Origin of the sequence: Streptomyces nogalater (genome assembly GCF_039532885.1) — a bacterium.
Lineage (GTDB): Bacteria > Actinomycetota > Actinomycetes > Streptomycetales > Streptomycetaceae > Streptomyces > Streptomyces nogalater.
This window is the reverse complement of record NZ_BAAASM010000043.1, coordinates 23017-79266: the sequence shown is the minus strand read 5'-3', so window position 1 is coordinate 79266 and position 56250 is coordinate 23017. Positions and strand designations below refer to the sequence as shown.

The window sequence follows — 56250 nt, the reverse complement described above, 5'->3', positions numbered from 1 at the left end:
CTGACCGACTTCGACGCCGCCGCACGGTTTCTGCGGAGCCTGGACTGGGTGGACGGCGATCGGCTCGGTGTCCACGGGATGTCCTACGGCGGGTTCGCGGCGCTCAGCTGTCTGACGAGGCTGCCGCACCACTGGCGGGCCGGTGTCGTGATCTGCGGGCCGGCGGACCTCGAAACGGACGTCCGGGCCCTGCCGCCCACGTGGAGCCGGCGGGTCGTGGAGTGGATCGGGGACGTCGACGACCCGAAGGACCTGGCGAGGCTGAAGGCGGCGAGTCCCCTGACCTATGCGGCCGACATCCGGGCGCCGCTGCTGCTGGCACACGCGGAAGGTGACACCACAGTCGTCATCAACGGCACCGAGCAGCTGTACGAGACGCTGACCGGACTGGGCAAGACCGTCCGGTTTATCCGGCTCTCCCGCGGTCATCTTCCGGACGACCGAGACGAACGGGACCGACTCGACACCGCTGTCGTGCAGTGGTTCCGCGATCACCTCGCACCGTGCTCGAATCCCCCGGAAAAGGCTGCCGAATAACAGTAACCGGAGTGCCGAACCCCGACGGGGAGGTTTTTTTCCGCGAACGCAGCGGAGCGAAGGAATCCGGTCTTCCCGGATGGGGAAGAAAACGCCGCGCAGGGCAGGAACCGCGAATTCCGAACCGGCCGCCGGGACAACCGGCGGGGCCACACCCTGACCTGAAAACGACTGACGGGGCACACGCATTCATGAAAATATCCTTCGCCGGATCCCGCGGAAACGGGAGGATCACGCCCGGCACCGCGCTGTCCCGGCTCACCGGGCATCCGCGCACCCACGGATCCACCGATGCGAGCACCGCCCGGTTCGGCGGACCGCTCGGCCGTCGACCGCACCACCCCGAAGCTGCCGCAGCCGGCCACCCGGCGCCTTACCGAGCGGATCACCGAAGAAGGCCGGCCGACCGGTGGCTCCACCCCCGACGGCGCACGCCATGAGACACGGCACGAGCACCGAACCAGTCATCTGCGACATTCCACCCGACCGGCGGGAGCACGACCGCCCAGGCGCTGTCGATCGCCACCGGCCCGTCCTACGCCCCGCGTTACCGACCAGCACCCGAAAAACCCTGAAGGGACGGCACAGAAAATGTCTCCTGCAGTCGCCGGCGCGGAGGCGCCATCCCGCCGACGCCTCGGCTGGATCCTGGCACTGCTGGCTTTTGCCCAGTGCATCTACGCGATCGACTACAGCATCGTCTTCGTGGCACTGCCCGAGATCCGTACCGGCATCGGCTTCTCCGCCCAGACCCTCCAGTGGGTCGTCAGCGCCTACGCCGTCGCCTTCGGCGGCTTCCTGCTGCTCGGCGGCCGGGCGGCAGACCTGTTCGGACGCCGCCGGATGTTCATCTTCGGCCTGTTCCTGTACGCGGTCTCCTCGCTTGTCGGAGGACTCGCGGGCGACCCGACGACCCTGATCGTCGCGCGTGCGGTGCAGGGTATCGGCGGCGCCTTCCTCGCTCCCTCCACGCTCTCCCTGGTCACCACGACCTTCGCCGAAGGCCCTGAGCGCAACCGCGCACTGGCGATCTGGGGCGGTGCGGGCGGCAGCGGCATGATCCTCGGCTCGCTGCTCGGCGGCGTGCTGACGGGCGCGTTCGGCTGGGCGTCGATCTTCTTCGCCAACGTCCCGCTCGCCGGCGGTGCCATGCTGCTCGCGTTCGCCATCATCCCGAAGGACGCCGACCGGACGGCCTCCGGGCGCAAGTTCGACCTGCCCGGTGCGCTGACCGCGACCGTCGGTTCGACGCTGCTGGTGTTCACCCTCGTCCAGGGACCGGTGTCGGGCTGGACCTCGCCGACGATCCTGATCACCGCGGCCGTCGCGGTGGCCGTGCTCGCCGCGTTCGTCACCATCGAAGGCCGCGGCCGCGACCCGCTGTTACCGCTTCGCCTGTTCCGCAATCGCAACCTGAGCACCGGGACCGTCGTCACCTTCATCTTCATGGGGACGTTCGGTGCGCTGCCCTACTTCTACACCCTCTACTGGCAGACCGTGCACGGCTACTCGGCGACGAAGAGCGGTATCGCCTTCCTCCTGCCGTGTGTGGGGGTGCTCATCGGCAACCTGTCCGGCGGGAAGCTGGCCACCCGCTTCGGGGTGCGCGCCACGCTGACCGGCGCGCTCCTCCTCGGTGTCGCCGGCACCGTGGCCTTCGCCTTGTCCGTCTCGCGGACCGGTTCCTACCTGGAGCTGGTACCGGGTGTACTCATCCTCAGCCTCGGTCAGGGCACCGTGTTCACCGCGATGTACGCGGCGGCGACCACCGGGGTCGCGGAACAGGAGCAGGGCATCGCCTCGGGTGTCGCCTCGACCGGCCAGCAGGTCGGTGCCGCGGTCGGCCTCGCCGTGCTGGTGGCGGTCGCCAACTCCGGTCACGAAGGACTGACCGGTGAGGCTCTGCGCGTCGCCACCGCCGAGGGTGTGCGCTCCGCCATGTGGGCCACCGTGGTCGGCATCGTGCTGATCGTGCTGGTCGTGATGAACTTCAGGCGGAGCCCGGCCGCTCCGGCCGCCGAGGAGCCCGAGAGGCAGGACGGCGTGACGTCCACCGCCTGACCTCCTGACCTGAGAAGCAGAGATGATTCCACTCCGTGTCCGTGTTCACCGCGCACGGGTGGAATCACCTTTTTCTCATCCGGAGCCGCTCGCCCGACACGAGTACCGCACACACCCCCGGACACCCCAGAGAGAAGGAGGCGCAACCCCAGTGCACCGGATCGTGAACGTGGTCGGTGTCGGCGGTTCGAGCCGGCCCGAATCAACCGCCGAGCAGGCCCTGCGGACGGTACTGGACGCGGCGCAGAAACGCGGCGCGTCAGTGCAACTGATCAGCGGCCCCTCACTGGCCATGCCGCTGTACGACCCCCGGCTCGGCGCCAGTGCCCCGCAGGCCCGTCGGCTCCTGTCCGCCATAGCCGGCGCCGACGGCCTCGTCCTCGCCAGCCCCGCCTATCACGGCGGGATCTCCGGCCTGGTGAAGAACGCCCTGGACCACGTCGAGGAACTACGCGAGGACACACGGCCCTACTTGAGTGAACGGGCCGTCGGATGCGTGGCGGTCGCCCATGGCTGGCAGGGCGCCGTCTCCACACTGGCCGCGCTGCGCGACGTGACCCACGCGCTGCGCGGCTGGCCCACACCGCTGGGCGCGGCGATCAACACGTCGACAGCACGCTTCTCGCCCGCCGGCGCCTGCGAGGACACCCACGTCCAAGGACAGCTGGAGGAAATAGCGGCGCAGGTCGTCGAGTTCGCCACGATGCGCGTCCTGGCCGCGTCCGGACCGGAAAGCGCCCGGTGACCGTTGCCGCCGTTCGCGGCGTGGCAGCCCCGGAGACGTTGCCCGCGTGACCCGTACGGAGGCAGCGGGCTGCGGGTCGCTTGGGTGTGACTGTGCGGTGCCGGCCGACGGATAGGCTCCGGGCGAGCGTCTCGGCGATACCGCCGCTGCAGGTGTTGACGACCCGGTTGGTGCCGACGAGGTCGACCAGGATCGCCGCGTCGTCCGGGATGTTCGCGAAGGCGATCCCCTGCTGGCCCCGCCGGAGCCGGTCAGGTCGAAAGTCGACGTTGCACACCTGGATCGCGGAGGTGCCGTCACCCGTGAACAGCGTCTGGTAGCCCTGGTTCACCGCCGTACCCATGGCCGGCCGGGGCGCCCCCGTCCACACGGGCGTAGCACTGGCGCCGACGATGCCGACGTTGTAGACGGCGCTGCCGCCGGTGTCCTTGGCCATGTCGAAGTCGTCCAGGAGGAGGACCCGGCCCTCCGCCTCGGCGGACCTTCGCCGGACGAGGAAGTCGTTGCCGGCGAAGATGTTGATGCGTTGTCCCGGCCGGCGAAGGGGCCGTTGTTGATGCCCGGGAACGGGTCCGGGCAGTCCCCCGGGACGCAGGGGGCGAGCCCGCCCGGCAGCGGGGCGGCCTGGGCCTGGCCGGCCCCCGGTCCGACGATCAGGGCGGGGGCGCGGCATTCCCGGATCGGACGGCTGTCACGCGGACGGCCCGCACACGTTCGGCCCGTTGGACGCGACCTCCGCACCGGCCGGGTGTACGCACCGCGCCGCCGCCTCTGACATACCGTCAAGCAACTCGGCAAGAAGTCGGTATGAGCGCGCCTGGACCCGGCTGCGGATGACGGCAGGTGCACAGTCAGCACGTCCTCGCCATGCCCGCGTCGAGCCGGGGAAATGCCGCTTCCAACCGGAGCCGGTGGATTAGGAGCCGAGTCGTGTTCTACAACCTCCTCAAGTACGTGCTGCTGGGCCCGCTGCTCAGACTGGTCTTCCGGCCCCGGATCGAGGGGCTGGAGCAGGTGCCCGCCTCGGGGCCGGCGATCATTGCGGGCAATCATCTGTCGTTCTCCGACCACTTTCTGATGCCGGCGGTGCTGAAACGCCGCATCACCTTCCTCGCGAAGGCCGAGTACTTCACCGGCCCGGGGCTGAAGGGCCGGCTCACCGCGTTCTTCTTCCGCGGCGCCGGGCAGATCCCGGTGGACCGCTCCGGAAAGGAGGCAGGGCGGACGGCGATCCGCGAGGGCCTCGGGGTGCTGCGCCGGGGAGAGCTGCTCGGCATCTATCCGGAGGGCACGCGGTCGCACGACGGCAGGCTGTACAAGGGCAAGGTCGGGGTCGCCGTGATGGCGCTGACGGCGGGGGTGCCGGTGGTGCCCTGCGCGATGATCGGCACGTTCGAGGCCCAGCCGCCCGGCCGGGTCGTACCGAGGATCCGCCCGGTGACCATCCGCTTCGGCCAGCCCCTGGACTTCTCCCGCTATGCGGGCATGGAGCGGGAGAAGGCGGTGCTGCGGGCGGTCACCGACGAGATCGTCTACGCGATCCTGACCCTGTCCGGGCAGGAGTACGTCGACGAGTACGCGGCCGTCGTCAAGGAGCGGCAGGCGGCGGCAGGGCGCGGGCCGCGCCGGATGCCGCGCGGCTGACCCTCTGCCGTCGGCAGAAGAGCCGCACCGGCGGCGACGAGGGTGCCTAGGCTCGCCGTATGAGGAGAGCAGTGGTGATCGGGGCGACCGGACAGATCGGCCGCCCGGTGGTGGACGCGCTGGCCCGGGACGGCTGGGCGGTGACGGCGGCCTCGCGCGGCGGGGGCCGGGACGCGGACTGGGGCGAGGGGGTGCGCACGGCCCGGCTGGACCGCGCCGACGGCGACGCCCTGGCCGCACTGGTGGGCGACGGCTGCGAGCTGCTGGTCGACGTGGTCGCCTACGACGCCGGGCACGCCCGGCAGGTGACATCGCTGGCGGACCGGATCGGCTCGGCGGTGGTGATCTCCAGCGTGGCCGTGTACGAGGACGGCGCCGGGCGGGGCTTCGACACCCAGGACGAGCCGGACGGCTTCCCGGTCTATCCGGTGCCGGTCCCCGAGACCCAGCCGACGGTCGCCCCGGGCGATGACACCTACAGCACCCGCAAGGCCGCGCTGGAGTCCGTACTCCTCGCCGCCGGTGACACGTTCCCGGTCACGGTGCTGCGGGCGGGCGCGGTGCACGGGCCGTTCAGCCCGCTGCCGCGCGAGCTGTACTTCGTCAAGCGGAACCTGGACGGCCGCAGGCGGCGGGTACTGGCGTACCGGGGCGAGAGCCGGTTCCATCCGTCGAGCACCCGCACCATCGCCGAGCTGGTGCGGCTGGCGGCGGCCCGGCCGGGAACGCGGGTGCTCAACGCCTGTGACCCCGAGGCGCCGACGGTCGCCGCGATCGGGGCGGCGGTCGACGCCGTGATGGGGGCCGAGACCCGGACGGTGTGTCTCGACGGTGCGCCGGAGGGCTCGGTGGGCCGTACTCCCTGGTCGGTGCCGGTGCCGGTGGTGTGCGACATGTCCGCCGCGGAGCGGGAGCTGGGCTACCGTCCGGTGGTGTCGTACGAGCAGAGCCTGCCGGGGACGGTGGAGTGGCTGGCCGGGCGCGTGCGCGGGCGGGACTGGCGGGAGGAGTTTCCGCTGCTCGCGCGGGCGTATCCGGACCTGTTCGACTACGCGGCGGAGGACGCCTGGTACGCGGCATGACCGAGGGGCGGCCGGACATTCCGGCCGCCCCTGGTCGGTGTGCTGGTGTGGTTACGGCTTGGGCGTGGCGTGCGGGGCGCAGGTCACGTCCTTGCCGTCCAGCGCGCCCTTGAGCAGGTAGGCGTCGACGCGCTGGTTGACGCACGGGTTGACCAGGCCGGTCACGCCGTGTGAGCCCGCGTCCTTCTCGGTGATCAGACGGGAGCCCTTGAAGCGCTTGTGCAGCTCGACGGCACCGCCGTACGGGGTGGCGGCGTCCCGGGCGGACTGCACGATCAGCACCTTGGGCAGGCCCTTGTGGGTCTTGACCTCGACCGGGGTGTGCTGCTTGGCCGGCCAGGTGGCGCACGGCAGGTTCATCCAGGCGTTGGACCAGGTCAGGAAGGGGTGGTCCTGGTGGAGCCGGGTGTTGTCCCGGTTCCACTTCTGCCAGCTGGTGGGCCACTTGGCGTCGGCGCACTCGACGGCCGTGTAGACGGCGTTGCCGTTCTCGGCGGCGGTGTTGCCCGCGGTGTCCGACAGGTCGGGGGCGGCGGCGTCGACGAGCGCCTGGGTGTCACCGTCGACCGCCTTGCTGAAGACGGTGGCGACCGGCACCCACGAGGAGTCGTAGTACGGCGCGCTCTGGAAGAAGGAGATCAGCTCGGCCGGGCCGACGACGCCGCCGATCGGGTGCTTCTTGGCGGTGGCGCGCAGCTGGAGCCACTTGGCCTGGACGGCGGCGCGGGTGGTGCCGAGGTGGAAGGCGGCGTCGTTGGCGGCGACCCAGTCCTGCCAGTCCTTCCAGCGGCCCTCGAAGGCGATGTCCTGGTCCAGGTTGGCCTGGTACCAGATCTTCTCGCGGGAGGGGTCGACCACGCTGTCCGCGACCATGCGGCGCAGGTGGCCGGGGAAGAGGGTGCCGTAGACGGCGCCGAGGTAGGTGCCGTAGGAGACGCCGAGGTAGTTGAGCTTCTTCTCGCCCAGCGCGGCGCGGATGACGTCCAGGTCGCGGGCGGTGTTGGCGGTGGTCATGTGCGGCAGCATCGCGCCGCTGCGTTCGGCGCAGCCCTCGGCGTAGGCGCGGGCGAGCTTGCGCTGCGCGGTCTTGTCGGCCTCGCTGTCGGGCACCGGGTCCATCTTGGGTGCCTTGACGTAACTCTGCGGGTCGACGCAGGAGATGGGCGTGGAGTGGCCGACGCCGCGCGGGTCGAAGCCGACGAAGTCGTAGGCCTTGGCGACGTTCGCCCAGGTGGCGTTGTGGGTGGTGACCCGGCGCGGGAAGCGCAGACCGGAGCCGCCGGGGCCGCCGGGGTTGTACACGAGGGCGCCCTGGCGCTCCTTCTTGGTACCGGTGTTGCCGATGCGGTCCACGGCGATCTTGATCTGCTTGCCGTGGGGGTGGGCGTAGTCGAGCGGCACGCTGACCCAGCCGCACTGGATGGGCTTCTCCAGCCCCCAGTCGGCCGGGCAGTCCTGCCACTTGACGCCCGCCTTCGCGGCCCGGGCGGCGGCTGTCGCGGCGCCCTTGGCCTCCCGGTCCTGCGCGGGCCGGGAGGCGGCCCCGGCCACGGGCGCCGACACGGCGCCGGCGATCAGGGTGGCGGTGACGAGTACTCCGGCGGAACCGAGCGCCAGCAGGCGGCTCCTCGGTCTGGTGTCCTTCACGTGGGCCCCTCCCCCTACCTCGATGCGAGTGGTCAGACGGGGATCCTCTCGGCTGCGAGGGGGACGGGGACAGGGCTTGCTGGTCATCTTTATCAATCCGATAACCGGATGATCACGTCCCGTTGAGCGAAGCGTTGCGTTATGGCGCGGGGCTGTGTCGTCTTCCGTCCGCGGGCATCGTCGTGGCTGGTCGCGTCGTTCCCCGCGCCTCCTTCGGGGCGCCGGTCAGCCGAACTCGGTCAGTATCCGATCCAAGGTCCGGCGCAGGCTCAACGCGTCCGGGGCGACCGCGCTGACGAGCGCGGCGGGGCCGGCGAGCGGGACCAGCGCGGCGTACTCGCCGAGCATCCGCGCGGGCGGCGGGCCGGTCGCGAACTCCGGCGTCACGAGGACCAGCTGGCCCACCGCCCGGTGACCGGCGAGCACCGCCGGGCCGTCCCAGCCGCCCGGCGCGCCGGGTCCGCAGGACAGCTCCTGGTCCAGCACCGTCCGGCCCGCCACCCGGACGGTCAGCCGGCTGGTGAGCCGCCCGGGCTGTTCCCCGGTCCGCCCCAGCACCTGCTCCTCGCGCAGCACGAGCCGGGCCCCGGCGCCGAGTTCGGCCCGGGTGGTGACATACAGGTCGCTGCCGTCGGCGGAGATCAACTGCTCGGGCAGCCAGTGCAGTTCGGCGCCGTCGGCCACGTCGAGCCGTACGTCGTACCGGGCCTCGCCCTTGGCCTGGCCCGGCAGGGCGAGGGTGGCGGCGGCCGACCCGACGTGCAGCCGGGCGCCCTCCTCCACCCGGGCCGCCAGGGAGAAGCGGTCGCCACCGAGCGGTCCGCTCATCGCGCCGACGAGCATGACCTTCGCCCAGGAGCCGGTGGACCGGGTGCGGCGCGGCGCCAGCGGGCCCTCGCCGTCCAGGACGGGCAGGGCCGTACCGCCGCGCCCGTCGGCGCGGGCGACGATCCGGGCCCTGGCCCGGACCCCGGTGGCGGTCACGCCGTCCACGCGGTGAGCCGTCCGCGCACCCAGGCGGCCACGTCGGCGACACCGGTCTCGCCGCGCAACGACTGGAAGACCACCGGGAGTTCGGCGCGCTGCGCCTTGGCGTCGGCGGCCATCCGGGCGAGGTCGGAGCCGACGTACGGGGCGAGGTCGGTCTTGTTGATCACGAGCAGGTCGGCGGTGGTGACGCCGGGGCCGCCCTTGCGCGGGATGTCGTCGCCGCCGGCCACGTCGATCACGAAGATCTGGGCGTCCACGAGCCCCTTGGAGAAGGTGGCGGTGAGGTTGTCGCCGCCGGACTCGACGAGGATCAGGTCCAGCGGGCCGACCGCGTCCTCCAGGTCCTCCACCGCTTCCAGGTTGGCGGAGATGTCGTCGCGGATCGCGGTGTGCGGGCAGGCACCCGTCTCGACGGCGGTGATCCGCTCGGGCGGCAGCACGGCCTCCCGGAGCAGGAACTCGGCGTCCTCGCGGGTGTAGATGTCGTTGGTGACGACCGCGAGGGACACATCGTCGCGCAGCGCCCGGCACAGGGCGGCGACGGTGGCGGTCTTGCCGGACCCGACGGGACCGCCGAGCCCGACGCGCAGCGCCCGGCGGGTCCCGTCCGGGCGGTGGGCGTCCGCGCCGACGGCGGAGGAGGCGTGGTGGATGTGGTCGAGGTGCATGGACGGCTCCTTGTGCGAGAGGCCTGGTACCGGTGGGGGAAGGGCCAGGAGAAAAGGGACGGGAGCTGCTGTTCAGCCGGGCGGGCAGGGGGGCGGGTTCATGACGCGAACAGCCGGACCGGCCACGCCGCGTGGGCCTCGGCCATGACCTCCAGCAGCGGGGCCGACACCGCGGGGAGCGCGTCGGCGCCCTCGTCGGCCACGGACCGCGCCGCCTCCACCGCGGCGTCCGCGACCCGGTCCAGCTCGGGCGCCAGCCGGGCCAGCACCCCCGTCGCGTCGAACGGGTCGAGACCGAGCAGCCGCACGGTGGCGGTCGCCGGCCCGCTCACGCTCTCGTACACCGCGCAGTGGGCGGCGTCCTCGGGGGTGAGCCCGGCCGCCCGGGCGGCGAGGCCGAGCACCACCGGCTGGTGGGCACCCTTGGGGAACTCCCGGGCCAGTGCGTCCAGTTCGGCGGAGGGCCAGGTCGTCCGCGCGGCCCGCAGCAGTTGCCGGCCCAGGCGCCGCGCGGCGGTCCGCAGGGCCGGGGACGGGGTGCGGGCGTCGGCCGCCGCGTCCAGTTCGCGCGGGTCGGCGCCGAGGACGGCCGCCGCCGCCAGCGCGCCCGCGATCAGCCCGGCGGTGTGCAGCCGGCCCCGGCAGAACTCCTCCAGGCTCGTGGTGTCGGTGATGCGTCCGGCCTTGACGGCGGCCTCGGCCCCGCCGGAGTGGGCGTGCCCTCCGGCGGGGAAGCGGCCGTCGGCCAGGACGAGCAGTGCTGCCCGTGTCATCGAAGAACGCCTGTCAGAAGAGGAAGTAGCGCTGGGTCATGGGGAGTTCGGCGGCCGGGGTGGCCTCGACCAGCTCGCCGTCGATGTGCACGGCGAAGCTGTCGGGGTCGATCCGGACGTCCGGCCGGGCGTCGTTCTCCCGCATGTCGGCCTTGGTGACCGCGCGCGTGGACTCGATCGCCGCGAACCGCTTGCCGAGCCCGAGCCGTTCCGGCAGCCCGTCCTCGATGGCCAGGTGGGACACGAAGTTGACCGAGTTGGCGGCGGGGGCCCGGCCGATCGCGCCGTACATCGGGCGGGGCAGGATCGGCTGCGGGGTGGGGATGGAGGCGTTGGCGTCGCCCATCTGCGCGTAGGCGATCTGTCCGCCCTTGATCACCAGCAGCGGCTTGACCCCGAAGAACGCGGGCTCCCACAGCACCAGATCGGCGAGCTTGCCGCTCTCCACGGAGCCGGTCTCGGCGGCCAGGCCCTGGGCGAGCGCCGGGTTGATGGTGTACTTGGCGACATAGCGCCGTACCCGGTGGTTGTCGGCGCGGCCGTCGCCGGGCAGCGCGCCCCGCCGGCGCTTCATGACGTGCGCGGTCTGCCAGGTGCGCAGGACGACCTCGCCGACGCGGCCCATCGCCTGGGAGTCGGAGGAGATGATCGAGATCGCGCCGAGGTCGTGGAGGATGTCCTCCGCGCCGATGGTGGACGGCCGGATCCGGGACTCGGCGAAGGCCAAATCCTCGGGGACGGCCGGGTTGAGGTGGTGGCACACCATCAGCATGTCGAGGTGTTCCTCGGTGGTGTTGACGGTGAAGGGCCGGGTGGGGTTGGTGGAGCTGGGCAGGACGTTGGCCTGCGAGACCACGGTCATGATGTCGGGCGCGTGGCCGCCGCCGGCGCCCTCGGTGTGGTACGAGTGGATGCCCCGGCCGGCGATCGCGGCGAGGGTGTCGCCGACGAAGCCCGCCTCGTTCAGGGTGTCGGTGTGGATGGCGACCTGGATGCCGGTCCGGTCGGCGACGGTGAGCGCGGCGTCGATGACGGCGGGCGTGGAGCCCCAGTCCTCGTGCAGCTTCAGCCCGACGGCGCCGCCGCGGATCTGGGAGAACATCGCCTCGTGGCTGACGGTGTTGCCCTTGCCGAGGAAGCCGACGTTGACCGGGTAGGCCTCCATCGCCTCCAGCATCCGGGCCAGATGCCAGGGGCCGGGGGTGACGGTGGTGGCCTTGGAGCCCTCGGCGGGGCCGGTGCCGCCGCCGACCAGGGTGGTGATGCCGGAGGCCAGCGCCTCGTCGGCGACCTGGGGGCAGATGAAGTGGACGTGCGCGTCGATGGCGCCGGCGGTCAGGATGCGGCCGTTGCCCGCGATGATCTCGGTCTCCGGGCCGATGACCAGGTCCGGGTGCACGCCGTCCATGGTGTCGGGGTTGCCGGCCTTGCCGAGGGCGGTGATCCGGCCGTCGCGGATGCCGACGTCGGCCTTGACGATGCCCCAGTGGTCCACGACGACGGCACCGGTGATCACGGTGTCGGGGGCGCCCTCGGCCCGGGTGGCGCGGGACTGGCCCATGGACTCGCGGATGACCTTGCCGCCGCCGAAGACCGCCTCGTCGCCGGAGGCGCCGGGGCCGCCGGAGCGGTCCTCCTCGATCTCGATCAGCAGGTCCGTGTCGGCGAGCCGGATGCGGTCGCCGGTGGTGGGGCCGAACAGGTCGGCGTAGGCGCCGCGGGAGATCTCAGGCATCGAGGGCACCTCCGGTCTCGCCGCGCAGCCCGGGCACGATCCGGGCGCCGGACAGCGGCACCAGCTCGACCTCGACGGGGATGCCGGGTTCGAAGCGGACGGCGGTGCCGGCGGCGACGTTCAGCCGCCGGCCGCGGGCGGCGGCGCGGTCGAACTCCAGGCCGGGGTTGGCCTCGGCGAAGTGGTAGTGGGAGCCGACCTGGACGGGCCGGTCGGCGGCGTTGAGAACAGTCAGACGAGTGACATCACGGCCGTCGTTGAAGGTGACGGGTGCGTCCGCGAACAGGATCTCTCCGGGAATCATCGCGGCGCCCTCAGATGATCGGCTCGTGGACGGTGACGAGCTTGGTGCCGTCCGGGAAGGTGGCCTCCACCTGCACGTCATGGATCATCTCGGCCACGCCGTCCATGACGTCGTCCCTGGTCAGGACCTTGCGGCCGGAGGACATCAGCTCGGCGACCGTGCGGCCGTCACGCGCCCCCTCCAGGACGTGCGACGTGATGAGAGCGACCGCCTCGGGGTGGTTGAGCTTCAGTCCGCGGGCCTTGCGCTTCTCGGCGACGTCGGCCGCCACATGGATCAGCAGCCTCTCCTGCTCGTGCGGGGTCAGTTGCACGTCCCACCTCACTGTCCTTGCTCCGGACCGTGCGGGGTCCGGTTGCCGCAGCCACCTCGACGGGGATAGATGTAACACACAGACAAATTCCCCGGATCGTTCTCAATTCCGGGCAGAAAAACCCCTGATGGCGTGGATGGGCAGGCTAGAGCGCCGGAGTTTCAACGACGTTAACCAGACCTTGGCCGGCCCATGACCGTGCTATGGGCTCCGGCAAAGACGGTGGCGGACGGGCTCAGGGGGCGTCCGGCCGGCGGTGTTCCGCCGCTATCCCGAAGCGCTGCTGCTCGCGCGGAACGGCACCGGCCTCGTGCACCCCGGAGACCGAGCTGATGATCCGCTCCTCGCCCGCCTCGTCCAGGGCGTCCAGCCGCTCCAGGTCGGCGGCCGAGACCAGCGCGACGAGCGGCTTGCCGTGCCGGGTCACGACGACGCGCTCACCGCCGTACACCACCCGGTTGATCAGGTCGGCGAGCTCAGCCCTGGCTTGCGTCACCGGAATCTCGTAGGCCATACCCCCATCATAACGTCAGGTACGTCCTGTACATTCTGTACAGAAGTCGAGTCCATCGGGGCCTCGTCAGAGGAGGGGTATGTCCATGCACCGACCGTCCGCCCGGCACGTCCTGCCCGAGTTCACCGAGCGCGTCTCGGGCACCGTGCGCACCCTCGACCCCTACGCTCGGCTCTTCCAGGACCGGATCGTCTTCCTCGGCGCACCGGTCGACGACGCGACGGCCGGCGATGTGACGGCCCAGCTGATGTATCTGGAGCACCAGGCCCCGGACCGGGACATCACGCTGTACATCAACTCGCCCGGCGGTTCCTTCGACGCCATGGCGGCGGTCTACGACACGATGCGCTACGTCAGCTGCGACGTGGCGACCTACTGCCTGGGGCAGGCCGCCGCCTCGGCCGCGGTGCTGCTCGCGGCCGGCACTCCGGGCAAGCGGTTCACGCTGCCCGGCGCCCGGGTCGTGCTCGAACAGCCGGCCCTGCCCGAGCCGGTGCGCGGCCGGCCCAGCGACCTGTTCATCCAGGCCGAGGAGCTGACCCGGATCCGCGCCACCCTGGAGGAGATGCTCGTCCGGCACACGGGGCGCACGGCCGCGCAGGTCCACGAGGACCTGGAGCGTGACCTGATCCTGGACGCCCCCGGGGCGCTGGCGTACGGTCTGGTCGACGGCATCGTGCCCAGCCGCCGGGACACGCCCGGCGCACCGGACGCGAGGTGAGCCGCCCATGCTGCCGGACCTGCCACCGCTGCCCGCCCTGACCCGCGCCGAGGGCGAGTTGATCGATCGTTACCTGGAGGCCGTCGACCTGCTCGGCCGCGTCAATCCGGCCCGGCACGGAACCACCTACGGCGGGTTGCGCGCCGCCCAGGCGCTGGTGCGCAAGGCGGCAGAGCTGCGGGACGCGCTCGCGCTGATGCACCAGCGGGGCGAGACGGAGCTGCACGGGGACACGCTGGCACGGGCGCTGCGGGTGCTCGACGGCGAGCGCCGGGCCGCTCGCGTCGCGCTCCCGCCGGAAAGCGTCGGCTGAGGCGGACACCCCGCCCGGCCGGCGGCGCCGACGCGTCGACACGCGTCGTTCGGACCGGAGTTGAAACGGCCCGAACGACGTACCGCCGACCGGTGTACATCCCGATCGTTTTCCGGGCCTCCCGAGTTGCGCAACGCACGGGTCCGGGAATCGCCGGCGAGGGCATCGCCCCAGGTCCGGGGCTACGCCGATGATCTGACGGGGCCTCGAACAGAGCACTGTCCACCCGAACGGGTGAGTGGTGAGGAACACCACAAATCCCCGATTCCGTTGGGATTTTCAGACAGTTGTGAGCCAAGATCCCTGTCTGACGACAAGCCCCCGCCACCGCGGCGGGGCGATCCGGGCGGACGCCGAGTCCTGCCGCCGCCCGGATGACCGGTCGACGGAAGTGGATCGGCAGGAGTGGAGGACCCAAGCAAGGCGGGTTCGCCGGAACGGAAGTCCAGTCGTCCGACACAGGGTCGGGCGGGGGCGGAGGTTCCGGGCGGCCCTTGGGGTGAAGCCGTGGCAACGCGGCCGGGCTACTTCGCCAGCCCGAATCCGACAGGTCATCCTTCACAGGCGGCTGACGAAGGGTTGCGCATGACTGCGCTCAATCGAGTCCCGTCGCTGATGGCCCGGGCCGGTACGGCCTCGGCTCTCACCCTCGCCGCCGTGGGCGGCTCGATCGCGGTACCCGGTCTCGCCACCGACGCCTCCGCCGCGACGATCGCGTCGAAGGCACTCAAGGTCGCGGCCTCCAAGAAGGGCGCCCCATACCGGTGGGGCGCCACCGGACCGAACAGATTCGACTGCTCGGGGCTGACGCTGTACTCGTTCAAGAAGGCCGGCAAGAAGCTGCCGCGCACCGCCGCGCAGCAGTACAACAAGTCGCGCCACATCTCCGCCCGCAACCGCAAGGTCGGCGACCTGGTCTTCTTCCACTCGGGTTCCAGCGTCTACCACGTCGGCATCTACGCCGGCCACAACAAGATCTGGCACGCCCCGAAGACCGGGGACGTGGTGAAGCTCCAGAAGATCTGGACCAAGAGCGTCTGGTACGGCCGGGTCGGCTGACCCGCCCACGGCTGGGAGCGGCTCCGACAGCAGGGCCGCTCCAGCGCGCCGCGAGCGGCCCCTTGGACCTCCTGTGGCCCTCGGCGGCCCGGGGCCGACCACGACCACCTCGTGGCCCGCGCGGGCACCGGGCCACCGGCGCGCCGGCCTCCCCGAGGGCGGTCTCGTCCGGGGTCAGACGGGCAGGCTCGGGTCCGGAGGACAGGCTCGGGTCCGAGGGCTCGGCGAACCGCCACGGCCGCCTTCCGGGGCAGGCGGGCAGGCAGGCAGAGGCCCGGGGGCCCAGGGGCCGAGTGGCTGCCCGGTGGTCCGTCGGGACTGCCTGCCTCCGGCGGGGGCGCGCCCGGGCGAACGCCTGGCGGGTCCGCGCGGGGCCGCACGAAGCCTGCGCCCGACCGGCCGCACGGAGGCTGAAGGGCGCGCCCCGGGGAACGCCTGGCGGGTCGACGCGGGGCCGTCCGCAGCCGGGCCGGTCGCCCACCGCCCGCACAGGGACCGAACGGTCGCCCGGCACGCCGACACGGCTGTGTCCCGGGAAGAGCGGAAGCGTGGGAAACCCGAGCCCGCGAGCCTGCCCGGCACACAAGCCGGCTTCACCCCGGCGCCGGCAGGCGGGTGCGGACCCCGGCGAGTGACTCACGAGTCGGTGTGGAACCGCCCGAGGCCGAGCCACTCCGGCCGGCCGCATGGGGCGGCACTCGCTCAGTGGCCCCTCGCCCCCGCACACCCCGCCCCGGCCGACGCGCTCCCAACCCGCCCCGGCACGGTGCCTCGGCCCCGTGCCATAGAGAGGGGACGCATCCGCCCGTCAATGCCCTCCCCCGCACGGCCTCGCCGCCGTCAGGCCGGAAACGGGACTCCCCCAGGCGTCAGCCCGCCGGAGTCTCCGGTGGCCGGCCTGTGGGGAGGGGTGCCGTTGGCAGGGACCAGGGGAGTTCGATGGAGACCGTCTTGCCGCCCTCGTTGGTCGGGCGGACCCGGAGGCGGCCGCCGCACTCCGCGGTGAGCCAGCGGATGATCACCATGCCGCGCCCATTGTCCTGCTGGACCGCGGCGGGCAGTCTCTTCGGAAAGCGGGGATGGCTGTCCGTGACGCCGATGCGCAACTGTTCGTCATGGTGCAGCGCGATGTCGACAGTGAAGGTGGGTGACTGGCCGAAGGTGTGCTGTACGGCGTTGGTGGCGAGTTCGGACACGATGAGCCGGACGGTGTCGGCCGTCTCGGTGTCCGACGGCAGGCCCCACTCCGCGAGGGTGCCCACGACATAGGAGCGCGCGGCCGAGACCGAGGCGGGATCGCTCGGCAGAGTGACGGAGGCTTCCAGATGGTCTGCCATGGCGACGTCGTCCCTTTCCCAACGGGACCGCGGTCCGCCATACAGCGGTGGGTTCGAGTACGGTCCCGGACTGGTGCTTGTCCGTCAGACTGCCATCACCGGGACGGTCACGGGGGGCGATCCACCAAGATATGCATATATCTGTCGCTCGAAGCGGTGAACTCTGCGACGCGAGACCGTATAGGGGCGGTCCGGACGGAGTAAGGAGGAGCCCATGCAGAACGGTCCCGCGGTACGCCGCCGCAAGCTGGGCGCCGAACTGCGCACGCTGCGCACCGGCGCCGGGCTGACCAGTGGTGAGGCGGCCCGGCTGGTCGGCTGGCACCAGTCGAAGGTGAGCCGTATCGAGACCGGCGCCAGCGGCGTGAAACCGGCCGATTTACGGTTGCTGCTGGACGCCTACGGGGTGCGGGACAGGCATCTGCGCGAGTTGCTGCTGATACTGGCGGGGTCGGAGGAGACGAGCGGCCGGCACCGCTGGTGGCACGCCTACCGGGGCGTACTGCCGCCCACCTACCGCGATTTCATCAGCCTGGAGTCACAGGCGAGCGCGATGCGCACCCTGGAGACCACGGTGGTGCCCGGTCTGTTGCAGACCGCCGAGTACGCCCGCGCGGTGACCCGGGCCGCCGTGAAGGACCTGGACGAGGACCGCCTGGACACCCTGGTGGAGGTGCGGCTGGCCCGGCAGGACGTGCTGCGGTCGGATCCGCCGCTGGCGCTGAGCGCCGTACTGGACGAGGCGGTGCTGCGCCGCGAGGTGGGCGGTCCCGGGGTGATGGCCCGGCAGCGCCGGCGGCTGATGGAGGCCGCCCGCCTGCCGCAGGTACGGCTCCAGGTGCTGCCCTTCACGGCGGGGGCGCATATCGGCCTCACCGGGCCTTTCGTTATCTTCTCATTTCCGAGCACTGCTGATCTGGACGTGGTTGTTCTCGACCAGTTGACGAGTAGCCTCTACCTGGAACGGAAAGAAGACCTCATGGCCTACTCCGAGGCCTTCAGCACCCTTCAGTTCCACGCCCTTTCCCCCGAGGACTCGTTGGACTACATCGCCGGGATAGGTGACGGCGCGTAAGGAGGCACCATGTCAGCTCTGCCTCGGAACGTCCCTGCCAGTACCGATCTGCACGAGGTGCGCTGGCTGCGCAGCAGCCGCAGCACGGGCGCGAACAACTGCGTGGAGACGGCACGGCCGCGCTCCGGCCCCGCGGCCGGACTGCTCGCCGTGCGCGACTCGAAGGACCCCGCAGGACCCGCCCTGCTCTTCTCCCCGGAGAGCTGGACGGGCTTTGTCAGCGCCCTCTGACCACCCTCTGACCAACCCCCGACCGACCCCCGACCAACTTCTGTCCGCTCTCTGATCGGATTCGTTCAGTCTTTCGTCGTTTCGTGTGATGCACGGCCGTGTCACGCCGACTCATGGTCGCGTCTCGCCGATGACGCGTACAGCGCGTTCGATCTCGGCCCCGGAGAGATCCGCGCGGGCGGTCAGCCTCAGCCGTGAGATGCCGTCGGGCACGGAAGGAGGACGGAAACAGCCCACGGCCAGACCCGCCGAACGGCAGTCGGCCGCCCAGCGCACCGCCCGCTCCGGGGACGGAGCCCGCACGGAGACCACCGCGGCGTCCGGACGTACCGCCTCCAGACCCGCGGCGGTCAGCCGTGCGTGCAGTTCCGCGGCCACCTCGCGGGCGCGTGCCGCCCGTTCCGGCTCGCGCTCCAGCAGCCGCAGCGCCGCCAGCGCGGCACCGGCCGCCGCCGGCGCCAGGCCCGTGTCGAAGATGAACGTCCGGGCCGCGTTCACCAGGTGGTCGATCACCCGCGCCGGGCCCAGCACCACGCCGCCCTGACTGCCGAGCGACTTGGACAGGGTGGCCGTGACCACCACGTCGTCGGCGCCCGCGAGCCCGGCCGCGTACGGCGCGCCCCGGCCGCCGTCGCCCAGCACGCCGAGGCCGTGGGCGTCGTCCACCACCAGTCCCGCTCCGTACTCCCGGCAGGCGGCGGCCAGGTCGGCCAGCGGGGCGCGGTCCCCGTCGACCGAGAAGACCGTGTCCGAGACCACGATCGCCGCGCCCTCGCGCGTGCCCAGGGCCTTGCGCACCGCCTCGGGATCGGCGTGCCCGACGACCTGGGTCTCGCCCCGGGCGAGCCGGCAGCCGTCGATGAGGGAGGCGTGGTTGCCCGCGTCGGAGACGATCAGCGAGCCGTGCGGACCGAGTGTGGTGACCGCGGCCAGGTTCGCGGCGTACCCGGAGGAGAACACCAGGGCCGCCTCGAACCCGCAGAACGCGGCGAGCGCGCGCTCCAGTGCGGCGTGCAACTCGGTGCTGCCGGTGACCAGCCGGGAGCCGGTGGAGCCGCCGCCCCAGCGCCGGGCGGCCTCGGCGGCCCCCTCGGTGACCTCGGGATGGCGGGACAGACCCAGGTAGTCGTTGCTCGCCAGGTCCAGCAGCGGCGAGTCGGCGGGGCGCGGGCGCAGGGTGCGCACGAGTCCGGCGCGGCGGCGCGCCTCGGCCTGCTCGTCGATCCAGCCGAACGCCATGGGTCCTCCGGTGCTTTTGTAGGTATCGAACAGACCCTAGCCGCAGGGTCGGCCGCCCAGGGTGTGGCGATACCCACACGATCAGCGGGCTCTGTTGTGCCAAGTCTCCTTGGCCGGGAGCGGTCCCGTAGGACAGGATCGTGGCTCATGGACCTGCTGAACACGCTGGTGGACAAGGGGCTTCGGCGCGAGCTGCCGACGCGCGAGGAAGCGCTCGCCGTGCTGGCCACCTCCGATGACGACCTGCTCGACGTGGTGACCGCGGCCGGAAAGGTGCGCCGGCACTGGTTCGGGCGACGGGTGAAACTCAACTATCTGGTCAACCTCAAGTCGGGGCTGTGCCCCGAGGACTGCTCGTACTGCTCCCAGCGGCTGGGCTCCAAGGCCGACATCCTGAAGTACACCTGGCTCAAGCCGGACGAGGCGTCCCAGGCCGCCGCCGCGGGCCTCGCGGGCGGGGCCAAGCGGGTGTGTCTGGTGGCCAGCGGGCGCGGCCCGACCGACCGGGACGTGGACCGGGTCTCGGAGACCATCAAGGCGATCAAGGAGCAGAACGAGGACGTCGAGGTGTGCGCCTGCCTCGGCCTGCTCTCCGACGGCCAGGCCGAGCGGCTGCGCGCGGCGGGCGCGGACGCCTACAACCACAACCTCAACACCTCGGAGTCCACCTACGGGGACATCACCACCACCCACACGTACGCCGACCGGGTGGACACGGTGCGGAAGGCGCACGCGGCCGGTCTGTCCGCCTGCTCGGGTCTCATCGCCGGCATGGGCGAGAGCGACGAGGACCTGGTGGACGTGGTGTTCTCGCTGCGCGAGCTGGACCCGGACTCGGTGCCGGTGAACTTCCTGATCCCGTTCGAGGGCACTCCGCTGGCCAAGGAGTGGAACCTCACCCCGCAGCGCTGTCTGCGGATCCTGGCGATGGTCCGGTTCGTCTGCCCGGACGTGGAGGTGCGTATCGCGGGCGGCCGCGAGGTCCATCTGCGCAGCATGCAGCCGCTGGCGCTGCACCTGGCCAACTCCATCTTCCTCGGCGACTACCTGACCAGCGAGGGCCAGGCAGGCAAGGCCGACCTGGAGATGATCGCGGACGCCGGCTTCGAGGTGGAGGGCGCCGGGGAGGTGACCCTGCCGGAGCACCGGGCCGACGCCGCGCACGGCTGCGGCTCGCACGCAAAGGCGGGCTGCGGGTCGCAGGCGGAGGCGGGGTGCGGCTCGCACGCCGGGGCGGACTGCGGGTCGCACGCGGGCGGCGGGGTGTGCGGCACGGCGAGCGTGCCGGCCTCGGCGGCCGAGCCGCGCACCGACCTCGTCGCCGTCCGCCGCCGGGGTGCCGGCACGGACCTCGCGCCCAATGCCTGAGCCGGGCGTCGCGGAGCTGCTGGAGCTGGACCGGCGGCATGTGTGGCATCCCTACGGTCCGATGCCCGGCCGGGTGGACCCGCTCGTCGTGGAGTCGGCGAGCGGGGTCCGGCTGCGGCTGGCGGACGGTTCCGGCGAGCTGGTCGACGGCATGTCGTCGTGGTGGTCGGCCATCCACGGCTACAACCACCCGGTCCTCAACGAGGCCGCACGCGAGCAGCTGGGCCGGATGAGCCATGTGATGTTCGGCGGGCTCACGCACGAGCCCGCCGTCCGGCTCGCGAAGCTCCTGGTCGACCTGTCGCCGGACGGCCTGGAGCATGTCTTCCTGGCCGACTCGGGGTCCGTGTCGGTCGAGGTCGCGGTGAAGATGTGTCTGCAGTACTGGCGTTCGCTCGGCCGGCCGGCCAAGCGGCGGCTGCTGACCTGGCGGGGCGGCTACCACGGTGACACCTGGCAGCCGATGTCGGTGTGCGACCCCGAGGGCGGGATGCACGAGCTGTGGACCGGCGTGCTGCCGCGCCAGGTGTTCGCGGACCCGCCGCCGGCCGCGTACGAGGAGTCGTACGCCGAGCACCTGCGGGAGCTGATCGCCCGGCACGCCGACGAGCTGGCCGCGGTGATCGTGGAGCCGGTGGTGCAGGGCGCGGGCGGGATGCGCTTCCACTCCCCCGCGTATCTGCGGGTGTTGCGTGAGGCGTGCGACGCGCACGACGTGCTGCTGGTGTTCGACGAGATCGCCACCGGTTTCGGCCGCACCGGCGCGCTGTTCGCGGCGGACCACGCGGCCGTCGCGCCCGATGTCATGTGTGTGGGCAAGGCGCTGACCGGCGGTTATCTGACGCTGGCGGCCACCTTGTGCTCCGCTCGGGTGGCCGACGGCATCTCGCGGGGCGAGGTGCCGGTGCTCGCGCACGGCCCGACGTTCATGGGCAATCCGCTGGCGGCGGCCGTGGCCCGCGCCTCCGTCGAGCTGCTGCTGGGCCAGGACTGGCTCGGCGAGGTCAAGCGGATCGAGGCGGGCCTGGGCGAGGGGCTGGCCCCGGCGCGGGAGCTTCCCGGGGTGTGTGACGTCCGCGTGCTCGGCGCCATCGGCGTCGTCCAGCTCGACCACCCGGTCGACATGCGGGCCGCGACGGACGCGGCGGTACGGGCGGGCGTGTGGCTGCGCCCGTTCCGCGACCTGATCTACACGATGCCGCCCTACGTCACCTCGGACGAGGACGTGGCACGGATCGCGCGCGCGGTGTGCGCCGCGGCGCGGGAGGGATGACATGCGGGTACTGGTGATCACGGGCACGGGCACGGAGGTCGGCAAGACCGTCACCACCGCCGCCGTCGCCGCCTCGGCACTCGCGGCCGGGCGGTCGGTGGCCGTGCTCAAGGCCGCCCAGACGGGCGTACGGCCGGAGGAGCGCGGCGACGCGGACGAGGTCGCGTGGCTGGCGGGGCGGGTCACGGCGGACGAACTGGCCCGTTTCCCCGAGCCGTTGGCCCCGAACACGGCGGCCCGGCGGGCCGGGATGGCGCCGGTGCGGCCGCGGGAGGTGGCCGAGCGGGCCGCCAAGCTGGCCGCCGAGCACGATCTGGTGCTGGTCGAGGGCGCGGGCGGGCTGCTCGTCCGGTTCGACGAGGACGGCGGCACGCTGGCCGACGCGGCCCGGCTGCTGGGCGCGCCCGTGCTGCTCGTCGCGCGGGCCGGGCTGGGCACGCTCAACACCACGGAGCTGACGGCCCGCGAACTGCGCCGCCGGGAGCTGGAGCTGGCCGGTGTGGTGATCGGCAGCTGGCCGGGCGAGCCGGACCTGGCCACCCGCTGCAACGTGGCCGACCTGCCGGAGGTGGCCGGCGCCCCGCTGCTCGGCGCGCTGCCCGCCGGGGCGGGGGCGCTGCCGCCCGCCGAGTTCCGCACCGCGGCCCCGGGCTGGCTGGCCCCGCGGCTGGACGGGACGTGGGACGCGGAGGCGTTCCGCACCCGGGAGGCCGCGTAGCGGGCGCGGTCGGCACGGCACCGGTACCGGCACCGGCACCTGGGCTCGTGCGATGACGTACGACGCTGCCACCCACCCCGCGGTCCCCGTCCGGGTGGGTGGCCGTCGGGCACGGGTCGACGAGCTGCCCGCACCGGCGACGGAGGCGATCCGGACCTGCGGGTTCGAGACCTTCACCCGCTGTCAGGACCTCGGCGGCCCGGCGGGGACAGGCGGGCCGGGCGGGCGCTGGTCAGCCGCTCCAGCCGCGCAGTTCGCGCGCGATGTCCTCGACGCCGGCCGCGCCGTCCTTCACCAGCCGGGCCAGGTCGCGGACCTGCTCGGGGGTGGTGGCGATCTTCTCGCCGCTGGCGATCAGATAGGCGTAGGCGACCGCGGAGGCGAACAGGGCGTTGGCGCGTTCCAGGGCGGGGACGTGGATCAGCAGCTGGAGCAGGGAGGCGGCGCGGGCGTACGGGTCGGCGTAGACGGGGACGCCGAATATCTCGGCCTGGTGCCGGGCGACGGCGGCGACCAGGGCACCCCAGTCGGTGACCTGCGGGTCCCCCGGGGTCTTCTCTTCGGCGAGCATGAGCAGCCAGGCGAGGTCGATACGGAGATCGTTCAAGGAATCCGCTTCAGGGCGTCGGCTCGGGCGGGTCGGCTTCGGGAAGGGGCCTCAGGGGAGGGACGGGTCAGGGGCGGCCTTCCCCGGTCCGGTGCCGTGCGCGTCGGCGAACTCCTCGGCGAACACGGACTCGTACTGCTTCATGAAGTCGGCGGCGGCCTCCACGAACGTGCGGCCCGTCTCCCCGGCGTCCTGTCTGACCAGTTCTTCGATGTAGCGGTTGACGCTCATGCCACGGGCCAGGGCGCGCTCGCGGGCCACCCGGGCGGTGCCCTCGTCCACGCGCACGTTCAGCTGGGTCTTCGCCATACCCCGACGCTAGCGCCAGGGCGCTAGCAGCGGCAAGGGCGCACGGTGGCACGGGGCCCGGTGCCGTGCGCCGGTACGCACGCTGAACAACGCCGATGAGCAGGCCGGCGCGGACATGATGGAATCGCACCGGATCAAGTCATCGTCTACCGGGGAGAGTTCATGACACGTCCGTTCCGCTTCGGAGTCAACCTGCTGGACCCCGCACCCGCCGACGAGTGGCGCGCCAAGTGCCGGCGCGCGGAGGAACTGGGCTACGACGTGATCCTGGTCCCGGACCACCTCGGCCTGCCCGCGCCGTTCCCCGCGCTGGTCGCGGCGGCGCAGGCCACCGAGCGGCCGCGGGTCGGCACGTTCGTGCTCAACGCGGGCTTCTGGAACCCGGCGCTGCTGGCCCGCGAGGTGGCGACCACGGACGCGCTGACCGGCGGCCGGCTCGAACTCGGCCTCGGCACCGGGTACGTGCGGGCGGAGCACGAGACGGCCGGGCTGCCGTACGGTTCGCCGCGCGAGCGGGTGGACCACCTGGAGCGGACGGTCGCGGAACTGGACCGGCTGCTCGGCTCGGACGACCACCGGCCGCGGCCCGCGCAGTCCCGGGTGCCGGTGCTGATCGGCGCCAACGGCGACCGGATGCTGCGGCTGACCGCCCGGCACGCCGACATCGCGGCCTTCACCGGGGCCCGGCCGGGAGACACGCCCGGCACGCTGGACCCGCTCACCGCCGAGGAGCTGGACGAGCGGGTGGCCCGCTACCGCGCGCTGGCGGAGCACCGGGCGGCGCCCGCCGAGCTGAACCTGCTGATCCAGCTGGTGGCCGTCGCCGACGACCCCGAGCCGGTGCTCAGGCCCCTGCTGGAACGGCAGCCCGGACTGCCCCTGAAGCGGGCGGTGGCCCTGCCCATCGTGCTGGCCGGTCCGCTGGAGGACGTGGTGGCGAAGGTGCGGGCGCAGCGGGATCGGTACGGGTTCACGTACCTGACCGTGCTGGAGCCGTTCATGGAGGCGTTCGCGCCGGTGATGGCACGGCTGCGCGAGGAGTCCGCGTGACGGAAACCCGGTAGGCCCGCGAGCCGTTCCCGATCATGATGGGGGCATGACCGACCTGCGTATACGTGCCGCCGTTCCCGCCGACCTCGGCTCCGTGCTCGCCTTCTGGAAGACGGCCGCCGAGGGGACGAGCATCAGCGACGACCGCGCCGGGGTGGAGCGGCTGGTGGCCCGCGACCCCGGGGCGCTGCTCCTGGCCGAGCGAGGCGGTGAGCTGGTGGGCACGGTGATCGCCGGCTTCGACGGCTGGCGGTGCCATCTGTACCGGCTCGCGGTGCACCCGGAGCGGCGGCGGCAGGGCATCGGCTCGGCGCTGCTGGCCGCCGCCGAGGAGCGGTTCGTACGGCTCGGCGGGCGGCGCGCGGACGCGATGGTGCTGGTCCGCAACGAGGCCGCGCACCACGCCTGGGGCGCGGCCGGGTACCGGTCCGAGGAGCACTGGCGGCGCTGGGTGAAGCCGCTCACGGGCTGAGACCGGGAGGCCGGGACGGGAGGACCGGGAGGCTTCTTTGCCCATCCTTTACTCTTGAGGGAGCACTCGGCCCTCTATGAAAGGTTGTGAGCGTCCGCCCATGGGCGAGCCTCCCAGTGCGCGACACCGCGCGTACTCCCCCACCCTGTCCGATCCTGGGACGGGGGTGACCCGATGACCGAAGTGCTCCTCCTCCTGGTGGCGATCCTGCTGTCGCTGGCCTGCGGCGCCTTCGTGGCGGCCGAGTTCTCGCTGACCACGGTGGAACGCGGCGAGCTTGAGCGGGCCGCCGCCCGCGGCGAGCGCGGTGCCCAGGGCGCCCTGAAGGCCGTACGGAACCTCACGTTCCAGCTCTCCGGCGCGCAGCTCGGCATCACCGTCACCAACCTGGTGGTCGGCATGCTCGCCGAGCCCTCCATCGCCAGGCTGCTCGCCGGGCCGTTCACGGCGCTGGGACTGTCCCGGTCCACGGCGGCCTCGGTCGCGCTGGTGCTGGGCACGGCCCTGTCGACGGTCGTCCTGATGGTCGTCGGCGAACTGGTGCCGAAGAACTGGGCGATCTCCTCGCCGCTGACCATGGCCAAGCGGGTGGGCAACGCCCAGCGCTGGTTCAGCGCGGCCTTCCGGCCCTTCATCACCCACCTGAACAACACGGCCAACCGCCTGGTACGCCGGCTCGGCGTCGAACCGGCCGAGGAACTGGCCTCCGCGCGCGGCCCGCAGGAGCTGGCCGCCCTCGCCCGGCACTCCGCCAAGGAGGGCGCGCTGGAGCCGGACACCGCGGAGCTGTTCGTCCGCACCCTGAACCTGGCCGACCTCACGGCCGAGAACGTGATGACGCCGCGCGTCCAGGTCGTCGCCCTGGACATGCAGGCGACCTGCGAGGACGTGGCCAACGCCACCCGGGCCACCGGACTGTCCCGGTTCCCGGTCTACCGGGGCAGCCTGGACTCCGTCGTCGGCACCGCCCACATCAAGGACGTGCTGGCCGTCCCCGCCGACCAGCGGTGCCACCGCACGGTCGCGCAGATCATGCGCGAGCCGCTGCTGGTGCCCGAGTCGCTGACCGTCGACCGGCTGCTGGACCGGCTCGGCGGCCGGCGCACCATGGCCGTCGTCATCGACGAGTACGGCGGCACGGCCGGCGTGGCCACCCTGGAGGACATCGTGGAGGAGGTCGTCGGCGAGGTGCGGGACGAGCACGACCCGCACGAGACGGCCGACCTCGCCCCGGCCGGCGCCGACGAGCGGGGCCGCGCCCTGTACGCGGCGGACGGCGCCGTCCGCACCGACCAGCTCGCGCGCGTGGGACTGCGCGCGCCCGAGGGGCCCTACGAGACGCTGGCCGGCCTCGTCGCCACCGAGCTGGGCCGGATACCCGCGGCGGGTGACAGCGTCGAGGTGGCCGGCTGGCGCCTCGACGTCGTGGACGCCTCCGGCCGCCGGGCCGCCCGGCTGCTGCTGCACGCACCCCTGGACGACGAACGGACCGGCGTGGCCGGAGCGGGCGGCGGAACCGGACGGGGCGCCGGGACCAGATGGCGGGACAGGACCGGACACGGCCACGGGGCCGGCGGGGCCCGTGGGACGCGGGAGGGGACGCGATGACCGCCGTACAACTGCTGATCGGCCTGTCGACCCTCGTCGTCAACGCCTTCTTCGTGGGCGCCGAGTTCGCGCTGATCTCGGTGCGCCGCTCGCAGATCGAACCGCTGGCCCAGGAGGGCGACCGGCGCGCCCGCAGCGTGTTGTGGGGCCTGGAGCACGTGTCCGCGCTGCTGGCCGCCGCCCAGCTCGGCATCACGCTGTGCACGCTGGTGCTCGGCGTGGTCGCCGAACCGGCGATCGCGCATCTGCTGGAGCCGGTGTTCCACGCGGTGGGCGTGCCGGCGGGCGCGGGTCACGCCGTGTCCTTCGTGATCGCGCTGGCCCTCGCCACCTATCTGCACATGCTGCTCGGCGAGATGGTGCCCAAGAACATCGCGCTGGCGGAACCGGTGCGCAGCGCGCTGCTGCTCGGCCCGCCGCTGGTCACGCTGTCCCGGGCGCTGCGTCCGGTGATCTTCGCGATCAACGCGTTCGCCAACGGGCTGCTGAAGCTGCTGCGGGTGGAGGCCAAGGACGAGGTGTCGGCCACCTTCACGGACACCGAACTCGCCGAGATCGTCAAGGACGCCAGCCAGGCGGGCCTGATCGACGACCGGGCGCAGGAACGCCTGCACGACGCCCTGGAGCTGGGCAGCCGGCCGGTACGGGACGTGGTCGTACCCCTGCGCCGGGTGGTCTACGCGCGCGTCGGCGTCACCCCGGAACAGGTGGAGCGGCTGTCGGCCGAGTCGGGGTTCTCCCGCTTCCCGGTGGTCGACACCGGACGCCGGATCGTGGGCTACCTGCACGTGAAGGACGCGCTGGACGCCTCACCCCGGGACATGCCGTTCCGGCTGCGGGACATGCGGCCCATCGCGCGGGTCCGGGAGAGCACCCCGCTGGACGACGTGCTCACCGCGATGCGCGGCAGCCGCACCCACCTGGCCGCCGTGCTCGGCGACGACGGCCGCCTGGCGGGCCTGGTGACCATGGAGGACGTCCTACGGGAACTCTTCGGCCAGCCCACACCGGGGTGACACCTACGGGATCGGCGCCGGGCGACGCCGACGGGGCCCGCGCCGGAGTGGGGGGCGGCGGGGGCCTGCGCCGGGGTGAGGGCAACCGGGGCCTGTGCCGGCGGTGAGGCCGACGAGGCCTGCTGCGGGGTACGGCCGACGGGGGCCTGCGGCGGGGTGAGGGCCGAGACCACCGGTGGTACGGGCGGGCCTCCGCGTCGGGGGCCGAGACCCGGGTGACGCCGGCGGGTCGTCGTGCCGGAGGTCGTGGGTGGGGCGGTGCCGTCTGTGGGGGGACCGACCGGCGGGTATGGCGCCGGGATACCATCGCTGTCGCCATGCAGACGAACCCCACCTCCCCCATCTCCCCCACCTCTCCCCCCTACACCAGCCTGGTCGCGGTCGGCGACTCCTTCACCGAGGGCATGTCGGACCTGCTGCCCGACGGCTCCTACCGGGGCTGGGCGGACGTCCTCGCCGCGCGGATGGCCGCCCGCACGCCCGGGTTCCGCTACGCCAACCTCGCCGTCCGCGGGAAGCTGATCGGGCAGATCGTCGACGAGCAGGTGGAGGTGGCGGCGGCCATGCGGGCCGACGTCGTCACCCTGGTCGGCGGGCTGAACGACACCCTGCGCCCCAAGTGCGACATGGTCCGGGTCCGGGATCTGCTCACCGAGGCCGTGGAGCGGCTGGCACCCTCCTGCGAGCGGCTGGTGCTGATGCGCAGCCCCGGCCGCCAGGGCCCGGTGCTGGAGCGGTTCCGGCCGCGCATGGAGCAGCTGTTCGCTCACGTGGACGAGCTGGCCGCCAAGCACGACGCCCTGGTGGTCGACCTGTACGGCGCGCCCGCGCTGGCCGACCCCCGGCTGTGGGACGTGGACCGGCTGCATCTGACGGCGGAGGGGCACCGCCGGGTCGCCGAGGCGGTCTGGCAGACGCTCGGGTACGAGCCCCAGGACGCCGAGTGGCATGTGCCGATGGCGGCGACGGCCCCGCCGGACTGGGTGACGCGCCGCATCGCCGACGTACGGTTCGCCCGGCGGCACCTGCTGCCGTGGATAGGCCGCCGGCTGACCGGCCGCTCCTCCGGCGACGGCCGCCCGCCCAAGCGCCCGGAACTGCTGCCGTACGAGGCCCGGGCCTAGCCCGAAGTGGCGTACGTCTCGTAGCTTCCGCCCATCCGGGCCGTGGCGCTGGCCTGCACGAATCGCCAGTAGACTCTGGACACGTGACTTCAGCGCCCGCCAAGCCCCGCATCCCGAACGTCCTCGCCGGACGGTACGCCTCCGCCGACCTCGCCACGCTGTGGTCGCCCGAGCAGAAGGTGAGGCTGGAGCGCCGGCTCTGGCTCGCCGTGCTGCGGGCCCAGAAGGACCTCGGCATCGAGGTGCCGGACGAGGCGATCGCCGACTACGAACGCGTCCTCGACACCGTCGACCTGGCCTCGATCGCCGAGCGCGAGAAAGTCACCCGGCACGATGTGAAGGCGCGGATCGAGGAGTTCAACGACCTCGCCGGGCACGAGCACGTGCACAAGGGCATGACCTCCCGTGACCTCACGGAGAACGTCGAGCAGCTGCAGATCCGGCTCTCGCTGGAGCTGATGCGCGACCGTACGGTGGCCGTGCTGGCGCGCCTGGGCAAGCTGGCCGGCGAGTACGCCGAGCTGGTCATGGCCGGCCGCTCGCACAACGTGGCCGCGCAGGCCACCACCCTCGGCAAGCGGTTCGCGACCGCCGCCGACGAACTGCTCGTCGCCTACGGCCGTATCGAGGAACTGCTCGGCCGCTACCCGCTGCGCGGCATCAAGGGCCCGGTCGGCACCGCGCAGGACATGCTGGACCTGCTGGGCGGGGACGCCGCCAAGCTCGCCGAGCTGGAGCACCGCATCGCGGGGCACCTCGGCTTCTCGCAGGCCTTCACCTCCGTCGGCCAGGTCTACCCGCGCTCGCTGGACTACGAGGTCGTCACCACGCTGGTGCAGCTCGCGGCGGCCCCCTCGTCGCTGGCCAAGACGATCCGGCTGATGGCCGGCAACGAGCTGGTCACCGAGGGCTTCAAGCCGGGCCAGGTCGGCTCCTCGGCGATGCCGCACAAGATGAACACCCGTTCCTGCGAGCGCGTCAACGGTCTGATGGTCGTCCTGCGCGGCTACGCCTCGATGACCGGCGAGCTGGCGGGCGACCAGTGGAACGAGGGTGACGTGTCCTGCTCGGTGGTGCGCCGGGTGGCCCTGCCGGACGCCTTCTTCGCGCTGGACGGCCTGCTGGAGACGTTCCTGACGGTGCTCGACGAGTTCGGCGCCTTCCCCGCGGTGATCGCCCGCGAGCTGGACCGCTACCTGCCGTTCCTGGCGACCACCAAGGTGCTGATGGGCGCGGTGCGGGCCGGTGTCGGCCGGGAGGTCGCGCACGAGGCGATCAAGGAGAACGCGGTCGCCACGGCGCTGGCGATGCGCGAGCAGGGTGCCGAGCGCAACGATCTGCTCGACAAGCTGGCCGCCGACGAGCGCCTGCCGCTCGACCGGGAGCAGCTGGCCGCGCTGATGGCCGACAAGCTGTCCTTCACCGGCGCCGCCGCCGACCAGGTCGGCGCGGTCGTCGCCCGGATCGAGGAGATCGTCAAGCAGCGCCCCGAGGCGGCCGCCTACACCCCGGGAGCGATCCTCTGACCCGCGCACCCCGCACCCCGCGCTTCACCCAGGCGGAGCTGGAGGCCGCCCGCGACCGTCTCGTCCCGGACGTGGTCGCGGACGGCCTCCGCGTGCTGTTCTGCGGTATCAACCCCGGGTTGATGTCGGCCGCGACCGGCCACCACTTCGCCCGCCCCGGCAACCGCTTCTGGCCGGTGCTGCACCTGTCCGGCTTCACTCCCCGGCTGCTGAGGCCGGCCGAGCAGCGGGAGCTGCTGTCCTACGGGCTCGGCATCACCAACGTCGTGGCCCGGGCGTCCGCGCGGGCGGACGAGCTGACCGCCGAGGAGTACGTCGAGGGCGGGCGGCTGCTGGCCGAGAAGGTCACGCGGCTGCGGCCGGGGTGGCTGGCCGTCGTGGGCGTGACCGCCTACCGCGCCGCGTTCGACGACCGCACGGCCAAGGTGGGCCCGCAGGAGCGGACCATCGGCGGCACCCGGATCTGGGTCCTGCCCAACCCCAGCGGGCTGAACGCGCACTGGACCACCACCACGATGGCGGCGGAGTTCAGCCGCCTGCGCGAGGCAGCCACCACGACCGACTGACCTGCCCGGACCGGCACGACCGGCTGCCCTACGGACCGACTCGACCAACTGACCCACGCGGTCCGCCGCGACCGGCCGACCTCCGGGCCAACCCGACCGGCTGACCCATGCGGTCCGCCGCAACCCGCTGCCCTCCGCACCGGCGTGCCCAGCCCACCCACCAGGCCGCCACGACCGGCCGGCCTCCCGGCCAACTCGACCGACTGACCCATGCAGCCCGCCGCAACCCGCTGGCCCCCGCACCGGCGTGCCCAGCTCACCCACCGGGCCACCACGACCGCCTGACCCCGCGGTCCGCCGAGGCCCGCCGGCCTCCGGTCCGCCGCGACCGGCTGACCCACGCGGTCCGCCGCGACCCACTGCCCTCCGCACCGGCGTACCCAGCTCACCCACCAGGCCGCCACCACAGGCCGACCTCCCGGCCAACTCGACCGACTGGCCTCCGGGCCAACCCGACCGACCGACCCACGCGGTCCGCCGCAACCCGCTGGCCCCCACACCGGCGTACCCAGCCCACCCACCGGGCCGCCGCGACCGGCCGACCTCCGGGCCAACCCGACCGACCGACCCACGCGGTCCGCCGCAACCCGCTGGCCCCCACACCGGCGTACCCAGCCCACCCACCGGGCCGCCGCGACCGGCCGACCTCCGGGCCAACCCGACCGACTGACCCACGCGGTCCGCCGCAACCCGCTGGCCCCCACACCGGCGTACCCAGCTCACCCACCGGGCCGCCGCGACCGGCCGACCTCCGGGCCAACCCGACCGACTGACCCATGCAGCCCGCCGCGACCCACTGGCCCCCGCACCGGCGTGCCCAGCCCACCCACCAGGCCGCCACCACAGGCCGACCTCCCGGCCAACTCGACCGACTGACCGTGCGGTCCGGCGTGACCGGCCGACCGCCGGGTCGCCACGACCGGCTGACCCACGCGGTCCGCCGCGGCCCGCCGGCCTCCGGTCCGGCGCAGCCGACTGAACCACCGGGCAGCGCGACCGGCTGACCCGCCCGATCCCCGACCGGCCCGGCCCCGACGCCCGGAAGGCCGGGCAGGCCGCGTAGCGCCTTTCGTGTGTGACCGCCTCTGAGCAGCGATCACTCCCGGCGCCTCATCGTTCACCGTCGTACGTCTGTACGCGCCTGGATCCGCCGGTGTACGGTCTCGGGCCGATGGGCTTTGGGAGCGCTCCCATCCCGCTGTTCCCGCTTCACACGAGGAGGAACGCTTTGAAACGCATTGTGGCCCTGCTGGCGACCTGCGCCACGGCTGTGGGTCTCACGGCACTGCTCAGCCCCCAGCCGGCGGCGGCCGCCGCCGGCTGCAAGGTCGACTACACCGTCACCAGCCAGTGGCAGGGCGGCTTCCAGGCCGGGGTGAAGGTCACCAACCTGGGCGACCCGGTCTCCGGCTGGACGCTGAGGTTCACCCTGCCCGACGCCGGGCAGAAGCTCGTCCAGGGCTGGAACGCCACCTGGTCGCAGTCCGGTTCCACGGTCGGCGCCACCGGTGTCGACTGGAACCGCACCCTGGCCACCGGCGCGTCGACCGATCTGGGATTCGTCGGCTCCTTCACCGGCGCCAACCCCAAGCCCTCGGCCTTCACCCTGAACGGAGTCGCCTGCACCGGCTCCGTGGAGGACCCGCCGCCCAACCCCGACCCCAACCCGGGCAACGGCACCCCGGTGGGCGTCAACGGCCAGCTGCACGTCTGCGGCGTCAACCTGTGCAACCAGCACAACCGCCCCATCCAGCTGCGGGGCATGAGCACGCACGGCATCCAGTGGTTCAGCAAGTGCTACAACGGCGCCTCCCTGGACGCGCTGGCGAAGGACTGGAAGTCGGACCTGCTGCGCATCGCCATGTACGTGCAGGAGAACGGCTACGAGACCGACCCGGCGGGCTTCACCAGCCGCGTGAACAGCCTCGTCGACATGGCCGAGGCCCGGGGCATGTACGCCCTGATCGACTTCCACACCCTCACCCCGGGCGACCCGAACTACAACCTGGACCGCGCCAAGACGTTCTTCACCTCCGTCGCCGCCCGCAACGCCGCCAAGAAGAACGTGATCTACGAGATCGCCAACGAGCCCAACGGCGTGAGCTGGTCGGCCATCAAGAACTACGCCGAGCAGGTCATCCCGGTGATCCGGGCCGCCGACCCGGACGCCGTGATCATCGTCGGCACCCGGGGCTGGTCCTCGCTGGGCGTCTCGGACGGCTCGAACGAGACCGAGGTCGTCAACAGCCCGGTCAACGCCACCAACATCATGTACGCGTTCCACTTCTACGCCGCGAGCCACAAGGACAACTACCGCGCCACGGTGAGCCGGGCGGCCTCCAAGCTGCCGCTGTTCGTCACCGAGTTCGGCACGGTGAGCGCCACCGGCGGCGGGACGATGGACCGGGCCGGCACCACGGCCTGGCTGGACCTGCTCGACCAGCTGAAGATCAGCTATGCGAACTGGACCTACTCCGACGCCGACGAGAGCAGCGCGGCGCTCAAGCCCGGCACCTGCGACGGCACCGACTACAGCAGCAGCGGTGTGCTCACCGAGTCCGGGGCGCTGATCAAGAGCCGCATCAGCACCGCGGACTCCTTCCCCACCAGCTGACTCCGGCGGGGCTCCGGCGGACCGGCGCCCCGCACCGGGGATTGGGAGCGCTCCCAATCGGTCTCGGTCCGGACCCGCCTCACGGCGGGTCCGTCTCCGTGACTGTGCCGAGCAGTTGGAAGGGCAACTCCTTGTCCCACTGGGAGACACCGAGGGCGATCCAGCGGTCCGTCTCCGGCGCCCGCCACAGCAGGACGTCCGGGACGTGACCGCTGAGCCCGGCCCAGGGTTCGGCGATCTCCTCGCCCGCCATGGTCCGGTCGAACACGCTGTACAGGCTGAAGTGCCGGGGACTGCCCCACCGTTCGGCCAGCCGCTCGGCGAGGCCGTCCCGGTCGGCCTCGTACTGCGCCTGCGTCTCCTCCCGTTCGCTGCCGCCGTCCTCCCAGAACTCCTCGCTGGTCTGTAAGGCGGCTATGTGATAGCCGGGCCCGCTCTCGCCGTGCTCCGTCCTGCCGGGCACCGCCGGGAACTCCCGGGCGCACAGCGACTCGATGAGGGTCAGGCACTCCGCGATGTCCATGCGGTCCAGTAAAGCGGGCACCACTGACAACTGGTCCTCCGTCAGGCGTCCCGGCGCCGCACGCTCCAGGCGCCCGCCGCGAGGGCCGCCGCCGTCCACACCGCGGCCACCCCGAGCCCGCTCCACGGGCCGAGGGCGCCGTCCCAGGTGCTGTGCAGGGCGACCTGGCCGGCCCGGTCGGGAAGGAAGTCGGCGACCGAGCCGGACAGGTCGCCGATGACGAAGGACACGATCAGCAGGAACGGGATCAGCACGGAGAGGGTGGCGACTCCGCTGCGCAGCACGGCCGCCAGTCCCGCGGCGAACAGGGCCATCAGCGTCAGGTGCACACCGCAGCCGACCGCACCGCGCACTCCCTCGGCCCAGCCGGGCGCGGACGTACCGAGGGCGGCCCGGCCCACCAGGAGCGTGACGCACCCGGTGAGCAGCCCGACGGCCAGCGCCGGCAGGGCGATCGCCGTCGCCTTCGCGGCGAACCAGCGCCCCCGGTCGGGCACCGCGGCCAGCGTCAGCCGCAGCGCGCCGCCGCGGAACTCCGACGAGACAGCCGTCGTACCGAAGGCGACCGCGGCGATCTGCCCGAAGCCGACACCGAAGAACACCGAGAACAGCGGGTCCGCGTCGTCGGCGTCGGCCGCGGCGAGCGCCGAGAACGCGGCGGTGGCGAGGAGGATCGCGGCGAGGGCGCCCCACTGGGAGCGCAAGGTACGGATCTTGATCCACTCGGCGTGGAGGACGGGGACGAAAGGCATGGTCAGGCCTCCTGGCGCGGTGCGGTGAACTCGGCTTCGGACGCGGTCAGATCGAGGTAGGCCTCCTCCAGGGTGGCCTCCCGGGCGGTGAGTTCCAGGACGGGTACGCCCGCCTCGGACAGCAGCCGGCCGAGGTCGTCCACACGCGCGTGCCGCACGGCCCAGGCCCCGTCCTCCTCGCGGGAGGCGTCGTGGCCGTGACGGGCGAGGAGATCGGCCAGGGCGGTGGGATCGGTGGTGCGGATGCGCACCTGGGGCCGTACGCGTGCGTGGATGAAGTCCCGGACCGGTGTGTCGGCGAGGAGACGGCCCCGGCCGAGGATCAGCAGGTGGTCGGCGAACGCGGCGGTCTCCCCCATGAGATGGCTGGAGACCAGGACCGTACGGCCCTCGGCCGCGAGCCGGCGCAGCAGGGTGCGGATCCACACGATGCCCTCGGGGTCGAGGCCGTTGGCGGGTTCGTCGAGCAGGACCACCTCGGGGTCGCCGAGCAGGGCGGCGGCGATGCCGAGCCGCTGCCGCATGCCGAGGGAGTACGTCCGCACCCGCTGCCGGGCCACGGCGGCGAGGCCGGTCTCCTCCAGGACCGTGTCGACCCGGCGGGCGGGTATCCGGTTGCTCGTGGCGAGGGCCAGCAGATGGGCGTGGGCGGTGCGGGAGCCGTGCGCGGCCCGGGCGTCGAGCAGGGCGCCCACCCGGCGCAGGGGTTCACGGAGCCGGGCGTAGGCGTCGCCGCCGATGGTGGCGGTACCGGCGGTGGGCCGGTCGAGGCCCAGAAGGAGGCGGAAGGTCGTGGACTTCCCGGCGCCGTTGGGGCCGAGGAAGCCGGTGACCCGGCCGGGGCGGACGCTGAAGGTGAGGCCGTCCACGGCCCGCCGGCCGCCGTACTCCTTGGTGAGGTCGCGTACGTCGATGCTGGTCATGGCGCCAGCCTGGCCGGGCGCGGCAGCCTGGTCCTCCCCTGCCGGGGGGGATCGTCTCCCCCGTGCGGGGGAGGCCCGTTGTCGGTGCCGGCTGCGACGATGAGTCCATGGTCCGCCTTCTGCGTCCGCTGCTGTGCGCGACGACGTACACGCGCATGCTGCATCTGTGGGTGCCGATGCTGATGGTCAGCGTCTGGCTCTTCGTCGACCCGTCGACTCCGTGGATGCCCGCGCTGTTCCTCGTCCCGCTCGGTCTGGTGCCCGCGGTGCGGCGGGGCGAGGGGGTGCAGGCGCGGCTGATGCTCACGCCCGGGGAGCCGGAGCCGGGCATCTCCGAGGCGCCGGCGGCGACCTGGCGGGACCGGCTGCGCACGGTGCTGTGGCTGGAGCTGCGCATGGTGCTCGGCGCCGCGGCCATGTTCGCGTCCGTGTGGCTGCCCATCGCCGCCTTCGAACTGGCGCTGTGCGCATGGGGCGGACCGCCCGTCGGGATGCCGCTGCTGGACCGGCTGCCGTCGCACCCCGCCTGGGCCCTGCTGACGCCGCTGCCGCTGGTCGTCCTCTACGGCGTGGCCGTCGGTCTCGGCGAGCTGATCACGGCCGCCGCGCGCCGGCTGCTCGGGCCGTCGGCGGCCGAGCGGCTGGCCGCGCTGGAGCAGCGCACCGAGCAGCTGCTGGAACGCACCCGGATCGCGCGGGAGTTGCACGACTCGATCGGGCACGCCCTGACGCTGGCGGTGGTGCAGGCGGGTGCCGCGCGGGCGGCCGGTGATCCGGAGTTCACGGACCGGGCGCTGGCCGCCATCGAGGACACCGGCCGGGCCGCGCTGGAGGACCTGGAGCGGGTGCTGGGCGTGCTGCGGGAGGCCGAGCGGCCGCTGAGCACGCGGCCCACCCTGGCCGACGCGGGCCGGCTGCTGGAGTCGGCTCGGGCCTCGGGTGCGAAGGTCGACGCCGAGGTGACGGGTCCGGTGGAGGCCGTACCGGGACCGGTGTCCCGCGAGGGCTACCGCATCCTCCAGGAGGCCCTCACCAATGCGCTGCGGCACGCGGGAGCGGTGCCGGTGCGGGTCCGGGTCGCGGTCGCCGGGGGCACGCTCGCCCTGGAGGTGCGCAATCCGCTGCCGGGCGCGATACCCGGCCCGGGGCGGGGCAGCGGTCTGCGGGGCATACGGGAGCGGGCCGCGCTGCTCGGCGGCACCGCCGTCACCGGCCCGGAGGCGGGCGACTGGAGGGTGCGGGCGGAACTGCCGCTCGGGTGATCTAGGCTGGCCGAATGCCGGTCACCGTCCTGCTCGTCGACGACGAACCCCTGGTCCGCGCGGGTCTGCGGGCCGTGCTGGAGGCGCAGCCCGACATCGAGGTGACGGGCGAGGCGGCCGACGGCGCGGCGGTCATCCCGCTGGTACGCCAACTGCGCCCCGACGTGGTCGCGATGGACGTCCGGATGCCGCTGATGGACGGTATCGAGGCCACGCGCGCGGTGCTGCGGACGGTGCCCGATCCGCCGAAGATCCTGGTCGTGACCACCTTCGAGGACGACGAGTTCGTGTACGAGGCGCTGCGCGCGGGTGCCGACGGGTTCCTGCTGAAGCGGGCCCGCCCGGCCGAGATCGTGCACGCGGTGCGGCTGGCAGCGGCAGGCGACTCGCTGCTGTTCCCGGCCTCCGTACGCCGGCTCGCCGCCCGGTACGGCGACGGCGGCCGGCCGGCGCGGGCCACGCTGGAGCGGGCCCGGCTGACCGAGCGGGAGGCGGAGGTGCTGCGGCTGATGGCCCGCGGGCTGTCGAACGCGGAGATCGCCGCCCGCCTGGTGGTGAGCGCCGAGACGGTGAAGTCGCATGTGAGCGCCGTCCTGGCCAAGCTCGGCGCGCGCGACCGCACGCAGGCGGTGATCGCGGCCTACGAGTCGGGGTTCGTGGAGCCGGGCTGAGCGGGCCGCGACCGTGCGCGGAACCCGGCACTCGCCGGGGTGCCCGCGGCCGAGTACGATCCGGCCAACACGCCCGCGAGCTGGGAGGACGGACGGTGGGGCAGCTGACCGGCGGCGATCCCTCGCTGCTGCGAAGGATCAATTCCGCGGTGGTGCTGCACGCGCTGCGCGCGACGGACTGCGCGACGCTCACCGAGGTCACCCGGGTCACCGGACTGTCCCGGCCGACCGTCGAAGGCGTCGTGGAGGGGCTCATCGAGGCCGGTCTCGTGGTGGAGACGGCGGCCGACGAGGGCGGCACACGCCGGCAGGGGCGGCCCGCACGACGGTTCCGGTTCCGGGCCGAGGCGGGTCATCTGCTGGGCCTGGAGATCGGGCCGCACCGGGTCGCCGCGCTGCTGTCCGACCTGGACGGCCGGGTGCTGGGCGCGCAGGCCAAGGAGGTCGGCGCGGGCGCCCCGGCGGACGAGCGGCTCGACCGGCTGCGCGGCGCGGTCGCCGAGCTGCTGCGCCGGGCCGGGGTCGCGCGCGGCTCGCTGCGCGCGGTGGGCGTGGGCACGCCGGGCATCGTGGAGGCGGACGGCACGGTACGGCTGGGCACGGCGCTGCCCGGCTGGACGGGGCTGCGGCTCGGGGAGCGGCTGAGCCGGTCCTTCCGCTGCCCGGTGCTGGTGGAGAACGACGCCAACGCGGCGGTGCTCGCGGAGCACTGGAAGGGGGCGGCGGCCGAGACGGACGACGTGGTGTTCGTGCTGGCCGGGCTGAGCCCCGGGGCCGGTTCGCTGATCGGCGGGCGGCTGCACCGGGGGTACGGCGGCGCTGCCGGGGAGATCGGCGCGCTGCACCTGCTGGGCCGGGAGGCGACACCGGAGGCGCTGCTGTCCACCACCGACGAGCCGCTGCACCCGCTGGACGAGCAGGCGGTCGCCGAGGTGTTCGCGCTGGCCCGCGGCGGCGATCTGCGGGCGCGGGCGGCCGTGGAGCGGTTCATCCAGCGGCTGGTGCACGACGTGGCCGCGCTGGTGCTGGCGCTGGATCCGGAGCTGGTCGTGATCGGCGGCTGGGCGGCCGGCCTGGACGGTGTCCTGGAGCCGCTGCGCCGCGAACTGGCCCGCTACTGCCTGCGTCCGCCCCGGGTGGCGCTGTCGCTGCTGGGCGAGGCGGCGGTGGCCACGGGGGCGCTGCGGCTGGCCCTGGACCATGTGGAGGAGAAACTGTTCACCGTGGACGGCACGGTGGCGCGGCGCTGAGCCCGGCCGTGGGGTGAGTACGGCTCCTGGTACCACCACGGCGACGACCCGGCCGAACGCGACCGTGACGTGCGGGCGGACCGGCGTGCCTTCGCGGCGACGTCCTGGCGGAGCCGAGCCGTGACGTGAGCGCGGGTCGCCGTACGGCCGCGGCGGCGTCCTGGCCGGGCCCAGCCGTGACACGCGCGCGGATCGTGATACGGCCGCGGCGGCGCTCTGGCCGGATTCGGCCGCGGGCCGGCATCCCTTCGGTGCGGTGGCCCGGGGAACGGGGCCGTGCCGCGAGCGTGGGGCCGGCTCGGCTGAACGTGGCCGTGGCGTGGGCGCGCGTCGGTGTACCGCCGGGGTGGTCCCGAGGTCTTCGGTGCGCGGCCCCGCGCCGGGGAACTCCGCGTCCCGCCCGGGGTGCCGGGCGGGACGGGGGTCAGGAGGCCCGCTGCTCCGGGTCGTGGTGTATCTCCACTCCCGCCGAGTCGCCGAAGGTGAGCCGGCAGGTGTCGGCGCGGTAGGTCGCCACCGACAGGACGGCGGTGCGGCCCTGGGCGAAGAAGCGGGTGGTGAGGACGAGGACCGGGGAGCCGGGGAGCCGGTCCAGTGCCCTGGCGTCGTCCGCGCGCGCGGAACCCAGCTCGACCGCGCGGTCCTCCCCCTCCAGCGGCAGGTGCTGAAGCTCCCGCAGCACCGCACGCGCGCGTGCCGCGCCGGCGGGGGCGTCGATCGCGGTCAGGCCGGGCACCGAGGCCGCCGGGATGTAGAGCAGTTCGGTGGCGACCTGCTGGCCGTGGGACATCCGGGAGCGGCGCACGATGTGCACGGCTTCGTCCGCGCCGGTCTCCAGGGCGGCGGCGACCGCGGCGGGCGGCACCGCCTGGGCGCTGTCGACGGGCTGCCAGGCGTCTCCGGCGGCGCCGGGCCAGACGTGCTGCTCCGTGCCGACGGCCACGCCCACGCGCGGGGGCGCGACGGTGGTGCCGACCCCGCGCCGGCGCTGGAGCCGGCCCTCCAGCTCCAGCTGTTCGAGGGCCTGGCGGAGCGTGGCGCGGGCCACCCCGAAACGGGCGGCCAGTTCACGCTCGTTGGGCAGGATCTCGCCGACCGAGAACTCGGAGTCGAGTGCCTCGCTGAGCACGGTCTTGAGATGCCAGTACTTCGGTTCCGGTACCGATTCCAGCTGCGTGGTCCCCACCCTGTCCTCCGCAAGAGCCGTGGTCCGGCGGTTTTTGGCGCCCTTGTTTATTAAAGGTTGTTGCACTTCTCTGCGACCATAGGGCGGCGCACACCCTTGGTCAAGACCAATCCTCGGTCGCCCGGCCCGTATCCGGACGGCCGGCAGCGCAGCGTTCACGAGGCGTTCGCGCGCGTCGGTGTGTGTGACATCGCGGCAAAGCTCCCGTCGTACCGCGAGGGCGCCCGGGGTACGGCGGAGCCCCCGTCGGGACGGCGGGGGCTCGCGGTGGGGCGGCGGGGGCCGCGGTGGGGCGTCGGCTCAGTGGCCGGTGAGGTGCCGGAGCTTGTCCGGGTTGCGGATGATGTAGACGGACGTGATGCGGCCGTCGGCGATGTCCACCTGGAACAGGCTGTCGGGCTTGCCGCCGGTCAGGATCAGCAGGGCGGGGCCGCCGTTGGCCTCCAGGACGCGGTAGGTCCGGTCGGCCGGGGCGGTGCGCGCGGCGCCGACGAGGAAGCGGCCGACCTTGTCGGCGGTGTGCAGGATCCGCACCGGCGCCTTGGCCTTGCCGCCGCTGTCGCCGACCAGCCGGACGTCCGGGGCGAGCAGGGACATCAGCCCCTCCAGGTCGCCTTCGCCGGCGGCGGCGAGGAAACGTTCGGTCAGTTCCCGGCGGCGGGTGGGTTCGACGTCGTAGCGCGGGCGTCGTTCGGCCACGTGCCGGCGGGCCCGTCCGGCGAGCTGCCGTACCGCCGGCTCGGTCCGTTCCAGCAGCGTGGCGATCTCGGCGTACGGGTAGCCGAACGCCTCCCTGAGCACGAACACCGCCCGTTCCAGCGGGGACAGCGACTCCAGGACGACCAGGACGGCGAGGGAGACGGTGTCGGCGAGCACGGCGCGGTCGGCGGAGTCGGGGGCGGTGTCGGCGTACTCGGTCAGGTACGGCTCCGGCAGCCAGGGGCCGACGTAGGCCTCGCCGCGCCGCTGTGCCTGGCGCAGCCGGTCGATGGCCAGCCGGGTGGTGACGCGCACCAGGTAGGCGCGCGGTTCGCGGACCTCCGCGCGGTCGGCGTGGTACCAGCGCAGCCATGCCTCCTGGACGACGTCCTCGGCGTCGGCGACGCGGCCGAGCATGCGGTAGGCGACTCCCATGAGCAGGGGCCGGTGTTCTTCGAAGACATCGGTGGCGGGCTGCGTGGTCACGGGGCCATCCCATCGGACCGGCCTGCCGGTGTCCACCCGGATTCGGGTGGGCGTCCGCGGAGGGCTACCCGCCGGTAGGGGATTGCTGACAAGCTGTCTACGGCGTCCGTCGGCAGCACAGACGAGGAGCACCCCCATGTCCGCCACCGTCTCCTTCCAGGTCCCCGCCCCCCACGGCCCGAGCGAGGTGACCGTGTCCTACGCGCGCGTGGGCCGCGGCGAACCGCTGGTCCTGCTGCACGGCATCGGCCACCACCGGCAGGCCTGGGACCCGGTCGTGGACATCCTGGCCACCGAGCGCGAGGTGATCGCCGTGGACCTGCCGGGGTTCGGCGCGTCCCCGGGGCTGCCGGACGGTCTGGCCTACGACCTGCCCACCACCAACGCCGTGCTCGGCGCCCTGTTCGAGGCGCTGGAACTGGACCGCCCGCACGTCGCCGGAAACTCGCTGGGCGGCCTGCTCGCCCTCGAACTGGGCCGGGAGAAGCTCGTACGGTCCGTCACGGCCCTCTCCCCCGCCGGTTTCTGGTCACAGGCGGAGCGACGGTACGCCTTCGCGGTGCTGCTCGGCATGCGCGGCATCGCCCGGCGGCTGCCGCCGCCGGTGGTGACGGGGCTGTCCCGCACGGCGGCCGGTCGTACGGCGCTGACCAGCACCATCTACGCCCGCCCGGCGCGCCGTTCGCCGGACGCGGTGGTCGCCGAGACGCGCGCGCTCGCGGCGGCCACCGGCTTCACGGCGACCCTGCGGGCGGGTGCCGCTGTCCGGTTCACCGACGGTGTGCCGGGCCTGCCGGTCACCGTGGCCTGGGGCGCCCGGGACCGGCTCCTCGTGCCCCGCCAGGGCATCCGCGCCAAGCGGCTCATCCCGCACGCCCGGCTGGTGCGGCTGCCCGGCTGCGGCCACGTCCCGATGAACGACGACCCGGCGCTGGTGGCACGGGTACTCCTGGACGGCAGCCGCTGACGCGCGTCGCCGGAACGTGCGGGGCTCGACGGCCGGGCGGCGAGTCCGGTCGTCCGCCGCCGCGCGCGATGCCGACGGCCCTCCAGCGACGGGAGTACACCCCGGTCGGCAGCCACTGACGCCCATCGCCCGACCCGGCGAGGACACGGCTGGTCGGGCGGCGAGGCCGGTCGTCCGCCGTCACCCGCAGCGCCGACGGCCCTCCCGGCAACAGGACTTCACCTCCGACCTGCAGCCACTGACATCCATCACCCGACCCGGCGAGGACACGGCGGCCCGGCGGCCAACCCGGTCATCCGCCGCCGCCCGCGATGCCGACGGCCCCTCCAACGACGGAAGGTGCGCCCGCTCGACAGCCACCGACACCCATCACCCGACCCGGCGAGGACACGGCGGCCCGGCGGCCAACCCGGTCATCCGCCGCCGCCCGCGATGCCGACGGCCCCTCCAACGACGGAAATCCACCCCCGCACGGCAGCCACCGACACCCATCACCCGACGCGAGCAGGGGCGCGGCAGCCGGGCGGTGAGACCGGTCGTCCGCTGTCGCGCGCGGTGTCGGCGGCGCCTGCCGGCGACGGGTGTTCATCTCCGGTTCGTGTGTGCGCCGTGCCGCACCAGTAGGTGTGGCTGCGCACACTGGCCGGATCTCGTCCCTGGAGGCGCAGCCATGTCCCACCGCCCGTCCCCGGGCCGCCGCAGCGTTCTGCGCGGCTCGCTCGCCGCGTCGGCGGCCCTGACCCTGCCCGCCGGCCTCGGCGCCGCCCCGGCGTTCGCCCGTTCCGGCCGACCCGAGGCGCGCTGGGGGGTGCAGACCGGTGACGTGACCACCGACTCGGGCCTGGTGTGGGTGCGGGCGGACCGGCCCGCCCGGATGGTCGTGGAGACCTCGCCCACCGAGTCGTTCCGCGCCCCGCGCCGGTGGCACGGTCCGCTGCTGGGCGCCGGCACGGACTTCACCGGCACCACCCGCCTGCACGGCCTGCCGTCCGGCGAGCGGATCCACTACCGCGTGCTGCTCGCCGACCCCGACGACCCGCGCCGCACCGGCGAACCCGTCACCGGCACCTTCCGCACGGTCTCCCGGCGCCGCCGGGACGGCGTGCGCTTCCTGTGGTCGGGCGACCTGGCCGGCCAGGGCTGGGGCATCAACCCCGACCTCGGCGGTTACCGCATCTACGACGCCATGGCCAGGCTGGACCCCGACTTCTTCCTGTGCAGTGGCGACAACATATACGCCGACAATCCGATCCCCTCTGCCCAGGCGCTGCCCGGCGGCGGCACCTGGCGCAACATCACCACCGAGGAGAAGACGAAGGTCGCCGAGACCCTGGCCGAGTACCGGGGCAACTTCCGCTACAACCTGCTCGACGCCAACCTGCGCGCCTTCAACGCCCGGGTGCCCTCGGTCATCCAGTGGGACGACCACGAGGTGCGCAACAACTGGTACCCGGGCGAGGTGATCGCCACGACCGACACCCGGTACACCGAGAAGAGCGTCGACGTCCTCGCGGCACGCGCCCGGCGGGCGTTCAGCGAGTACTTCCCGATCCGCACGCTGCGGCCGGGCGCCAGGGAGGGCCGCGTGTACCGGGTGCTGCGCCAGGGCCCGCTGCTGGACGTGTTCGTGCTGGACATGCGCACCTACCGCAACGCCAACTCGCCGGACGACCAGACCACCGACCCGCAGGGCATCCTCGGCCGGGAGCAGCTGGAGTGGCTCAAGCGGGAGCTGGCGCGCTCGCGCGCGGTGTGGAAGGTGATCGCCGCCGACATGCCGATCGGTCTCGTCGTACCGGACGCGACGGAGGGCCGGCCCCACTTCGAGGCGGTGGCCCAGGGCGACCCCGGCGCGCCGCTCGGACGTGAGCTGCAGATCGCCGAACTGCTGCGGTTCATCAAGCACCGGCGGGTCACCGGCACGGTGTGGCTGACGGCGGACGTGCACCACACCTCGGCCCAGCACTACCAGCCGTCGCGGGCGGCGTTCACCGACTTCGAGCCGTTCTGGGAGTTCGTCTCCGGGCCGCTGAACGCCGGCGCGTTCCCGGCCAGCCCGCTGGACGGCACGTTCGGCCCGGAGCGGGTGTTCGTCAAGGCGCCCACCGCGTCCAACGTATCGCCGGCCGGCGGCTACCAGTTCTTCGGCGAGGTGGACATCGACGGGGACAGCGGGGAGCTGACGGTACGGCTGCGGGAGCAGGACGGCGGCGTGCTGTTCAGCCGGACGCTCCAGCCGGGGCGGGTCGGCCAGTAGGCGGACCGGCCGGCAGAGCGTCCGGTCGGCAAAGGGTCCGGCCCGCAGAGGGACCGGCGGGCGGAAGGACCGGCGGGGCCGGAGCGGGGAGGGCGACCGGTCGGCCGTAGAAAACCCAACAAAAGGGACGGAGCATGCTTTACCCATCGGACACAATCAGTTCGTGATCGCGCAACACCCCTCCTGCACAGTGGCCGCATGACTCCAGAGATGCCTGATGTGACCCGGGCCCGGCACGGACGGCCCGTGCACCACTGGCGGCGGGACGTCGTCGAACTCGCCGCGCTGTTCACCGCGGTGGCCGTCGCGGACGCGGTGGCGAACATGATCGGGCACGGTCCGGACGGACCGGCCCTGCTCGTGATCTCGGCGATCGTGCTGGCCGCGACGGCGGGCTTCCACGTGTGGTGGTCACGCCGCCACGGACACGCGCCGCCCGTGAGCGATACCGGTGCCCGGCCGACCGCCGTGACGCGGCCGGCCGGGCCGTCGGAACAGCCCGGCGCCCCGGCGGCCGGTCTGCCCGGCCCCGGCACGCTGTGGCGGATGCGGACCACGGTGAAGGACGAACCGGGGTCCCTGGCCGCCCTGTGCACAGCGCTCGCCGGGCACCGGGTGGACATCCTCAGCCTCCAGACCCACCCGCTGGCCGACGGCACGGTGGACGAGTTCCTGCTGCGGGCGCCGGGCGCGCTGACGGCAGCCGGCCTCACCCGGGTGGTCGCGCTGGCCGGGGGCACGTCCACGTGGATCGAGCGGGCCGACGCCCACGATCTGGTCGACGTGCCGACCCGGGTACTGGGCCTGGCCGCCCGTACCGCGCTGGACGCCTCCGAACTGCCGTTGGCGCTCAGGCAGTTGCTGGGCCGCTGCACGATCCGCTCGCTGCCCGGCACGCCGGCCGGCGGTGGCCCGGGCCCGCTGCCGGTGCCGGCCGAGGGAGTGCTGGAGGACACCGTGATGCGGCTGCCGGCGCCCGAGGGCGGGGTGCTCACCGTGGAGCGGCCGTATCTGCCGTTCACCCCGACGGAGTTCGCGCGCGCCCGGGCGCTGGTGGAGCTGGACGGCCGGCTCGGACCGCGGATCCCCCGTGGGCACGATGTGCTGACGCTGCCCGAGGGCGACGACATCACGGTGCGCCGGGTCGACACCGGGGACCTGCCCGCGGCCCGGGCGATGCACGAGCGGTGCTCGGCGCGGACGCTGGGGCTGCGCTACCACGGCCCGGTCGGCGACGCGGACCGCTATCTGCACCACCTGCTCAGCCCCCGCTTCGGCCGCACCCTGGCCGCGCAGACCACTTCCGGCCGGATCGTCGGCCTCGGGCATCTGCTGTGGGACGGCGACGAGACGGAGGTCGCGCTGCTGGTCGAGGACGAGTGGCAGCGGCGGGGCGTCGGCGGTGAGCTGCTCGGCCGGCTGGTCGGGATGGCGGCGGAGGCCGGATGCGCGAGCGTGTACGCCGTGACCAAGGCGTCCAACACCGGCATGATCGCCGCGATGCGCGCCCTCGGCCTGCCCCTGGACTACCAGATCGAAGAGGGCACCCTGGTCATCACGGCCCGCCTGGACACCTCTGAGCAGTCCTCGCCGTCCCCGCTCGACCCCACCGCCCGCCACCACCTCGCCAACCGGTCTCCCCGGGACTGACAGCCACCGGACCGCCGAGAGGCCGGCCCCACGCGCCCATCCGGGCGGGGGCCGGCCTCTCGGCGTCGAAGCCGGGCCGCCGCCGGCGCCCGGCCACGCCCTGAGCTGAATCCCGACGTACGCGGGTGACGCGGAGATCCCCGTCGTACGAGGATGGGCCGCATGTCCGAGACCCAGAACCCGCTGCCCCGTCAGGTCGCCGACGCCTATGTGGACGACCTCATCGCCCTCGACCCGATCACCGGCACCTATCTCGGTGTGCGGGAGAGCTCCAGCAGACTGCCCGACTACTCGCCCGCGGGCCTGGACGCGCCTGCTCGGCTGGCCCGGGACACGCTCGCGAGGCTGGACGAAGCGGAGCGGCGGCCCGGCGCCGACAGTGACGTGGAGCGGCGCTGCGGGCGGCTGCTGCGGGAGCGGCTGACCGCCCAGCTCGCGATGCACGAGGCGGGTGAACACCTGCGTGAGGTCGGCAACATGCACACGCCGGGCCACGCGGTCCGGGAGATCTTCACGGTCACCCCGGCGGAGACGGAGGAGGACTGGGCGGCGATCGCCGAGCGGCTGCGCGCGGTGCCGGACGCCTTCGCGGGCTACCGTGCCTCGCTCCGGGCCGGCCTGGACCGGAAGCTGTTCGCGGCGCCGCGGCCGACCGCCACGTTCATCGGCCAGCTGACCGAGTGGGCGGACACCGGCGAGGGGCGCGGCTGGTTCGAGGACTTCGCCGCCGCGGGCCCCGAGGCCCTGCGCGCGGAGCTGGACAAGGCGGCACGGGCGGCGACCGGTGCCGTGGTGGAGCTGCGGGACTGGCTGCGCGAGGTGTACGCGCCGGCGATCGAGGGTGCCCCGAACGTGGTCGGCCGGGAGCGGTACGCGCGCTGGGCCCGCTATTTCAACGGCACCGACCTGGACCTGGACGAGGCGTACGCCTACGGCTGGGCGGAGTTCCACCGGATCCTCGGCGAGATGCGCGAGGAGGCGGAGAAGATCCTGCCCGGCGCCGCGACGCCGTGGGTGGCGCTCGGGCACCTGGACGAGCACGGGAGGCACATCGAGGGCGTCGACGAGGTCCGCGACTGGCTCCAGGGCCTGATGGACCGGGCGATCGAGGACCTGGACGGCACGCACTTCGAACTGGCCGAGCGGGTGCGCCGGGTGGAGTCGCGCATCGCACCGCCCGGCGGCGCGGCGGCCCCCTACTACACGGGCCCGTCGGAGGACTTCTCCCGGCCCGGCCGCACCTGGCTGCCCACGATGGGCCTGACCCGCTTCCCGGTCTACGACCTGGTCTCGACCTGGTACCACGAGGGCGTGCCCGGCCACCATCTGCAGCTCGCGCAGTGGACGCACGTCGCGGACAGCCTCTCCCGCTACCAGGCGACGGTCGGCATCGTCAGCGCCAACGCCGAGGGCTGGGCGCTGTACGCGGAGCGGCTGATGGACGAACTGGGCTATCTCGGTGACCCGGAGGAGCGCCTCGGCTATCTGGACGCGCAGATGATGCGCGCGATCCGGGTGATCATCGACATCGGTATGCACCTGGAGCTGGAGATCCCGGCCGACTCCCCGTTCCACCCGGGCGAGCGCTGGACCCCCGAGCTGGCGCAGGAGTTCTTCGGGGCGCACAGCAGCCGCCCGGCGGACTTCGTGGAGAGCGAGCTGACCCGGTATCTGACCATGCCGGGCCAGGCGATCGGCTACAAGCTGGGCGAGCGGGCGTGGCTGCTGGGCCGTGAGCGGGCGAGCGCGCGGCACGGCGCCGCGTTCGACCTGAAGGCCTGGCACATGGCCGCGCTGTCCCAGGGCTCGCTGGGCCTGGACGACCTCCTGGACGAGCTGTCCCGGCTGTGACCGCCCCGGCCGTCCGGCCGTAACCACCCGGCCCGGGCGTCCGCGTCAGCGGCGGAAGCCGCCTTCGGAGTTGACGACCTCGCCGGTGATCCAGCCCGCCTCGTCGGTGGCCAGCCAGGCGATGAGGCGGGCGGGGTCGTCGGGCGCGCCCCAGCGGCCGGCGGGGAACCGCGCGGCCACCGCCGTGTGCAGCTCGCCGGTGGCGTAACCGGTGTCCACCGGCCCGGGGTTGACGGCGTTCACCGTGATCCCCCGGTCGGCGAGGGCGGTGGACAGCGAGCGGGTGACGGAGGCGAGGGCGCCCTTCTGCAGGGCGTAGGCGATCTCGCCCGGCATGCCGCCGCCGAGGTCCTGGCCGGAGGTCATCAGCACCACGCGCCCACCGGGGGCGTCCTCGGGCAGGGCGGCGCGCGAGCGGGCGTACGCCTGGACGAGCAGCAGCACCGAGCGGGTGTCCACGGCCCAGTGGGCGTCCAGCATCGCGGCGTCGATGTCGTCCAGGGTGCCGTCGGAGCCGCTGAGGGCGTGGTTGGCGACCAGGATGTCCAGGCGGCCGAACTCCTCGGTCACGGTCCGCACCAGCCGGGCCGGTTCCGCCGGGTCGGCCAGGTCACCGGGGCCGGAGGCGACCCGCGCCCCGGGATCGGCGAGCGCCTCGCGTACGGAGTCGGCGACGGCGTCGGGGCTGTCGGCGCCCCAGGGCATGGCGGCGTCGTGCGGCACATGGTGGTGCAGGTACACGCTGGCGCCGTAGGCCGCCAGCCGTCGGGCCACGGCGTGCCCGATCCCGGCCCGCCGGGAGGCCCCGGTGACGAGCGCGGTCCGGCCGCGCAGGGGCAGGGGGTCACGGCGCAGTGCGGCAGGAGTGATCACGGCCGCCCACCTTAGGCAGAACCCGCCCGCCGCGCGAGCAATTCCGACCCGACCGGACGACCCACTCCCCGTGACCGGGCCGGGCGACCGCTCCGGGTGACCCGGCCCGACGCCCCACTCCCCGTGGCTGGGCCGGACGACCGCTCCGGGTGACCCGACCGGACGACCCACTCCCCGTGACCGGGCCGGGCGACCGCTCCGGGTGACCCGGCCCGACGCCCCACTCCCCGTGGCTGGGCCGGACGACCGCTCCGGGTGACCCGGCCAGACGACCCGCTCCCCGTGGCTGGGCCAGACGACCCGCCCCTGGTGGCCCGGCCAGACGACCCACCCCCCGTGACTCGGCCGGACGGCCGCTCGGTGACCCGGCCGGACGACCCACTCCCGTGACTGAGTCGGCGGCCGCTCCTGGTGACTCCGCCGGGCGACCGCCACCGGTGACTCGACCAGACGCCCCCCTCCCGGTGACTCGACCGGACGCCCCCCTCCCCTGACTGGGCCGGTCGGCCGCTCCCGGGGACTCCGCCAGACGACCCACTCCCCGTGACTCCGCCGGACGGCCATCCCCGGTGACCCGACCGGACGCTCCCCTCCCCTGGCTGGGCCGGTCGGCCGCTCCCGGTGACTCCACCAGACGACCCACCCCCGTGACTCCGCCGGACGGCCATCCCCGGTGACCCGACCGGACGCTCCCCTCCCCTGGCTGGGCCGGTCGGCCGCTCCCGGCGGCTCGGCTGGACGGCCCTCTCCCGGTGACTGGGCCGGACGAACGCTCCGGGTGACTCCACCAGACGACCCACCCCCCGTGGCTGGGCCAGACGACCCGCCCCTGGTGACCCGGCCGGACGACCCACTCCCGTGACTGAGTCGGCGGCCGCTCCCGGGGACTCCGCCAGACGACCCGCTCCCCGTGACTCCGCCGGACGGTCATCCCCGGTGACCCGACCGGACGCCCCCCTCCCTGGCTGGGCCGGTCGGCCGCTCCCGGTGGCTCGGCCGGACGGTCCTCTCCCGGTGGCGCGGTCGGCGCGGAGGTGGCCCGCTGGTGCCCCGAGGCCGACAGGGAAGGGCGGGCCGGGCATGCGGAAGAACACGTCGGGTCACCGCGCGCCGCGGGTCTGGCCGGGATCGTCTTCGCGCTGTTGCCGGCGGCGGTGACGGTCCGGGCCCGGGGCGCCGGGTAGGCCGCCGGACGCTCACTCGATCGGCGTGCCCGGCGCGCGGGTCCGCCGCCCGCGCTCGCATGCTGGCGGGCGGGGGCGACCGCCGTCCGGGCCCGTCCGCGCGAGCCGTGTGGCGGGCCCCGGACCTCACCATGGGAAAGAGCGGAGCGTCGATGAGGCTTGTCGTCGATCTCAACAAGTGCCAGGGGTACGCCCAGTGCGCGTTCCTCGCGCCCGATGTCTTCGCCATGCACGGCGAGGAGTCGCTGCTGTACGACCCGCGCCCGGACGAGGAGCAGCGGGAGCGGGTGGCGCGGGCCGTGGCCGCGTGCCCGGTGCGGGCGATCACCGCCGGCGGTCCGGGCCGCGCGGGCGAGCCCCGGGGAGCGTCCGATGTCCGCTGACCCCATGGAACGGCTCAGGCGCGAGGGGCGGATCGTGATCGTGGGCGCCTCGCTGGCGGGCCTGCGTGCGGCCGAGACGCTGCGCGCGGAGGGCTTCGCCGGCGACCTGACCCTGATCGGGGACGAGCCGTACGAGCCGTACGACCGGCCCCCGCTGTCGAAGTCCGCGCTGCTGGGCAGGGCGTCCCCGCTGCGCACGGAGCTGCCGCGCCGCTGGGAGACGGACGCGAAGTGGCGGCTGGGTGTCGCGGCGACCGGTCTGGATCTGGCGGCCAAGCGGGTCCGGCTGGCCGACGGCGACGAGGTGGAGTACGACCGGCTGCTCATCGCGACCGGGGTGCGCGCCCGGCCGTGGTTCAAGGAGGAGGAGGCCCGGCTGGACGGGGTGTGCGTGCTGCGCACCCGACAGGACGCGGCAGACCTCGCCCGGCGGCTGAGGGCCGGGCCGCGGCGGGTGTTCGTCATCGGCGCCGGGTTCGCCGGTTCGGAGGTCGCCTCGGCCTGCCGGGAGCTGGGCCTGCCGGTCACCATGGCCGAGCGGGCGGGGGCGCCACTGGTGGGCGCGCTCGGCGGAGTGGTCGGCGCGGTCGCGGCGGACCTCGCCACGGAGCACGGCGTGGACCTGCGCACCCATGTCACGGTGACCGCCCTGGAGGGGGACACGGCCGGCAGGGTGCGGGCCGTCCATCTGTCCGACGAGAGCGTGGTCGAGGCCGATGTGGTCGTGGTGTCGCTGGGGTCGCTGCGCAACACCGAGTGGCTGACCGGGTCGGGGCTGGGCGCCGGGCCGCGGGGCGTCGCCTGTGACGCGGGCTGCCGGGCCTTCGACTTCCGGGGCATCGTCACGGACGACGTCTTCGTGGCGGGCGATGTGGCGCGCTCCCCGCACGCCCTGTTCGGCTACCAGTTCCTGTCGCTGGAGCACTGGGGCAACGCCGTCGCGCAGGCGGAGACGGCCGCGCACAACATGATCTGCGACGGCGCCGACCGGCGCCCGCACCTGTGGATGCCGGCCTTCTGGTCGTCGATGTTCGGGGTCAACATCAAGTCGGTCGGCGTGCCGCCCATGGGCGATCATCTGATGATCACGCAGGGCTCGCTCGCCGAACGCCGGTTCGTCGGGGTCTACGGCCATCAGGGCCGGATCGTGGCCGCCGTGACCTTCGACAACGCGCGCTGGCTGGAGTTCTACCAGCGGCAGATCGAGCGGGGCGCGCCGTTCCCGGTGGAGTTCCCGACGATGGACCGCCGTCCGGAGGGCAGGCAGCCGGTGCCGGCCGGTTTCCCGGATCCGTCGCTGCCGACCCACGGCCCGATGGTGACCCTCAGCGGTTACTCGCCGGCCGACCAGCAGCTGGTCTTCCACCCCGCCCGGCACTGATCCGCCGACCCGACGCCTCAAGGAACCGCTATGCCGCCTGCCTCGCTGGCCCGCCAGATCACCGATTTCAAGAACCGTGCCAACCCCTATCCGCTGTACGCGGAGCTGCGCCGCACACCGGTGCTCCAGGAGGAGGACGGCCCTTACCTCATCAGCTCGTACTACGACATCGAGGCGTTGCTGCACGATCCGCGGATCAGCTCCGACGCCAGGAACCTGGCCGCCGCCGGGGCGGAGGGTCCGGGCGAGCCGGAGGAGACGGGCGGGCTGCCGCCGTCGTTCCTGCGGCTGGACCCGCCCGAGCACGACCGGCTGCGCCGCATCGCCAACACCGGGTTCGGCCCGCCGCACCGGCCGCGGCGGATCGAGGGCATGCGCGGCGTGATGCGGGAGATCGTCACGGAGCTGATCGACGGTTTCGGCAACGCCCGCCGGGTCGACCTGGTCGACCAGTTCGCCTACCCCTTCCCGGTGACGGTGATCTGCCGGCTGCTCGGGGTGCCCCGGGAGGACGAGCCGACCTTCCGGACCTGGGTGGACCCGCTGGTGGCCAGCCTGGAGCCGGAGAAACAGCCGGGCGGCGCGGCGGCGGAGGAGTATCAGAAGACCGCGCGGGAGGCGCGGATGCGGCTCGGCATGTATCTGTCCGGGCTGGTCGAGGAGCGGGTCAAGGAGCCCCGCGACGATCTGTTGTCCGACCTGGTCAACAGCCGGGGCCCGGACGGCTCGATGACGATGATGGAGGTGCTCAGCACCTCGGTGCTGCTGCTGATCGCCGGGCACGAGACGACGGTCAACCTGATCACCAACGGCATGCTGACCCTGCTGCGCCATCCGGAGGTCCTCGGACGGCTGCGCCGGGACCCGGGGCTGTCGGTGGACATCGTGGAGGAACTGCTGCGCTACGAACCGCCGGTGCAGCTCGTGCCGCAGCGCACCTGCATCACCGACATCGAGGTGCGCGGGGTCACCATCCCGAAGGGTTCACGGATCTGGCTGATGCTGGCCGCGGGCAACCGGGACCCGGAGCGGTTCGAGGACCCCGACCGGTTCGACCCGGACCGCGGGGACATCCAGCATCTCGGTTTCGGCAGCGGCATCCACAGTTGTTTCGGCGCCCCGCTGGCCCGTCTGGAGACGCAGATCGCGCTGTCCGAGCTGGCCCGGCGGCTGGACGATCCCCGTCTGGTGGAGGATCCGCCGCCGTACCGGGAGAACGCCGTGCTGCGCGGGCCCCGGCATCTGGACGTCGCCTTCGACGGGCTGCGCTGAGCGCCGGGGCCGGGCGTGTTCAGCAGCCGCAGTCGCCGTCGACGGGCGCGGTCAGCGGGTCGGCGTCCCGGCGGGCCGGGCCCTGCCAGGTCTCGTAGGCGAAGCCCTCGCGCGCCCAGTACTCGAAGCCGCCGAGCATCTCCTTGACGCGGTAGCCGAGTTCGGCGAGGGCGAGCGCGGCGCGGGTGGCGCCGTTGCAGCCGGGCCCCCAGCAGTACGTGATCACGGGCACGGACGGGTCGAGGAGCCGTTCGGCCTGCTCGGGGATGAGCGCGGTCGGCAGGTGGACGGCGCCGGGGATGTGGCCCTGGTCCCAGGAGGCGGTGGAGCGGGTGTCCACGACGACGAAGCCGGGGTCGCCGTCGGCCGCGAGCGCGCCGGCCACGTCGGAGACGTCGGCGTGGAAGGCGAGGCTCGCCCGGAAGTAGGCGGCGGCCTCGGCCGGGGCGGCGGGGGCGACCCGCAGGACAGGGTTCTCGGAAGCGGCGTTGATCATGACGGGAAATCTACGGTCCGCAGGCCGTCGCCCTGAAGGTCCGATCCACGGGCTTGCCCTTGTCCCGCCGGGGTTTTCCCTGCTATCCATCCGGGATGACCGTGTATTCCCCGGACGCCACCGACTGGCGCATCCTCGAAGTCCTCCAGCGCGACGGACGCTCCAGCTACGCCGAGCTGGCGCGCGCCGTGTCCATGTCGCCGAGCGCCGTCACCGAGCGGGTCCGACGGCTGGAGGAGGCGGGCGTGATCCAGGGGTACGCGGCGGTGGTCGACCCCGAGCGGCTGGGCCTGCCGGTCCTGGCGTTCGTGCGTCTGCGCTATCCGAACGGCAATTACAAGCCCTTTCACGACCTGGTCGCGGCGACTCCCGAGATCCTGGAGGCGCACCACGTCACGGGCGACGACTGCTTCGTCATCAAGGTCGCCGCACGGTCGATGTCCCACCTGGAGGAGGTCTCCGGGAGGATCGGCGCGCTGGGCTCGGTGACCACCAGCGTGGTGTACTCCTCGCCCTTGCCGCGCCGTCCCCTGGGCCGCTAGGTGGGGACGGAGGAGATAGCGGCGCGGCAGGTCGGGGACGCGTGGCGGCGGATCGAGGCATGGCTGGGCGAGCACGCGCCCGTCTCCCGCGCGGCTGTCGGGCCGGGCGCGGGCGCGGAGGAGATCGCGGCCGTGGAGGCGGCGCTGGGGTTCGCCGTTCCGGTGGAGCTGCGGACGCTGTGGGGGCTCGTCTCGGGCGGCGACGTCGGCGGCAGCGGGTTCTGGCTCGGCAATCGCTCTCTGATGCGTCTGGACGACGTCGTGGAGGTGTACCGGGGCAAGATGCGGCTCCAGGCGGAGAAGGAGCGGAGGTATCCGGCGCCCGGAGATCCGGGTGAGGACGGCATCGTCGTGTGGCGGCGGCCGTGGATCCCCGTCTTCTCCTGCGGCGAGCACGACACCGTCCTGGGCACGTATCTCGACAGCGGGTCGGGGCTGATGTGGCACTGGTCGAAGTACGAGTACCTCCTGCCGGACGGCACCGAGCCGCAGCACTCCGTGGTGACCTTCCTCGAAGAGATCGCGGACAGCCTGGAGAACCCGGCGCTCGCCACCGAGGGGACGCCGGGCCTGTTGGACGGCCGGCTCGTGTGGCTGGACGGTTCCCTGGACGAGGCTGCCCGTCGGGTCGTATCCGAACCGTAGTCTTGGGCGGCATCGACCGACTTCGGAGGGCGCGTTGAGGGACCTGGCCTACGTCACACCGGACATCCGGGACCGGCTGGTCGTCCGGTTCGGACCCGGGGTGCTCTCCTGGTGTGAGGCGTTGCCCGGTCTCGTGGGCGAACTGGCCGCCCGCTGGAATCTGGAGGTCCTGGCGGCGGGCGGGGGTGGCACTTCACGGGTGTTCCGCTGCTCGGAGCGCGAGACGGGTGCCCCGGTATGGCTGAAACTCACGCCGGAGCACACGATCGCCGGCGAGGAGGCCGAGGCCTTGCGGGCCTGGGCGGGAACGCCGTCGGTTGTCACTCTGCTGGCACAGGACCTCACCGTCGGGGCCCTGCTGCTCAAGGACGTGCGGCCCGGCGTCCCCCTGAGGAAGCTCCCCTGGGAGTTGCCGGACGCCGCCGCCCTGCTGAGGGAGCTGCGGTCCACTGCGCACACTCCGGGAGAGCACTCGGTGCTGAAGCCCCTGTCGCAGCGGGTCGACTTCCTGTTCGACTTGGCGGACGGCATGCTGACGGCGGCGAACAGGAAGGACCTCTTCGCTCCGGCGGCCCTGGCGCGGGCCCGGCAGGCGGCGCTCGAACTCGCCGCCAGTGGGCCCACGCGTCTCGTGCACGGTGATCTGCACCCGGCCAACGTGCTGTCGGGTCCGAACGCCCGCATGGTGGCGATCGATCCCCGGCCCGCGTGGGGCGACCCGGACTTCGACGCCGTGGACTGGGTGCTCGACGGCGTCCTGGATCGCGGCGTACTGGAGGAGAGGGCCGGGGAACTGGCGGGCATGGTGCCCGGCCAGTCCCCCGATCGCGTGCTGGCCTGGTGCCGAGCCCTGTCGCCCCTCGTCGCGATACCCCGCGTGTGCATGCGGCGGGAGGACGCGGAAACCGGGTTCCTCATCACCCTCGCCGACGACTGACCCGCCCTGGGGCACTACTTCCCCGGTGTGTACAGGTCGGCCGCTCTTTCCGGTACGCCGGGCCACCGTCCATGCCTGCCGACGGGCACCAAGGTGCACCGCAAGAACATGAGCACCCGGGGGGCGGTTGCTCAGACGCCCCGTTGCCGCAGCGAGGAGCCCGACCGGCCCTTGACGACCTCCAGTCGGGCGTGGATCCGCCGCCGCAGGTCGGCGACGTGGCTGACGATGCCCACGCTGCGGTCGCGTTCGCGCAGGCCGTCCAGCACGTCCAGCACCTCGTCCAGGGTCTGGTCGTCCAGGCTGCCGAATCCCTCGTCGATGAAGAGGGTGTCCAGGCGGACGCCGCCGGTCTCCTCGGTGACGACGTCGGCGAGGCCGAGGGCGAGCGCCAGGGAGGCGAAGAAGGTCTCGCCGCCGGACAGGGTCGCGGTGTCCCGTTCCCGTCCGGTCCAGGCGTCGACCACGTGCAGGCCGAGCCCGCTGCGTCCGCGCCCGGTGCGGTCGTCGGAGTGGACGAGGGTGTAGCGGCCGGACGACATGCGCTGGAGGCGGGCGGTCGCGGCTGCGGCGACCTGTTCCAGCCGGGCCGCCAGGACGTACGACTCCAGGCGCATCCTGCGTTCGTTGTCGGCGGAGGTGCCCGCGGTGAGGGCGGCCAGCCGGGCCACCCGGTCGTGCTCCGCGCGCAGCGGGCCGAGCCGGCGTACCGCCTCGGCGGCGCGCGCGGAGAGCCGGTCCAGCTCCGCGCGGCAGCGGGCGGCGGCGTCGCGCGCGGAGCCGGCCTCGCGCAGCCTCCGTTCCGCGGCGGCCGCCGCCCG

54 protein-coding genes and 1 riboswitch (1 of these 55 only partly in view) are annotated in these 56250 nt (G+C 73.3%); of the genes, 34 read left to right on the top strand and 20 right to left on the bottom strand.

Annotation, left to right across the window (positions count from 1 at the left end):
• From ABD350_RS27360 to ABD350_RS27340, 5 genes are all read left to right on the top strand, one after another.
• Positions 1-537, top strand: the end of a protein-coding gene (locus ABD350_RS27360) for a S9 family peptidase (RefSeq protein WP_344351156.1). It extends 1233 nt beyond the left edge of the window; 537 of the gene's 1770 nt are visible here — the last part of the coding sequence; the start codon falls outside the window, past its left edge; its stop codon occupies positions 535-537.
• Positions 538-1128: 591 nt separating this feature from the next.
• Positions 1129-2598, top strand: a complete 1470-nt coding sequence (locus ABD350_RS27355) for an MFS transporter (RefSeq protein ID WP_344351153.1) — start codon at positions 1129-1131, stop codon at positions 2596-2598.
• Between the two features lie 151 nt (positions 2599-2749).
• On the top strand, positions 2750-3343 hold the full coding sequence (locus ABD350_RS27350) for an NADPH-dependent FMN reductase (protein WP_344351150.1): 594 nt from the start codon (positions 2750-2752) through the stop codon (positions 3341-3343).
• A gap of 930 nt (positions 3344-4273) precedes the next feature.
• Positions 4274-4987 (top strand): lysophospholipid acyltransferase family protein, encoded by a 714-nt coding sequence (locus ABD350_RS27345; RefSeq protein WP_344351147.1) that lies wholly within the window; start codon positions 4274-4276, stop codon positions 4985-4987.
• 71 nt (positions 4988-5058) lie between these two features.
• Positions 5059-6069, top strand: coding sequence for an NAD-dependent epimerase/dehydratase family protein (locus tag ABD350_RS27340; protein WP_344351234.1), 1011 nt, complete (start codon positions 5059-5061; stop codon positions 6067-6069).
• 51 nt (positions 6070-6120) lie between these two features.
• Here ABD350_RS27340 and ABD350_RS27335 read toward each other — a convergent pair whose 3' ends face one another.
• The 8 genes from ABD350_RS27335 to ABD350_RS27300 all read right to left on the bottom strand — a co-directional run bounded on the left by ABD350_RS27335 (position 6121) and on the right by ABD350_RS27300 (position 13013).
• Positions 6121-7716 carry an alpha/beta hydrolase gene (locus tag ABD350_RS27335; RefSeq protein ID WP_344351144.1) on the bottom strand — a complete coding sequence of 532 codons (1596 nt, stop codon included), beginning with the start codon at positions 7714-7716 and terminating at the stop codon, positions 6121-6123.
• 225 nt (positions 7717-7941) lie between these two features.
• On the bottom strand, positions 7942-8709 hold the full coding sequence (locus ABD350_RS27330) for an urease accessory protein UreD (protein ID WP_344351142.1): 768 nt from the start codon (positions 8707-8709) through the stop codon (positions 7942-7944).
• The gene (gene ureG, locus ABD350_RS27325; protein WP_344351140.1) at positions 8697-9374 is read right to left on the bottom strand and encodes an urease accessory protein UreG; all 678 of its coding nucleotides are present in this window, start codon (positions 9372-9374) and stop codon (positions 8697-8699) included. Before ureG ends, ABD350_RS27330 begins: the two co-directional genes overlap by 13 nt.
• A gap of 98 nt (positions 9375-9472) precedes the next feature.
• Positions 9473-10147 (bottom strand): urease accessory protein UreF, encoded by a 675-nt coding sequence (locus ABD350_RS27320; RefSeq protein ID WP_344351137.1) that lies wholly within the window; start codon positions 10145-10147, stop codon positions 9473-9475.
• Positions 10148-10160: 13 nt separating this feature from the next.
• Positions 10161-11882 (bottom strand): urease subunit alpha, encoded by a 1722-nt coding sequence (locus ABD350_RS27315; protein ID WP_344351135.1) that lies wholly within the window; start codon positions 11880-11882, stop codon positions 10161-10163.
• Positions 11875-12186 (bottom strand): urease subunit beta, encoded by a 312-nt coding sequence (locus ABD350_RS27310; RefSeq protein WP_344351134.1) that lies wholly within the window; start codon positions 12184-12186, stop codon positions 11875-11877. The genes ABD350_RS27315 and ABD350_RS27310 overlap by 8 nt, the downstream gene beginning before the upstream one ends.
• Positions 12187-12196: 10 nt before the next feature.
• Complete coding sequence (locus ABD350_RS27305; protein ID WP_030775167.1) at positions 12197-12499, bottom strand: urease subunit gamma; 303 nt, start codon at positions 12497-12499, stop codon at positions 12197-12199.
• Positions 12500-12734: 235 nt separating this feature from the next.
• On the bottom strand, positions 12735-13013 hold the full coding sequence (locus ABD350_RS27300; protein WP_344351128.1) for a type II toxin-antitoxin system Phd/YefM family antitoxin: 279 nt from the start codon (positions 13011-13013) through the stop codon (positions 12735-12737).
• An 85-nt stretch (positions 13014-13098) separates the two neighbouring features.
• Here ABD350_RS27300 and ABD350_RS27295 point away from each other — a divergent pair, with 85 nt between their 5' ends.
• The 3 genes from ABD350_RS27295 to ABD350_RS27285 all read left to right on the top strand — a co-directional run bounded on the left by ABD350_RS27295 (position 13099) and on the right by ABD350_RS27285 (position 15106).
• Positions 13099-13734 carry an ATP-dependent Clp protease proteolytic subunit gene (locus ABD350_RS27295; RefSeq protein WP_344351126.1) on the top strand — a complete coding sequence of 212 codons (636 nt, stop codon included), beginning with the start codon at positions 13099-13101 and terminating at the stop codon, positions 13732-13734.
• 7 nt (positions 13735-13741) lie between these two features.
• Positions 13742-14047 (top strand): hypothetical protein, encoded by a 306-nt coding sequence (locus ABD350_RS27290; RefSeq protein ID WP_344351124.1) that lies wholly within the window; start codon positions 13742-13744, stop codon positions 14045-14047.
• A gap of 440 nt (positions 14048-14487) precedes the next feature.
• Positions 14488-14629, top strand: a riboswitch (cyclic di-AMP (ydaO/yuaA leader).
• A 3-nt stretch (positions 14630-14632) separates the two neighbouring features.
• The gene (locus ABD350_RS27285) at positions 14633-15106 is read left to right on the top strand and encodes a C40 family peptidase (protein ID WP_344351122.1); all 474 of its coding nucleotides are present in this window, start codon (positions 14633-14635) and stop codon (positions 15104-15106) included.
• An 869-nt stretch (positions 15107-15975) separates the two neighbouring features.
• Here ABD350_RS27285 and ABD350_RS27280 read toward each other — a convergent pair.
• Positions 15976-16443, bottom strand: a complete 468-nt coding sequence (locus ABD350_RS27280) for an ATP-binding protein (RefSeq protein WP_344351120.1) — start codon at positions 16441-16443, stop codon at positions 15976-15978.
• Positions 16444-16657: 214 nt separating this feature from the next.
• Here ABD350_RS27280 and ABD350_RS27275 point away from each other — a divergent pair, with 214 nt between their 5' ends.
• Positions 16658-17518: a helix-turn-helix domain-containing protein gene (locus ABD350_RS27275; RefSeq protein ID WP_344351118.1), complete on the top strand. Its 861-nt coding sequence runs from the start codon at positions 16658-16660 to the stop codon at positions 17516-17518.
• Positions 17519-17527: 9 nt separating this feature from the next.
• Complete coding sequence (locus tag ABD350_RS27270) at positions 17528-17749, top strand: DUF397 domain-containing protein (RefSeq protein WP_344351116.1); 222 nt, start codon at positions 17528-17530, stop codon at positions 17747-17749.
• Between the two features lie 111 nt (positions 17750-17860).
• Here the strand turns inward: ABD350_RS27270 and ABD350_RS27265 are convergent, their stop codons facing one another.
• Positions 17861-18988, bottom strand: a complete 1128-nt coding sequence (locus ABD350_RS27265) for an 8-amino-7-oxononanoate synthase (protein WP_344351114.1) — start codon at positions 18986-18988, stop codon at positions 17861-17863.
• A gap of 147 nt (positions 18989-19135) precedes the next feature.
• On the opposite strand from ABD350_RS27265, the gene bioB reads away from it, so the two are divergent.
• The 3 genes from bioB to bioD are packed head-to-tail and all read left to right on the top strand — an operon-like array spanning position 19136 to position 22347.
• Complete coding sequence (gene bioB, locus ABD350_RS27260; RefSeq protein ID WP_344351112.1) at positions 19136-20356, top strand: biotin synthase BioB; 1221 nt, start codon at positions 19136-19138, stop codon at positions 20354-20356.
• Complete coding sequence (locus ABD350_RS27255) at positions 20349-21629, top strand: adenosylmethionine--8-amino-7-oxononanoate transaminase (protein ID WP_344351110.1); 1281 nt, start codon at positions 20349-20351, stop codon at positions 21627-21629. The genes bioB and ABD350_RS27255 overlap by 8 nt, the downstream gene beginning before the upstream one ends.
• Before the next feature lies 1 nt (position 21630).
• Positions 21631-22347, top strand: coding sequence for a dethiobiotin synthase (gene bioD, locus ABD350_RS27250; RefSeq protein ID WP_344351108.1), 717 nt, complete (start codon positions 21631-21633; stop codon positions 22345-22347).
• Positions 22348-22579: 232 nt separating this feature from the next.
• Here the strand turns inward: bioD and ABD350_RS27245 are convergent, their stop codons facing one another.
• Together ABD350_RS27245 and ABD350_RS27240 are read right to left on the bottom strand one after the other, a co-directional pair.
• On the bottom strand, positions 22580-22954 hold the full coding sequence (locus tag ABD350_RS27245) for a fic family toxin-antitoxin system, toxin component (RefSeq protein ID WP_344351106.1): 375 nt from the start codon (positions 22952-22954) through the stop codon (positions 22580-22582).
• Positions 22955-23005: 51 nt separating this feature from the next.
• The gene (locus ABD350_RS27240; RefSeq protein ID WP_344351104.1) at positions 23006-23263 is read right to left on the bottom strand and encodes a toxin-antitoxin system HicB family antitoxin; all 258 of its coding nucleotides are present in this window, start codon (positions 23261-23263) and stop codon (positions 23006-23008) included.
• Positions 23264-23425: 162 nt separating this feature from the next.
• On the opposite strand from ABD350_RS27240, the gene ABD350_RS27235 reads away from it, so the two are divergent.
• The 8 genes from ABD350_RS27235 (at position 23426) to ABD350_RS27200 (ending at position 33239) form a co-directional block, all read left to right on the top strand.
• Positions 23426-24313 (top strand): LLM class F420-dependent oxidoreductase, encoded by an 888-nt coding sequence (locus tag ABD350_RS27235; RefSeq protein WP_344351103.1) that lies wholly within the window; start codon positions 23426-23428, stop codon positions 24311-24313.
• Positions 24314-24359: 46 nt separating this feature from the next.
• On the top strand, positions 24360-24785 hold the full coding sequence (locus ABD350_RS27230; protein ID WP_344351101.1) for a GNAT family N-acetyltransferase: 426 nt from the start codon (positions 24360-24362) through the stop codon (positions 24783-24785).
• Between the two features lie 174 nt (positions 24786-24959).
• On the top strand, positions 24960-26393 hold the full coding sequence (locus tag ABD350_RS27225) for a hemolysin family protein (protein ID WP_344351099.1): 1434 nt from the start codon (positions 24960-24962) through the stop codon (positions 26391-26393).
• Positions 26390-27409, top strand: a complete 1020-nt coding sequence (locus tag ABD350_RS27220) for a hemolysin family protein (protein ID WP_344351097.1) — start codon at positions 26390-26392, stop codon at positions 27407-27409. Before ABD350_RS27225 ends, ABD350_RS27220 begins: the two co-directional genes overlap by 4 nt.
• Before the next feature lie 317 nt (positions 27410-27726).
• Positions 27727-28533, top strand: coding sequence for an SGNH/GDSL hydrolase family protein (locus ABD350_RS27215; protein WP_344351095.1), 807 nt, complete (start codon positions 27727-27729; stop codon positions 28531-28533).
• Between the two features lie 83 nt (positions 28534-28616).
• Entirely contained in the window at positions 28617-30059 is a 1443-nt protein-coding gene (purB, locus tag ABD350_RS27210; protein ID WP_344351093.1) for an adenylosuccinate lyase, read from the top strand.
• Positions 30060-30130: 71 nt separating this feature from the next.
• Positions 30131-30625 carry a G/U mismatch-specific DNA glycosylase gene (gene mug, locus ABD350_RS27205; protein WP_344351091.1) on the top strand — a complete coding sequence of 165 codons (495 nt, stop codon included), beginning with the start codon at positions 30131-30133 and terminating at the stop codon, positions 30623-30625.
• Between the two features lie 1228 nt (positions 30626-31853).
• Positions 31854-33239, top strand: coding sequence for a cellulase family glycosylhydrolase (locus ABD350_RS27200; RefSeq protein WP_344351089.1), 1386 nt, complete (start codon positions 31854-31856; stop codon positions 33237-33239).
• A 79-nt stretch (positions 33240-33318) separates the two neighbouring features.
• Here the strand turns inward: ABD350_RS27200 and ABD350_RS27195 are convergent, their stop codons facing one another.
• Genes ABD350_RS27195 through ABD350_RS27185 form a run of 3 tightly spaced genes read right to left on the bottom strand, consistent with a single transcriptional unit; the run spans position 33319 to position 35437 of the window.
• On the bottom strand, positions 33319-33762 hold the full coding sequence (locus tag ABD350_RS27195; RefSeq protein WP_344351087.1) for a hypothetical protein: 444 nt from the start codon (positions 33760-33762) through the stop codon (positions 33319-33321).
• 41 nt (positions 33763-33803) lie between these two features.
• Entirely contained in the window at positions 33804-34514 is a 711-nt protein-coding gene (locus tag ABD350_RS27190) for an ABC transporter permease (protein WP_344351086.1), read from the bottom strand.
• Between the two features lie 2 nt (positions 34515-34516).
• On the bottom strand, positions 34517-35437 hold the full coding sequence (locus ABD350_RS27185; RefSeq protein WP_344351084.1) for an ATP-binding cassette domain-containing protein: 921 nt from the start codon (positions 35435-35437) through the stop codon (positions 34517-34519).
• 107 nt (positions 35438-35544) lie between these two features.
• Here ABD350_RS27185 and ABD350_RS27180 point away from each other — a divergent pair, with 107 nt between their 5' ends.
• The 3 genes from ABD350_RS27180 (at position 35545) to ABD350_RS27170 (ending at position 38620) form a co-directional block, all read left to right on the top strand.
• The gene (locus ABD350_RS27180; RefSeq protein WP_344351082.1) at positions 35545-36699 is read left to right on the top strand and encodes a sensor histidine kinase; all 1155 of its coding nucleotides are present in this window, start codon (positions 35545-35547) and stop codon (positions 36697-36699) included.
• A 14-nt stretch (positions 36700-36713) separates the two neighbouring features.
• Positions 36714-37370, top strand: a complete 657-nt coding sequence (locus ABD350_RS27175; RefSeq protein ID WP_344351080.1) for a response regulator — start codon at positions 36714-36716, stop codon at positions 37368-37370.
• A 95-nt stretch (positions 37371-37465) separates the two neighbouring features.
• A complete protein-coding gene (locus tag ABD350_RS27170) occupies positions 37466-38620 on the top strand; it encodes an ROK family transcriptional regulator (RefSeq protein WP_344351078.1) in 1155 nt (384 codons plus the stop codon).
• Positions 38621-39044: 424 nt separating this feature from the next.
• Here ABD350_RS27170 and ABD350_RS27165 read toward each other — a convergent pair whose 3' ends face one another.
• Complete coding sequence (locus ABD350_RS27165; RefSeq protein WP_344351076.1) at positions 39045-39806, bottom strand: GntR family transcriptional regulator; 762 nt, start codon at positions 39804-39806, stop codon at positions 39045-39047.
• A gap of 300 nt (positions 39807-40106) precedes the next feature.
• The gene (locus tag ABD350_RS27160) at positions 40107-40991 is read right to left on the bottom strand and encodes an RNA polymerase sigma-70 factor (protein WP_344351074.1); all 885 of its coding nucleotides are present in this window, start codon (positions 40989-40991) and stop codon (positions 40107-40109) included.
• A 136-nt stretch (positions 40992-41127) separates the two neighbouring features.
• On the opposite strand from ABD350_RS27160, the gene ABD350_RS27155 reads away from it, so the two are divergent.
• The 4 genes from ABD350_RS27155 (at position 41128) to ABD350_RS27140 (ending at position 47716) form a co-directional block, all read left to right on the top strand.
• Positions 41128-41958 carry an alpha/beta fold hydrolase gene (locus ABD350_RS27155; RefSeq protein ID WP_344351072.1) on the top strand — a complete coding sequence of 277 codons (831 nt, stop codon included), beginning with the start codon at positions 41128-41130 and terminating at the stop codon, positions 41956-41958.
• Positions 41959-42628: 670 nt separating this feature from the next.
• Complete coding sequence (locus tag ABD350_RS27150; RefSeq protein ID WP_344351070.1) at positions 42629-44215, top strand: alkaline phosphatase D family protein; 1587 nt, start codon at positions 42629-42631, stop codon at positions 44213-44215.
• 198 nt (positions 44216-44413) lie between these two features.
• Positions 44414-45865, top strand: coding sequence for a GNAT family N-acetyltransferase (locus ABD350_RS27145; RefSeq protein WP_344351068.1), 1452 nt, complete (start codon positions 44414-44416; stop codon positions 45863-45865).
• Positions 45866-46027: 162 nt separating this feature from the next.
• Positions 46028-47716 carry a DUF885 domain-containing protein gene (locus ABD350_RS27140; RefSeq protein ID WP_344351066.1) on the top strand — a complete coding sequence of 563 codons (1689 nt, stop codon included), beginning with the start codon at positions 46028-46030 and terminating at the stop codon, positions 47714-47716.
• Positions 47717-47761: 45 nt separating this feature from the next.
• On the opposite strand, the gene ABD350_RS27135 is transcribed toward ABD350_RS27140, so the two are convergent.
• On the bottom strand, positions 47762-48589 hold the full coding sequence (locus ABD350_RS27135) for an SDR family oxidoreductase (RefSeq protein ID WP_344351064.1): 828 nt from the start codon (positions 48587-48589) through the stop codon (positions 47762-47764).
• 1336 nt (positions 48590-49925) lie between these two features.
• Between ABD350_RS27135 and ABD350_RS27130 the strand changes: the two genes are divergently transcribed.
• From ABD350_RS27130 to ABD350_RS27120, 3 genes are read left to right on the top strand one after another with little or no spacing between them, the layout of a single operon-like run.
• Positions 49926-50156: a ferredoxin gene (locus ABD350_RS27130; protein WP_344351062.1), complete on the top strand. Its 231-nt coding sequence runs from the start codon at positions 49926-49928 to the stop codon at positions 50154-50156.
• The gene (locus tag ABD350_RS27125) at positions 50146-51537 is read left to right on the top strand and encodes an NAD(P)/FAD-dependent oxidoreductase (protein WP_344351061.1); all 1392 of its coding nucleotides are present in this window, start codon (positions 50146-50148) and stop codon (positions 51535-51537) included. The genes ABD350_RS27130 and ABD350_RS27125 overlap by 11 nt, the downstream gene beginning before the upstream one ends.
• Before the next feature lie 30 nt (positions 51538-51567).
• A complete protein-coding gene (locus tag ABD350_RS27120) occupies positions 51568-52809 on the top strand; it encodes a cytochrome P450 (protein WP_344351059.1) in 1242 nt (413 codons plus the stop codon).
• A 19-nt stretch (positions 52810-52828) separates the two neighbouring features.
• Here the strand turns inward: ABD350_RS27120 and ABD350_RS27115 are convergent, their stop codons facing one another.
• Positions 52829-53305 carry a rhodanese-like domain-containing protein gene (locus ABD350_RS27115; RefSeq protein WP_344351057.1) on the bottom strand — a complete coding sequence of 159 codons (477 nt, stop codon included), beginning with the start codon at positions 53303-53305 and terminating at the stop codon, positions 52829-52831.
• 95 nt (positions 53306-53400) lie between these two features.
• Between ABD350_RS27115 and ABD350_RS27110 the strand changes: the two genes are divergently transcribed.
• The 3 genes from ABD350_RS27110 to ABD350_RS27100 are packed head-to-tail and all read left to right on the top strand — an operon-like array spanning position 53401 to position 55429.
• Positions 53401-53847 (top strand): Lrp/AsnC family transcriptional regulator, encoded by a 447-nt coding sequence (locus ABD350_RS27110; RefSeq protein ID WP_344351055.1) that lies wholly within the window; start codon positions 53401-53403, stop codon positions 53845-53847.
• The gene (locus tag ABD350_RS27105) at positions 53848-54492 is read left to right on the top strand and encodes an SMI1/KNR4 family protein (protein WP_344351054.1); all 645 of its coding nucleotides are present in this window, start codon (positions 53848-53850) and stop codon (positions 54490-54492) included.
• Positions 54493-54526: 34 nt separating this feature from the next.
• Positions 54527-55429 carry an aminoglycoside phosphotransferase family protein gene (locus ABD350_RS27100; RefSeq protein WP_344351052.1) on the top strand — a complete coding sequence of 301 codons (903 nt, stop codon included), beginning with the start codon at positions 54527-54529 and terminating at the stop codon, positions 55427-55429.
• Positions 55430-55560: 131 nt separating this feature from the next.
• Here the strand turns inward: ABD350_RS27100 and ABD350_RS27095 are convergent.
• Positions 55561-56250: SbcC/MukB-like Walker B domain-containing protein (locus tag ABD350_RS27095; RefSeq protein ID WP_344351050.1), on the bottom strand; the 690-nt coding region annotated here is incomplete at its 5' end.

Excerpts from the sequence above, each read along its gene's own strand:
- ABD350_RS27355 (WP_344351153.1), top strand. The coding sequence starts at position 1,129 with ATGTCTCCTGCAGTCGCCGGCGCGGAGGCGCCATCCCGCCGACGCCTC.
- ureG (WP_344351140.1), bottom strand. The coding sequence starts at position 9,374 with ATGCACCTCGACCACATCCACCACGCCTCCTCCGCCGTCGGCGCGGAC.
- ABD350_RS27320 (WP_344351137.1), bottom strand. The coding sequence starts at position 10,147 with ATGACACGGGCAGCACTGCTCGTCCTGGCCGACGGCCGCTTCCCCGCC.
- ABD350_RS27315 (WP_344351135.1), bottom strand. The coding sequence starts at position 11,882 with ATGCCTGAGATCTCCCGCGGCGCCTACGCCGACCTGTTCGGCCCCACC.
- ABD350_RS27310 (WP_344351134.1), bottom strand. The coding sequence starts at position 12,186 with ATGATTCCCGGAGAGATCCTGTTCGCGGACGCACCCGTCACCTTCAAC.
- ABD350_RS27300 (WP_344351128.1), bottom strand. The coding sequence starts at position 13,013 with ATGGCCTACGAGATTCCGGTGACGCAAGCCAGGGCTGAGCTCGCCGAC.
- ABD350_RS27295 (WP_344351126.1), top strand. The coding sequence starts at position 13,099 with ATGCACCGACCGTCCGCCCGGCACGTCCTGCCCGAGTTCACCGAGCGC.
- ABD350_RS27290 (WP_344351124.1), top strand. The coding sequence starts at position 13,742 with ATGCTGCCGGACCTGCCACCGCTGCCCGCCCTGACCCGCGCCGAGGGC.
- ABD350_RS27285 (WP_344351122.1), top strand. The coding sequence starts at position 14,633 with ATGACTGCGCTCAATCGAGTCCCGTCGCTGATGGCCCGGGCCGGTACG.
- ABD350_RS27280 (WP_344351120.1), bottom strand. The coding sequence starts at position 16,443 with ATGGCAGACCATCTGGAAGCCTCCGTCACTCTGCCGAGCGATCCCGCC.
- ABD350_RS27275 (WP_344351118.1), top strand. The coding sequence starts at position 16,658 with ATGCAGAACGGTCCCGCGGTACGCCGCCGCAAGCTGGGCGCCGAACTG.
- ABD350_RS27270 (WP_344351116.1), top strand. The coding sequence starts at position 17,528 with ATGTCAGCTCTGCCTCGGAACGTCCCTGCCAGTACCGATCTGCACGAG.
- ABD350_RS27265 (WP_344351114.1), bottom strand. The coding sequence starts at position 18,988 with ATGGCGTTCGGCTGGATCGACGAGCAGGCCGAGGCGCGCCGCCGCGCC.
- bioB (WP_344351112.1), top strand. The coding sequence starts at position 19,136 with ATGGACCTGCTGAACACGCTGGTGGACAAGGGGCTTCGGCGCGAGCTG.
- ABD350_RS27255 (WP_344351110.1), top strand. The coding sequence starts at position 20,349 with ATGCCTGAGCCGGGCGTCGCGGAGCTGCTGGAGCTGGACCGGCGGCAT.
- bioD (WP_344351108.1), top strand. The coding sequence starts at position 21,631 with ATGCGGGTACTGGTGATCACGGGCACGGGCACGGAGGTCGGCAAGACC.
- ABD350_RS27240 (WP_344351104.1), bottom strand. The coding sequence starts at position 23,263 with ATGGCGAAGACCCAGCTGAACGTGCGCGTGGACGAGGGCACCGCCCGG.
- ABD350_RS27235 (WP_344351103.1), top strand. The coding sequence starts at position 23,426 with ATGACACGTCCGTTCCGCTTCGGAGTCAACCTGCTGGACCCCGCACCC.
- ABD350_RS27230 (WP_344351101.1), top strand. The coding sequence starts at position 24,360 with ATGACCGACCTGCGTATACGTGCCGCCGTTCCCGCCGACCTCGGCTCC.
- ABD350_RS27225 (WP_344351099.1), top strand. The coding sequence starts at position 24,960 with ATGACCGAAGTGCTCCTCCTCCTGGTGGCGATCCTGCTGTCGCTGGCC.
- ABD350_RS27220 (WP_344351097.1), top strand. The coding sequence starts at position 26,390 with ATGACCGCCGTACAACTGCTGATCGGCCTGTCGACCCTCGTCGTCAAC.
- ABD350_RS27215 (WP_344351095.1), top strand. The coding sequence starts at position 27,727 with ATGCAGACGAACCCCACCTCCCCCATCTCCCCCACCTCTCCCCCCTAC.
- ABD350_RS27195 (WP_344351087.1), bottom strand. The coding sequence starts at position 33,762 with ATGGACATCGCGGAGTGCCTGACCCTCATCGAGTCGCTGTGCGCCCGG.
- ABD350_RS27190 (WP_344351086.1), bottom strand. The coding sequence starts at position 34,514 with ATGCCTTTCGTCCCCGTCCTCCACGCCGAGTGGATCAAGATCCGTACC.
- ABD350_RS27185 (WP_344351084.1), bottom strand. The coding sequence starts at position 35,437 with ATGACCAGCATCGACGTACGCGACCTCACCAAGGAGTACGGCGGCCGG.
- ABD350_RS27180 (WP_344351082.1), top strand. The coding sequence starts at position 35,545 with ATGGTCCGCCTTCTGCGTCCGCTGCTGTGCGCGACGACGTACACGCGC.
- ABD350_RS27175 (WP_344351080.1), top strand. The coding sequence starts at position 36,714 with ATGCCGGTCACCGTCCTGCTCGTCGACGACGAACCCCTGGTCCGCGCG.
- ABD350_RS27155 (WP_344351072.1), top strand. The coding sequence starts at position 41,128 with ATGTCCGCCACCGTCTCCTTCCAGGTCCCCGCCCCCCACGGCCCGAGC.
- ABD350_RS27150 (WP_344351070.1), top strand. The coding sequence starts at position 42,629 with ATGTCCCACCGCCCGTCCCCGGGCCGCCGCAGCGTTCTGCGCGGCTCG.
- ABD350_RS27145 (WP_344351068.1), top strand. The coding sequence starts at position 44,414 with ATGACTCCAGAGATGCCTGATGTGACCCGGGCCCGGCACGGACGGCCC.
- ABD350_RS27140 (WP_344351066.1), top strand. The coding sequence starts at position 46,028 with ATGTCCGAGACCCAGAACCCGCTGCCCCGTCAGGTCGCCGACGCCTAT.
- ABD350_RS27130 (WP_344351062.1), top strand. The coding sequence starts at position 49,926 with ATGAGGCTTGTCGTCGATCTCAACAAGTGCCAGGGGTACGCCCAGTGC.
- ABD350_RS27125 (WP_344351061.1), top strand. The coding sequence starts at position 50,146 with ATGTCCGCTGACCCCATGGAACGGCTCAGGCGCGAGGGGCGGATCGTG.
- ABD350_RS27120 (WP_344351059.1), top strand. The coding sequence starts at position 51,568 with ATGCCGCCTGCCTCGCTGGCCCGCCAGATCACCGATTTCAAGAACCGT.
- ABD350_RS27115 (WP_344351057.1), bottom strand. The coding sequence starts at position 53,305 with ATGATCAACGCCGCTTCCGAGAACCCTGTCCTGCGGGTCGCCCCCGCC.
- ABD350_RS27110 (WP_344351055.1), top strand. The coding sequence starts at position 53,401 with ATGACCGTGTATTCCCCGGACGCCACCGACTGGCGCATCCTCGAAGTC.